Raw genomic sequence first — 57,671 nt, forward strand, 5'->3', positions numbered from 1 at the left:
GGTTCAAATCCCGTTTCTCGCTTTTATTTCTTTTTTTTACAACACAATCCGGGTGGTGGAATTGGTAGACACACAGGACTTAAAATCCTGTGATCATTGTGATCGTACGGGTTCAAATCCCGTCCCGGGTACTCCATTTAATAATAACTTGACTTCCTTTTCCTTATTCTTTATTCTTTATTTTACTACTTAACCTTAACTACTTATTCATTCATTCCTATAATTGAAATAATTTGGAGATTCTTTTGTAATACTTACACTATGTGGGTGATTTTCTTTTAATCCAGAATTAGTAATTCTAACAAATTTTCCAGTATTCATTAATTCTGTAATGGTGGATACTCCACAATATCCCATTCCAGAACGTAATCCTCCACAAATTTGATAAAGAACATCTTTTATTTTTCCTTTGTAAGGAACTCTAGCTTCTATTCCTTCTGGAACAAATTTTCTATTAAATTGAAAATAACGATCCTTACTTCCTCTATTCATAGCGACTAAAGATCCCATTCCTACATATGTTTTAAATTTTCTTCCCTGAAAAATAATTTCTTCTCCTGGAGCTTCATCTGTTCCAGCAAACAAACTTCCAATCATAACAGAACTGGATCCAGCTGCGATCGCTTTAACTACATCTCCTGAATATCTGATTCCTCCATCAGAAATTACATTGACATTCCTTGTTTTTGCATATTCATATACATCATTTATGGCAGTAATTTGAGGCATTCCAACCCCAGCTATAACTCTCGTTGTACAAATAGAACCTGATCCAATTCCTACTTTTAAAATAGTGGATCCAGCGTCAATCAAATCTTTTGCGGCTTCCATAGTCACTATATTTCCAGCTAATAATGCTATCTTTGGAAAATATTTTCGAATTGACTTTATCATTTTCAATATACTAGCAGAATGACCATGAGCTGAATCTATGGCTATAATATCTACACCTACTTTCACTAAAGAATCTACTCTCTCTAAAGTATCTTTATCTATCCCTACAGACGCTCCCACTCGTAAACGACCTTTAGAATCTTTACATGCGTTAGGGTATTCTATTAAATTATCTATATCCCTAATTGTAATTAGACCTACCAGTTTTTTATTATCGTCTACAATAGGTAATTTTTCTATTCTTTCTTTCAAAAGAATTTTTTTTGCTTTTTCTAAAGTTATATTCCTTTTAGGAGAAGTAATTAATTTTTCTTTTGTCATCACATCTTCTACCAAAGAATCTAAATCCATACGGTATTTAATATCTCTACGAGTAATAATTCCAACTAAAGAATGATCTTTTTCAATTACAGGAAGTCCAGAAATGTGGTATTTTTTCATAAGAGACTGTGCATCTCTAAGTGTTGAATTTCTAGAAAGAGTAATAGGATCATCTATCATTCCGCTTTCACTTCTTTTGACTCTATAAACTTCTTCTGATTGATTTTTTATATTCATATTTTTGTGGATAATTCCTATTCCACCTTCTCTTGCTATAGAAATAGCAAGAGAAGATTCGGTCACTGTATCCATTGCCGCACTTAATATAGGAATATTAAGAGTAATATCAAATGTTAAAGAAGTTTTAAGAGATACTTCTGATGGATGAATAGAAGAATAAGATGGAACGAGTAAAACATCATCAAAAGTTAAAGCCTCTTTTAAAATTTTTTTATTTAAAGACATAATTTTTTAGTTTTTTTTCAAAATATATATAAATTGGGTTAGTCAAATTCTTCTATATCTAAAAAAATATGAATTGTAATATTCTTATTTCCAAAAGAAAAGAAAAGAAAGAATACAAAAATTTTTTTTAGAATTAATAGATAATTTTTCATTTTTGATGAAAAAAAAACAAAAAATGATATATTTTATCATTCCAAATTTTTATATAAATTTGCCCAGAATATGTTATAACTGAAATAATATTATTGATTATGATGAAAAAATTAAGAATTACTATTACCACGATATTGTTAGCTATATTTTTATTTACAAGTAGTTGTAATAACAAATCTAAAAATGATAATACTTCTACTCCAACAGAAGAGGAAAAAACAGCTAATAATAACAACAATAATGAGAATCAAACAAATTCTACAACAACAACTCCACCTTCTACTTCAGAGGAATCCTCAAAAAATAATGGTGAAGATGCAACATCCAATAACAATGATAAAGAAAAAATAACTCCTGAAGAAAACGAAAAAAATAAATAATCAAAACAAAAAAAAATAATCTCAAAAAAGAGGGAAATAGAATGTTTCTTTCTTTTTTGAGATTCATTTTCATTCTATATTCTTAACTCTTGCTTTCTTTCCTCTAAGAAATCTAAAATAATAAATTTTTGCCCTTCGTACTTTTCCTTTTTTATTCACCTCTATTTTTTGTATGTTGGGTTGATTCAAAATGAATATTCGTTCTATTCCTATTTCTCCACTCATTTTTCTAACCGTAAAAGTTTTTGTTAATCCTTTTCCTTGTTTTTTGATAACAACTCCCTTAAAAGATTGTATTCTTTTTTTTTCTCCTTCTTGAATTTCAAAAAAAATAGTTACAGTATCTCCAGAACTAAATAAAGGAAAATCATTTTTTTTAATGAATTTGTTTTCTATATATTTAACTAAATTATTTTTTGACATATATTTTGAAGTTAGTCGAAATTTTTTATTTCGGAGATAATTTGATTTGCTAAAAAATCCGCTCTTCTTTTTGATCGGCTTTCTGTATAAATTCGAATAATATTTTCAGTTTTAGATTTTCTTACATGAATCCATTCATCACTTATGAAATGAATTTTCATTCCATCATTTATATCTATCTCTTCCTTTTTATATTTTTTTTTTATTTTTTCTAATAATCTTTTGATTTTTTTATCAGAAGATAATTGAATCTTTTTTTTTGACATAAAATAATTAGGATATTTCTTTTTTAATTTAGTTAATGGTATTTTGGAAAGCGTGGCTACATGAGTTAGAAATAAGGCGATTCCTACTAATGCATCTCTACCGTAACGCAAATCTGGATAAATAACCCCTCCATTTCCTTCTCCTCCAATCACTGCATGAACTTCTTTCATTTTTTTTACAACATGAACTTCTCCCACAGAAGTGGGATAATAAGGAACTCCTTTATCAAAGGATAAATCTTTTAATGCATGAGAAGAAGATAAAGTAGAAACAATGGGCCCTAATTTTTTTTTTAATATATAATCTGAAATAGACACTAAAGTATATTCTTCTCCAAAAAAATTTCCATTTTCACAAATAAATACAACACGATCTACATCTGGATCTACGGATATTCCTAAATCAGCTTTTACTTCTGGTACTTTTTTACAGATTTCTTTCAAATTTTTTTCAACAGGTTCAGGGTTATGAATAAAATTTCCATGAGGATCACAATACATTTTTACTATTTCAACTCCTAAAGATTTTAAAAGAGTAGGAACAGCTATTCCTCCTGTAGAATTAATTCCATCTACTACAATTTTAAATTGAGCTTTTTTAATCATTTCTACATCTACCAATGGTAATGAAAGAATAGTATTTATATGTTTTTGAACATAATTTTCTATGTGAAAATGTTCTCCTAATCTATTTTTTTTTGTAGGAGTAACAAAATGGAAATGTTCTTCTTTATCTACTATATGTAATAATTTTTTGAAATCTTTTTCAGATAAAAATTCTCCTTGAGAATTGAATATCTTTAATCCATTCCAATTTTTTGGATTATGACTTGCAGTTAACATAACCCCACCATCTGCTTTTTCATTCATAACGGCAATTCCAACAGTTGGAGTTGTAGATAAACCAATATCAACGACATCCACTCCAAGACTTTGAAAAGTGATAATTAAAAATTGTTGAAAAATGAAAGAAGTAGTGCGACCATCCCTCCCTAATATTATTAAATACTTCTCTCTCCTTTTTTTTTTATATTTTCTTTTCATCCAGGAAACATACCCTGAAGAAATTTTTATTATTTCTATAGGAGAAAAACTTTCTCTCACTTTTCCTCCCAACGTTCCTCTTATTCCAGATGAAGATTTTACAAGTATCAAAAAAAATTCATTTTTTTATGATGCAAAAATACAAAATTAAACTTTGAGATTTACTCAAATTTTATAACTTTAATGAGGGTTATTTTATTCATAATAAAAAAAATAGTAAAAAACATAGTAGAAAGACATATGAAAATAATGGATAGATTAATAAGAACAATGTTATTTATATTAAAATAAATAGGAACAAAATCAATATAATATTGTATTTTATTTAATGATAAAAATCTAAATTTTTTTTGTAAAATGACAAAAGAAATTCCAATACTATTTCCTATTATCAATGAAGGAATTAAAATGTGCATTACGTAATATAAAAATATTTTATAAATAACTTTGTTTTCAGATCCTATAATTTTTAAAATTCCTATAGTTTTCGTTCTTTCTAAAATGAGAATTAAAAGAAATACGATCATATTAATAATAAGAGCTATCAAAACTACGAAAATAATAACAAGAATATTGACATTAAAAATATGAATCCATTCTAAAATATTAGAATAAAATTTATCATAAATAGTTTGAACCAGAAAATTTCTGGTAATTTTTTTGGAAATTTTATTTTTAATAAATTCCGTTTTTTTATGATCAATAGAAGATAAAAAAAATTCAACTCCTTCTACAAAATTTTCATTCCAATTGTTTATATTCTGTATATGTTTCATATCTCCAATAATATAAACATCATCAAATTCTGGAATTCCCGTATCATATAATCCACACACATAAAATTTTTTAGAAATAAAAAAAGGGATTCCTTTTTTGAAAAAAAGGAAATTGATTTGAATCAATGAACCAATGTTCAAGCCTAATGAAATGGAAACTTTTTGAGATAAAATAACTTCTTGACTAGAAAAAAGACTTTTTTTTATCCTTGAAAAAGATCCTTTAACTAAAAAATCTTGAAAAAAAACAGGATTATAATCTTTTTTAGATAATCCTTTGAATACAAATCTTTCTACATTTTTATTTTTTGCAATAATCATTACATTTTTTTCAGAAAAAGTATGAATATGACGAATAGAATTTTTATGAATAAAAAATTCAACAGGAACTTCTTTTCTAGAAAATGGAACCTCTTTTTTTGACGTGATAATAATTTGACCTTTAATATTCAATAACTTTTTTATTATAACTTCTTTAAATCCAAATCCTATAGAAAAAGTTAGAATAGTTATAATCACACTAATTACTATTGTAATTTGTGTGATTATAACTATTGTATAAAATATTTTACTTTGACTATAATTTTTCCAAATCGTTTTCTTTGAAAAAAACCATTCAAAATTCAAAAGATATTTTTTTTCTTAAAAAGAAAAATTATTCTCATCTGTTGTTGTTATGAGAGGATCCTTAAAATCAATATCTTCGTATGAAGATAGAGGAGAAGTAGGAGAAGAAGATTTTTTTTCTATAACATTTTTTTTGTAATCTTCTTCCCAATCTAAAGAAGATATTTTTTTTTCTTCAAAATCCATAAATTTAGATTGATGACTTATAAATTTTAAACGAAATTTATCCAATACTCCATTTCTATGTTTCGCTATTATGATTTCTGCTTGACCAATACAAGAATCATTTTCATCAGTATCCCAAGTATTGAATCCATAATATTCAGGTCTATAAATAAATAAAACAATATCTGCATCCTGCTCTATAGCTCCAGATTCACGTAAATCAGATAACAAAGGACGTTTACTCCCACCTCTTGTTTCTACTGCTCTAGATAATTGTGATAAAGCAATAATAGGAATATCCAGTTCCTTTGCTATAGATTTTAAATTTCTAGAAATGATTGATATTTCTTGTTCCCTATTTATCAATCTACTAGAATAATAACCATGATTGTTACTAATTCCCATTAATTGCATATAGTCTATCAAAATTAATTTGATTCCATGTTGAGAGATCAAACGACGACATTTTGCACGTAAACTAAATATAGATAAAGAGGGAGTATCATCTATAAAAAGAGGTGCTTCTTTTAATTTTTTAGTTTTAAAAAAAAGACATTTCCAATCTAAATCAGATAAATAAGATTTTTTCAGTTTTTCTGAAGAGATACCAGACTCCGATGAAATCAATCTTGTGATTAATTGAATAGATGACATTTCTAATGAAAAAATAACAACAGGAATATTTTGTTCTATTACAATATTTCTAACCATAGACAACATAAAAGTTGTTTTTCCCATACCAGGTCTAGAAGCAAGTATAATTAAATCTGAATTCTGCCATCCAGAAGTAATTTGATCCATTTTATAAAAACCAGAAGAAATTCCACTTAATCCATTTTTATTTTTTCCTATTTTTTTTATTCTTTCAATAGCTTTCATGATGAGAGATTGTGTATTCTCATACTTTTTTGATCTTAAATATTTTTGATTAATTTCAAAAAGTTTAGATTCCGCTTTATCTAAAAGTTCAAAAACATCTGTCCTCTCATCATAACAGTTTTCTATAAGATCAGAAGATATGCTTATCAATTTTCTCATCATAAATTTTTGTTGGACTATACGACTATGATATTCTATATGTGCAGAAGAAATAACTTTCTGTGTTAATTCTATTAAATACAACTCTCCTCCTATAATATCTAGTTTTCCATCTTGACGTAATTGGTTGGAAACAGTATAAATATCTACAGGCTTAGAATTAAGATATAACTTTTGAATAGCACGAAATATATCTTGATGTTCCTTTTTATAAAAAACTTCAGGAAAAAGAATATCAATAATTTCATCTAATCCTTTTTTATCAATCAGAATAGCACCTATTATCGCATATTCTAAATCCAATGCTTGAGGAGGTATTTTTCCATTTTTTATGAAATCAGAACAAAATTTTTTTTCTTCCTCTTGGATTAGATGATTCATTTTTATCATGATAAAAAATATTACACAACTTTTTTTTACTACTATTCTGTATACGTCCGTGTTGTGTTAGTAATAACATATTACTCCCTACTCCACTGCACGTTTTCCTTTATAAAACACAAAAAATTATAAATTATACAATAATAAACAAATTAAATTTTTTGATAATGATTTTATATATTTCTTATATAAGAATCATTTTTAATCATAAAAAAAACCTATAGAAATATACTTATTTTTCCTATTTCTGATTAAAACTTCTGTATCAAAAAATGATAATTGTTTATAATATTTCATGATTTGTTTTTTAACGACTTTATATGCTAATTCAGGACGAAAATGAGCACCTCCTAAAGGTTCTTTAATAATATCATCTATAAGATTTAATTTATGCATATCTTCTGCCGTTAATTTTAATGTTTCTGCTGATTTTTCTTTTTTTTCCCAATTTCCCCAAAGTATTGCAGAACAACTTTCAGGAGAAATCACAGAATACCAAGAATTTTCCATCATAGAAACCTTATCTCCTATTCCAATACCTAATGCCCCCCCACTTGCTCCTTCTCCTATAATTATAACAATTATAGGAACTTTCAAACACATCATTTCATAAATGTTTTTTCCAATAGCTTCTCCTTGACCTCTTTCTTCTGCTTCAATTCCAGGAAAAGCACCTGGCGTATCTATAAAGGTTACAATCGGTTTACGAAATTTTTCCGCTAGTTTCATAAGACGTAATGCTTTTCTATATCCTTCTGGATTAGGCATTCCAAATCTTCTATATTGCCTATCCTTCGTGTTTTTCCCTTTTTGAGTTCCTACAAACATAAAAGTTTTCTCTTCTATTTTTCCAAAACCTCCGATCATCGCTTTATCATCTCCAATATAACGATCTCCATGTAATTCAATAAAAGAATCTTTCTTTGTAATAGAAATAATGTAATCTAAAGTATAAGGTCTATTTGGATGTCTAGATAATTGAACTCTTTGCCAAGGAGTTAATTGACTATGTAATTTTTTAATAGTTTGTTCCAATTTATCCTGTAATTGACTACAAACTTCTTTCATATTTACACCACTTTTCTTTTCTATAAGAATGCAATTAATATATTGATCATAAATTTCTTTTATAGGTTTTTCAAAATCTAAATATTCCATGATTATGAATATTAAAAAAAATATTTTTTATTTATTTTATGTAAATGATAAAATATATTCTTTATTTAGAAAAGAAATGTATTCTGTAGAAATTCCTTTTGGACACTCAATTTCACAAGCTTGAGTATTGGTACAACTCCCAAATCCTTCCTCATCCATTTTTTTTACCATATTTAATACACGGTTTTTTCTTTCTATTTTTCCTTGTGGAAGAAAAGCAAACTGTGTTACTTTTGCTGAAACAAATAACATAGCGGACCTATTTTTACATGCAGCAACACACGCTCCACATCCAATACATGTAGCCGCATCGAAAGCTTTATCTGCATCTTCTTTGGGAATAGGAATCATGTTTCCATCTATTGTTTTTCCAAATGTATTCACAGAAATAAATCCTCCTGATATAATAATTCTATCTAAAGATGATCTATCGACAATAAGATCTTTAATGATAGGAAAAGGCTTTGCTCTCCAAGGTTCAATATATATAGTTTCTCCATTATGAAAATGACGCATGTGTAATTGACAAGTTGTCACTAAATCATCTGGACCATGAGCTCTTCCATTTATGTATAAAGAACACATTCCACAGATTCCTTCACGACAATCGTGATCGAATGATATAGGAGATTCTTTTTTCTCATATAATATTTGATGATTTAAAAGATCTAACATCTCTAGAAAAGAACTATTAGGAGAAAGATTATAAATTTTATAAGTTTTAAACTTACCCTTTTCTTTATTATTTTTTTGCCTCCATATTTTTAATGTAAAATTGAGTAATCCTTTCTTCATCATATTATTTATTTATGTCTTCTTTATTTATAAGAACGAGATTGCAATTTTACAAAATTAAAAGATAAGTTTTCTTTATGCATAATTTCTTCACTAAGAAGTTTTTCTTTTTGATATTCCCATATAGAAACATATTTATAATGAATATCGTCTCGTAAAGCTTCCCCTTCTTTTGTTTGATATTCCTCTCTAAAATGACTTCCACAAGATTCTTTTCTATTTAAAGCATCCATTGCTACTAACTCTCCTAATTCTAAAAAATCTGCAACCCGTCCAGCTTTTTCTAATTCTAAATTTAATCCATCATTTATATTTCCAGGAACAAAAATATTTTTCCAAAATTCCTCACGGAGTTCTTGTATTTTTTTTATGGATTTTAATAATCCCGTATGATTTCTACTCATTCCAACATATTTCCACATGATTTTTCCAAGTTCTTTATGAAAAAAATCAACAGAAAGATCTCCATTATTATGAAGTAATCGTTTTATTCTATCTTTTACATTTTTTTCTGATTTATCAAATTCCTTATGTTCTGTAGATATGTTTTTTGTGGTATTAGAATTAGAAACATGTATTATATGAGATAAATAATCAGCTATAGTATATGGCAAAATAAAATACCCATCTGCTAATCCTTGCATTAATGCAGATGCTCCAAGACGATTAGCTCCATGATCTGAAAAATTTGCTTCTCCTATAATATAACATCCTGTTATAGAAGACATTAAATTATAATCTACCCATATCCCCCCCATAGTATAATGAACAGCAGGATAAATTCTCATGGGATTTTTATAAGGGTTTTGATTTGTTATTTTTTCATACATATGAAATAAATTTCCATATTTAGATTCTAAAACACTTTCTCCTAACTTTTTAATCTCTATGGAAGATGGGGTTTTGATTCCAAGTTCATTTGCTTTTTCTATTCCATATTGTTCTATAGAATAAGAAAAATCTAAAAATACACCTTCTTTCGTTTCATTATTCTCTATTCCCAACCCTTTATCACAACGTTCTTTAGCAGCACGTGATGCAACATCTCTTGGAACAAGATTTCCAAATGATGGATAACGTCTCTCAAGATAATAATCTCTGTCTTCTTCAAGAATTTCTTCAGGAGATTTATTCCCATTTCTTATAGAAATGGAATCTTCTACTTTTTTTGGAACCCATATACGGCCATCATTCCTCAATGATTCAGACATTAATGTTAATTTAGATTGATAATTTCCATGAACTGGAATACAAGTTGGATGTATTTGAGTATAACAAGGATTTGCAAAAAATCCCCCTTTTTTATGAACTTTCCAGATAGCACTAGCATTAGCTCCCATCGCATTAGTAGATAAAAAAAACACATTTCCATAACCTCCAGATGCAATAACAATAGCATGAGCTGCATGACGTTCAATTTCTCCAGAAATTAGATTTCTAGCAATAATACCTCTAGCAACTCCTTCTATAACAACTAAATCAAGCATTTCATGACGATTATACATTTTTATTCTTCCTTTTCCAATTTGTCTAGACATAGCTGAATAACATCCCAATAAAAGTTGTTGTCCAGTTTGTCCTTTGGCATAAAAAGTTCTAGAAACTTTAGTCCCTCCAAAAGACCTATTTTCAAGATAACCAGCATAATCACGAGCGAATGGAACTCCTTGAGCAACACATTGATCTATAATATTAGAAGATATTTCTGCCAAACGATAAACATTTGCTTCTCTAGATCTATAATCTCCACCTTTAATAGTGTCATAAAAAAGTTGAAAAACAGAATCATTATCTCCTTTGTAATTTTTAGAAGCATTAATTCCTCCTTGAGCAGCAACAGAGTGAGCTCTTCTAGGAGAATCTTGATAACAAAAAACTTTAACTTTATATCCTAGTTCAGCTAAAGAAGAAGAAGCAGATCCACCGGAAAGTCCGGTTCCAATCACTATAATCTCTATATTAGATCTATTCTTAGGAGAGACTAATTTTAAAGTAGATTTATGATTGGTCCATTTTTTAGTGAGTTCTCCACTCGGTATTTTTGAGTTTAATTTCAAATAGTTTTGAATCAAATTAAAAAATATTATAAATAACGACTACCATTGAATGAAAAAAAACCAAATAGCTATGATAGAGAATCCAGAACAAATGAGCCAAAAATAAAAACAACCTAATTTTTGTATCCAATACAATCTTTTCTTATTAGTAGATAAACCTAATGACTGAAAAGATGATTGAAATCCATGACTCAAATGAATTCCTAAAATAAAAAACGAAAAAACATATACAAATGTATATATAGGGTTTTTAAATAATGTAACAACCACATTATAATCCGAATTATGATTCGAATATTTCATAGGAATCATAAAATTCATCAAGTGTAAAACTAAAAAACATAAAATTAAAAATCCTGTATAAATCATAGTACGGCTACCAAATGAAGAAATAGATTTTTGTACAGCATAATCTTCTTCCCCTTTCAATTTTCTATTTTTGATATGTAATCTTATTCCAAAAAGAATATGAACAATGAATCCTAATGCAAGAACATATTCTAATATTCTAATGATGGCATTTCTTCTCATAAAAGAAACGGCTTCATTGAAGGCTTCTTCTCCGTAAAAAAGAAAAAGATTCACACTCAAATGTAACGATAAAAAAGACATAAGAAAGATTCCCGTAATAGCCATAATTACTTTTTTACCTACAGAAGATTGAATCAAATGATATTGATTCATTCTAGTAGAAGAAGAAATAGAATTTCTATCTTCGTAAAGATATTTAAAAAAATATTTTAATTTTAATAAAAAATTTCTTTGTATCATTAACTTTCTATTTTCTTTTTTAAAGCTTTTATGAAAAAATCAATATCTTTTTTTTCATTGAAAATTCCAAAAGAAATTCTTACAGGCATCATTGTTTCTAACAAATGTTTATCCTTGGTGATTGATTGAATCACGTGAGATATTTTTTTTTCAAAATTATTTGATTTACATGAACTCCCATTAGAAATAGATACTCCCATTAAATCTAAATGAAAATACAATAAATTATCCTTTTTTGGATAAAAAATATTTAATATAGTAGGAATACTCTTCTCAAGAGAATCTGATAACCCATTAAAAATAACATTTGGAATTATTTTTTGTAATTCTGAAATACAATAAGATTTTAAATATTTCATTTTTTCTAAATGATTCGTTAGATTACAATAAGACAAATGCAATGCTTTTGATAATCCAACAATTCCATAAACATTTTCTGTTCCTGAACGTATTCCATATTCTTGATTTCCCCCTGTAATTAATGGTTTTATTCTTTTTATGATTTTTTCTCTAATATACACAAAACCGATTCCTTTTGGCCCATAAAATTTATGGGCACTTGCCGTTGCAAAATCAAAAGAAAACTGTTTCATATTAATTGAAATATTTCCTATGATTTGAATAAGATCCGAATGAAAATAAGCATTATACTTTTTACAGAGAGAAACAACTTTATCTATTTCTAATAAATTTCCTATTTCGTTATTAGCATACATTAAACTAACAAGCATTTTTTTAGATTTATAGGAATTTTTTTTTAATATTTTTTCTAAATGATTCAAATCAATCACTCCTTTATCTTGAATACGAACAAATTCTACAAGTATTTGGTGATTCCAAGATAAATTCATAACTGTTTGTAATACAGAGTCGTGTTCCAATGGAGAGGTCAAAATAGATTTGACTTTTAAATCTATTATAGAAGATCTCAAAACAAGGTTATTGGCTTCAGTTCCACCTGAAGTAAAAATGATTTCATGTGGTTCAGCATTAATTTCTTTTGCTATACGAATTCTAGATTCTTCTATGATTGATCGAGTTTTTCTTCCATAACTGTGTTGTGTCGAAGATGGATTTCCAAATGAATCTTTTAATGTTTTTAACATAACTTTTATAACTTCACTTCTTACAGGAGTTGTAGCTGCATTATCTAAATATACTTTTTTCATTAAAAAATTATTATAATTTATTCAAATTCTGATTATTAAAAAACAAATCTATAAAAGACCTCTTCGTTAATTTTGTATATTTATCATTGTTATTTTTATGAATTCAATTCAAGTTTTTATTATAAATTTTTATAGTTTTTACTTATTGTTTTTTTGTTTTAAAAATGTTATTAAAATGTCTATTTTATTTTTATTTAAATTGAGTAAATATGAAAATAAATGTTGGATTTTCGGTCCTAATGGGGTTTATGATTGGAATTATTACATGTTATTTTTTTGGAAAGAAAACTATATTGAAAAAATATATTCAATTATTAGAAAAAGCAAATATTCAAGCAAAAAAAATGATGAAAAATGCTGAAAAAGAAGGAGAATCTATAAAGAAAAAGAAAATGCTTCAAGCAAAAGAAAAATTTATAGAACTTAAATCAAAACATGAAAAAGATGTTCATTTTAGAGAAAAAAAAATAATTGATATAGAAAAAAAAACAAAAGAAAAAGAAAGTAGATTATCAAAAGAAATAGAAATTTTTTTTAAAAAAAATAATCGTTTAGAAGCACAAATACATGATTATGAAAAAAAATTCAAAATTCTTAAAAAAAAACAAGAAGAGTTTAACGATATGCATATCAAACAAATAGAATTACTTGAAAAAATATCCAATTATTCTTCTGAAGAAGCCAAAAATGATTTAATTGAAATTTTTAAAGAAGAAGCAAAAGGAAAAGCACAATCACATATACAAAATATTAGAGAAGAATCTCAATTAACTGCAAAAATGGAAGCAAGAAAAATTGTCATACAAGCTATTCAAAGAATAGGAACAGAACAAGCAGTTGAAAATGCAGTATCTGTTTTCAATATAGAATCAGATGATGTAAAAGGTCGTATAATTGGAAGAGAGGGAAGAAATATAAGAGCTTTAGAAAAAGCAACGGGAGTAGAAATCATTGTAGATGATACCCCGGAAGCAATTCTTTTATCTTGTTTTAATCCTATACGAAGAGAAGTTGCAAGATTATCTCTTCATAAATTAGTTATAGATGGCCGTATACATCCGGCAAGGATTGAAGAAATTGTAGAAAAAACAGAAAAACAAATTGAAGAAGAAATAGTAGAAATAGGAAAAAAAAATATAATAGATTTAGAAATTCATGGAATTCATCCCGAATTAATTAAAATGATAGGAAGAATGAAATATCGTTCCTCTTATGGACAAAATCTTTTACAACATTCTCGTGAAGTAGCTCATTTATCAGGAATATTAGCTTCAGAACTTGGTTTAAATACTAAACTAGCTAAACGTGCAGGATTATTACATGATATTGGAAAAATTCCTGAAACAGAATCAGAGCTTCCACATGCTATTTTAGGAATGCAATGGGCAGAAAAATATGGAGAAAATATGGAAGTGTGTAACGCAATAGGAGCACATCATGATGAAATAGAAATGAAAGTTTTAATTTCTCCTATTGTACAAGTATCAGATTCTATTAGCGGAGCACGTCCAGGAGTAAGAAGAAATTCTTTTGAATCTTATTCAAAAAGGTTAAAAAATTTAGAAGATATAGCTTTTAGTTTTGACGGAGTCAATAAAGCATTTGCTATACAAGCAGGAAGAGAACTACGTGTTTTAGTAGAAAGTAAAAAAATAGATGATAAAAAGGCTTTTCAATTATCTTGTGATATAACAGAAAAAATAAAAAACGAAATGACTTATCCTGGTCAAATCAAAGTAACAGTGATCAGAGAAACTAGAGCTGTACAAATAGCCAGATAATAATAATAAATTTTATGAAAGATTCTACTCCTATTACTTCATTTATTGATAAATATTTTCTTCATTTTAATGCTCTAACTTTATTAGAAGCAGCTAAAGAATACAAAAATCATATCAAAAACAATGGAAAAATGATGATTACTTTAGCTGGAGCTATGAGTACAGCAGAATTAGGGAAAATATTAGCGGAAATGATTCGAAAAAATCAAGTCCATATAATTTCTTGTACTGGAGCTAATTTAGAAGAAGATATAACAAATTTAATAGCTCATTCCCATTATAAAAAAATTCCCAATTATAGAGACTTAACTCCTGATGAAGAAAAAAATTTTTTAAAAGAAGGATTCAACCGTGTGACAGATACATGTATTCCGGAAGAACAAGCTTTTAAACTTTTACAAAAACATATTTTCCATGTATGGAAAAAAGCTCAAGAAAAATCTGAACGGTATTTTCCTCATGAGTATATTTATCAATTATTATTAGAAAACATTTTAGAACCATATTACAATATATCTTCAAAAGATAGTTGGGTGTTAGCTGCAGCAAATAAAAATTTACCTATGGTTGTTCCAGGTTGGGAAGATAGTACAATAGGAAATATTTTTGCTTCATGTTGTATGAAAAAATTCTTTCACCCATTTCTTGTTAAAAATGGCATTGAATACATGATTTATTTGGCAAAATGGTATCAAAAAGAATCCACTCATAGAAAAATAGGATTTTTTCAGATAGGTGGAGGAATTTCAGGAGATTTTCCTATTTGTGTTGTTCCCATGCTTTCGCAAGATATAGGATTACATTCTACTCCTTTTTGGTCTTATTTTTGTCAAATTTCAGATTCTACTACGAGTTATGGATCTTATTCAGGAGCTATTCCTAATGAAAAAATTACTTGGGGAAAATTAGAGAAAGATACTCCAAAATTTATTATAGAATCAGATGCTACAATTGTAGCTCCATTAATTTTTGCATATGTATTAAATATGTAATTTAATTATGTAGTAACTTTATTCTCTTTTTAACATTCAACAAAAAACAAAGAATCATTATAATGATGCATAATAATAATTTATATGATATTGTTGTTATAGGATCTGGACCTGGAGGTTATATATCTGCCATTCGCGCAAGCCAACTTGGATTTCACACTGCTATTATAGAAAAATACCAAGAATTAGGAGGGACATGTTTAAATGTAGGCTGCATTCCTTCTAAATCTCTTTTATATTCTTCTAAATATTATTTCTTAGCAAAGAAAAACTATTATTATGAACATGGAATTTTTTTTCATAAACTTTCTTTAGATTTCCAAAAAATGATGAATAGAAAAAATGAAATAGTAAAAAAAACAAGTGATGGAATAAAATATTTAATGAAAAAAAACAACATTGATTTATATCAAGGAACAGCTTCTTTTAAAAAGAATAATGTTATTTCTGTAGAAAATAAGAATAAAAAATCTTTCAAAAAAATACAATTTCAATATTGTATAATCGCTACAGGATCTAAACCTTTAAGTCTTCCTCTTCCATTTTCATTTAATAAAAGAATTATTTCTTCTACAGAAGCTCTTCTTATAAATGAAATACCAAACCAATTAATAATAATTGGGGGAGGATTTATTGGATTGGAATTAGGATCTATTTACAGTAGATTAGGGAGTCATGTTACTATTATAGATTCTATGGACAGAATTATATCAAATATGGACCATTCCTTAAGTATGGAAATTGAAAAAATATTGGAAAAATCTTCGATTCAAATAAAAACTTCTTCATTCATCACTAATATCGTTTCAAAAAACGATAAAGTATCAGTTTATGTTCAAGATAAAAATAATGGGAAAAATAGGACATATATAGGAGATTATTGTCTTATTGCCATTGGAAGAAATCCTTATACAAAAGGTCTAGAATTAGAAAATATAGGGATAAAAAAAGATAAAAATGGATTCATCATAGTTAATGATTCTTTACAAAGTTCTGTAAAAAATATTTATGCTATAGGGGATGTTATAGGGGGAAAAATGTTAGCACACAAAGCAGAAGAAGAGGGATTATATGTAGTTGAACATATAGCAGGACAAAAACCTAATAAAATAAACTACAACCTCATCCCATCAGTAGTATATACTTATCCTGAAATTTCTAGTGTTGGAAATACAGAAAATGAAATTCAAAAAAAAGGAATAGAATATAACACAGGTTATTTTCCTATGAAAATCTTAGGAATATCTCGTGCAAGTGGAAATACTGAAGGTTTTGTAAAAATTATTTCTCATAAAAAAACAGATGAAATTCTAGGAGTTCATATGATAGGAGATCATGTTTCTGATATGATTATGGAAGCGACTGTTGCAATGGAATTCCGAGCTTCTTCAGAAGATATATATAGAATTTGTCATCCACATCCTACTTTCAGTGAAGCTTTCAAAGAAGCTGCATTATTAAGTTTTGAAAATCATTCTTTACATTTTTAATCTTTTCTCTCTCTATGACTATGAGTTCACCAAAGAATAGTTTTTTTCCTATTTCATATAGAAATTGATTGGTTTTTAAAAAATGTTTGGATCCAAAAAATCCAAGATTTGCAGAAAATGGAGATGGATGTGAAGTTTTTAAAATATAATGTTTGTTAAACGAATTAATGATAGATGCTTTTTTTTTAGCATATTTTCCCCATAATAGAAAAACAATCTTCTTTTTTTTATTAGAAATTGTTCGTACAATTTGATCCGTAAAAATCTCCCATCCCTTATTATTTATCTCTGTGATATCCAGGAAATCCTTCTCTGACTGTTAAAATAAAATTAAGTAGTAAAAACACCTTGTTTAGCCCAACCAATCAAAGATCCACTACTGTTATTTTTTGAAAATGACTTCTTTCTTTGTAAAGAATTATTTACTTCTATAAAAATATTTCTTAATGAAGGAGGAAAAGAAACTCCATTAGGAACAGAAAAGGAAAGTCCATCAGCTTGATTTTTTTTGTAATAAGGATCTTGTCCTAAAAGAACGACTTTTACTTTTTGAAAAGAACAATAATTTAAAGATAAAAAAATGTTGTGTTTTTTTCTGGAAAACAAATATATCTTTGATATTCTATATCAATAAAATCTTTCAATTTTTGAAAATAAGGTTTATTCCATTCATTTTTTTAATAAAAAATCCAATCAGAATTAATTTTTTTTATCATATCTATTCTTATTTTTATCCCATTTTTTTTCATTTTCATTAAAACTTATCATCTTTTTATTCTCTTCGTCCCAAAGTTTATAACGAATACATTTCAAACTTCCTGAAAAATTCATTTTAGTCACATACTTATCAAAAATAGGATTTTGTCTATGACAATCTTGTAAATAATAGAATGGAATATGGGGAGCTAAATGATGGATATGATGATAACCTATATTTCCTGTAAACCAATGAACTATTTTAGGCAATTTGTAAAAAGAACTTCCTTTAATAGCAGCTATACAATAATCCCAATTGACTTTCCATTCTTTATAATTAGGATTATGTTGATGTTGAACATAAAAAACCCATACGGCTACAATAGAAAAGAAAACAACAATTGGTAATTGTATAAATAATAATTTTAAAAATCCTATAAAAAATCCTATAAATGCATAAAAAAATAAAAGACAAAGATTGCTTATCCAAAGATCAAATTTTTCTTTTTCCCACCCTTTAATATGGATTAATGGCAATCTATTATGTATCAATATATAATAAATAGGACCTAAAAAAAACATGATAACAAACGAACGATACATTCTATATTTGATTTTTTTCCAAAAACTTAGTTGATGATATTCACGAACCGTTAAAATTCTAATATCTCCTATATCTCTAAAATCCAATTGGGAATTATGTGCATGATGATAATTATGTGATTTTGCCCAATACTTAAATGGAATCAATGTAAAAAGACTACAAATAAAACCTAATACATTATTAAAAGACTTTGAAGTAGTAAAAGATTGATGTCCGCAATCGTGCTGAATAATAAATATTCTAATTAAAAAAAATGAATTGAATATAGATGATAAAATTGTTAAAGATTTTGAATAATTAAAAATGTAAAATTTTATTATAATCCAAATAATAAAAAATGGAATAAAAGTGTTCATTATTTGAATAAAAGCCTTATAATTATTTGGAGAATAATATTTTACTATTTTTTTCCAATTTTTAAAAGTTTGTTTTATTTCCAAATGTTGAGTCTTTATGGTCTTTTTATGATGATCATTTCCATACATAATTTTACTCACCATGCAAAAAATTTTTTTTTTTAAAAAGATCTTCTTTAGATTCCAAATGATTTTTATCTAATATGCAACAATTCACTGGACATATCATTGCACATTGAGGTTCTTCATAAAAACCAACACATTCTGTACATTTCTCTGAAACTACAAAATAAATTTCCTGTTTTCTGGGATCCTTAGGAATAGTAGGATCTATTTTTAATTCTTCTTTTCTTTTTTTTAAAGAAGTTCCGTCTGACATACTCCACATTTTTCCCCCTTCATAAATAGCTTGATTAGGACATTCTGATTCACATGCTCCACAATTAATACATTCTTCTGTGATTTTTATGGACATTGAAAATAAATTAATTTAATATTGGTAATTTAAATAATATATAATTAATAAAAATAAATAATAAAAAATGATGAAAAAAACCATGGTAGAAGTTTTTGATAAATTAGGTTGTTTTCTAAGAGAATTTAAAAAATTTTATGAAGAAAAAAAGGTCTATAGCTCTTTTGAAAAGTTTTTTTTTCCTTTTCAAAAGATTATTAGAAAAATTTCTATTTCTAACAGTTGGTTTAGAATAGAAGATTTATTAATTACTATTAATCATTGGGGGGATATTCTTAGAAAAAAGAATATAGAATCTTGGATAAGCAAATACTCTTTTGAGTCTAATAAAAAAAAAATAGTTTTGGTTATAATGCCAGGAAATATCCCTGGAGTAGGATTTCATGATTTTTTATGTGTCCTTTTATCAGGACACCGTATTCTAATAAAATTATCTTCGGAAGATAATTTATTACTTCCTTTTTTATGTAAAATCATTACTGATATAAACCCTTTATTAAAAAAAAAAATAAAATTTACTAAAAATATTTTTAAAGAAAAATTTAATAATGTAATAGCTACTGGAAGTTCTAATACAGCTCGTTATTTTGAATACTATTTTAGAAAATATCCTATGATTCTTAGAAAAAGACGAACCTCCATAGCTGTAATACAAGGAAATGAAAATGAAAATGATTTAATTTCTTTAAATAAAGACATATTAACTTATTCCGGAAGAGGATGCAGAAGTGTAGGAAAAATATTCATTCCTTATAATTATGATCTTCGTTTAATTTTAGATAAATCTTTTCTATTTAAATATATCACAAAAAATAAAAAGTACATTGACAATTACAATTATTATTTTTCTATTTATACCATGAATAAAATTCCTATTATAAGAAATAATTTTCTTCTTCTCAAAGAAGAGAAGAATTATCACAGTCCAATATCTGTAGTTTATTACGAATTTTACAAAAATTTAAATCATTTAAAAAATTCTATTCAAAAAAATAAAGAACATTTACAATGTATAGTTGCAAAAAATATTTTTTCAAAAAATGAAGTTCCTTTTGGAAAAGCGCAATTTCCTAAACTAGAAGATTATGCAGATAATATTGATACTTTTAGATTTTTAATTGGATAAAAAATCCAATTAAAATGGAATTTTAATAATCAATTGATCATGATCATCAATATCAACTTTTTTTAATATTTTTCCATATACTATCGGAGCATATAATCCTTTCTTTAAAAAAAAACGACAAAAAAAAATTCTAGATTCATCCCAAATATTTTCTTTTATGAAACTTTCTAAAGTCATTTTACCTCCTTCTACAATTAAGGATAAAATTTTTTTTTTATATAAATGATTTAATATATTTTTTATAATTTTTTTCTCAAAAGAGATCTGAATAAATTCTATGTTTTTCTGATTTTCTTTTTTTTTTTCTGTAAATACAATTGTCTGTTGTTTTCCGTTCAAAACAAAATAAGAAGGAGATATATTCAAATTTCTATCAAGAATAATTCTAATAGGATTATTCCCAAACCATTTTCTAACATTTAATTTTGGATTATCATTTAACACAGTATTTTTTCCTACCAAAACACTATCTTCTTCTGATCTCCATTTATGACTCAATTGTCTGGAATAAATTCCACTAATCCAAAAACGTTTCTTTTTTTTTTTTTTTCCTTTTTTTTTCAAAAAATCCATGAATCCATTCTCACTTTGTGCCCATTTTAATATAACATAAGGTCTATTTTTTTCATAAAAAGTAAAAAAACGTTTATTCAAAAAACGACATTGATCTGTTAAAACATTTTCTATAACTTCTATTCCATGTTCTTTTAATTTTTGAATTCCCAATCCTTTTACTTTATGACAAGGATCTTGTACTCCTATTACAACTCTAGGAATATTACTTTTAATAATTAAATCTACGCAAGGAGGAGTTTTTCCAAAATGAACACATGGTTCTAATGTAACATAAAGAGTTGAATCAAAAAATAAAGAAACATTATTGACCATATTAATAGCATTTACTTCTGCATGAGATTTTCCTTTTTGATAATGCCATCCTTCCGAAAGGATCAAACTATTTCTTTCTATCACACATCCTACCATAGGATTAGGAGATGTAGATCCTAATCCATTTTTAGCTAATTGAATGGCTCTTTTCATAAAAATTTCTTCATATTTCATTTCATAATATTATAAAAAAAAAATAATCATAATAATAATTTTACTTCTACAACAACACATTAACATAGAAATGTGTTTTTTTTTAGTAAGTATAAAAAGTATAAAAAAAATAGAGTAGTAGAAAGAAAAAAAAATTTTCTTAATTAATTTAAGAATTCCATATTTTCCAAGATTCTTCTGCTTGAATCCGTAACATTTCTAATCCATTTCTAATCATAGCGCCATTTTCTTCTCCTTTTTTTAAAAATAAAGTTTTAGATGGATTATAAACAACATCATAAAGATAGTGAGAAGAAGAAAGATATTGATAAGGTAAAGGGGGGCATGAATTTACCATTGGATAAGTTCCTAAAGGAGTGCAATTAATGATAATTTTATAATTTTTTATCAAATTTTTATTTAATTCTTCATATACAAAAAAATCTTTGTTTTTCTTTTTTCTAGAAACATATTTGTATGGTATTTTCAATTTTCTTAAAATGAATGAAATAGATTTAGAGACTCCTCCAGTTCCAAGAATCAAAGCCGCCATTGCATTATGACATGAAAATTTCTTCATATCCTTTTTAAAGGATAACTCAAACCCTAAAACATCCGTATTGGATCCAATTATCCTCCTACTATTATGTTGATCATGTATTATTTTAACTACATTCACGGAACCAATAGATTTTGCTTCTGGCATAATTTCCGTAAGAAAAGGAATAATACTTGTTTTATATGGAATCGTGACGTTACACCCTTTAAAATAAGGATTTTTAAAAATCCATAAAATGTCCTCTATTTTTGGAATGTCAAATATTTCATAAGTTATATGACGAATAGATTCCTTTTTAAATTTTTCTATAAAAAACTTCTTTGAAAAAGAATAACTAATTTCCTTTCCAACCAATCCAAAAATAGATTTTTTAAATTTTTCTACTTTCACAAAAAATAAAAATAAGTAAGAAAAAAACTGTTTACTCCTCTTTTTTTAATCTCATGCGTTCTCGATATATAGCTTTCAAAATTTTATTCCTTCTTCCTTCAGAAGGTTTTATATATTGTTGTTTTTCTCTAAATTCCTTTAGAATACGCGTTTTATCGAATTTTTTTTTGCACTTTTTCAAAGCCTTTTCTATTGACTCACCTTCTCTTACTGTCGTAATTAATACCACCATATAAACAAAAAAAATATAAAAATTAATTAATTAAATCATAAATCCATAAACTTATACACTTTCCCTTTCATCACACTACTAAACTAAACGATAAATAAATAGTGTGAGTGTGGACACTATCGGATTTGAACCGACGACCTCTACTCTGTCAAAGTAGCGCTCTAAACCATCTGAGCTAAATGTCCTTTTCTTAATTAACAAAATTAAATATTTTTTATTTATACAAAAAAATCGCTATTAATTACTAAATAAATCTGAATTTTTCCAATAAAAAAATGTCATACAATATTTTAGAAAAATCTATCAAATATTTAAAAGGAGTAAATTTAAAAAAAGCACGTTTATTTAATATTGAATTGAATATTCATACATATGAAGATTTGCTTTTTTTTTATCCCAAAAAATATATCAGTTGCTCCATATTGAATATATCTGAATTTAAATCAAATATTGAAAAAAATAATAACAATAAAATAATACAAATATTAGGTAAAATAACCAGTATAGAAGAAAAAGAAGTTCACCTTAAAACTCCTAAAAAAGGAAAAATATTGACAGCACGTTTAGAAGATCATACAGGATTTATTGAATTAGTATGGTTTCAAAAAACCAATTTTTTTAAAAAAAATATTAAAAAAAACGTTCCAATAGTCGTATTAGTTTTTGGAAATGTTAATAATGTTAAGTGGTTTCAACAAAAAATTCAAATTATTCATCCAAATATTCAAAAATTTAGATTAGAAAATAATTTCTATCCTATTTATTCTATTTCTAAAAAATTCAAAGAAAATGGAATCAATAATTTATTTATGATAAATATATTACAAAACTTAATAGAAGAATCAAAAAATGATATAAAAGAAATTTTTTTTCAAGATATTATTTTTAAAAAAAAATTAATGACAAGAAAAGAAGCGTTAATTCAAATTCATTTTCCTAAATCTTCAAAAGAACTATTTCAAGCACAATATCGTTTAAAATTTGAAGAATTATTTTTTTTAAAATTATCTATTCTTCTATCAAAAAATAGAAATACAACATCATTTCACAGTTACCCTTTTTCTAAATTAGGAAGAAATTTTTATAAATTTTACAAATATTTCTTACCCTTTCCTTTAACAGAAGAACAAAAAAGAGTTTTCAAAGAAATACGTAATGATTTAAAAAAACCTATTCAAATGAATAGATTATTACAAGGGGATGTAGGATGTGGAAAAACTATAATAGCTATATTATCAATGCTCATTGCTTTAGATAATGGGTTTCAATCTTGTTTAATGGTTCCAACTGAAGTTTTAGCCATACAACATTATTCTTCCATAAAAAAAATGTTTTCTGAAATTGGAATTCAAATAGCTTTATTAACAAGTTCTACTTCTAACAAAAGACGTGAATGTATATATCATAATCTTTTCACAGGGAAAATTTCTATTTTGATAGGAACACATACTTTAATTCAAGATAGAGTTCTTTTCCAAAATCTTGGATTAGCAATAATAGATGAACAACAACGTTTTGGAGTGGAACAAAGAGCAAAAATTTGGGGAAAAAATGAAAAACCTCCTCACATATTAATAATGACAGCAACACCTATTCCTAGAACTTTAGCCATGACTCTTTACAATGATTTAAAAATATCCATTATCAAAGAATTTCCTACAGGAAGAAAACCAATTAAAACGGTTCATTTTTTTAACAAAATGAGATATAAAGTATTTGAAATAATACAAAACCAAATTCTAAAAGGAAGACAAATATACATTGTTTACCCTACTATAGAAGAAAAATACAATAAAAATAAATATCAAAATTTAATAAAAGGATATCATATTTTAAAAGAAAAATTCAAAAATTTGGAAGATAAAATTGGAATTCTCCATGGAAAAATGACATCTCAAGAAAAAAATATTCAAATGATTCGATTTTTACGTGGAGAAACTAAAATAATGGTATCTACTACTGTTATAGAAGTAGGAGTTGATGTTCCAAATGCTTCAGTTATTTTAATAGAAAATGCAGATTGTTTTGGTTTATCTCAATTACATCAATTAAGAGGGAGAGTTGGGAGAGGAATTCATCAAAGTTACTGTATTCTTATGACTAATGATAAAATTAGTATTGAAGGACATTTCAGAATAAAAAAAATGTGTCAAACCAATAATGGATTAGAAATTGCGAAAGAAGATCTTAAATTGCGTGGTAGTGGGGATTTAACAGGAACGAAACAGAGCGGAAAAACTTACTATTTAAGAATTGCAAATTTGATAAAAGATTATCAACTCATGAAAGAAGTAATTCCTATAGCTAAAAATTTTTTTTATAAGAATCCTAATTTTTTGTTAACTCACGAAACTACTACAAAAAATCATTTTTATAAATACTATAGATCTTTTTGGTTAAGAATCAGTTGATAAAAAAAAGTTATAATAGATCCATGAGGAGTAGTAATGCGGATAATATATGGTCATCACTTAATAGTTCTCAACGTAAAGTGATCAAAACAATTGATGGGCCAATCATTGTGATTGCAGGTGCAGGATCCGGAAAAACACGTGTTATCACACATAGAATAGTTCATATGATAAAAAATATAGGTATTGATCCATCTAATATATTAGCTTTGACTTTCACTAATAAAGCGGCTAAAGAAATGAAAAATAGAATTTCAAATATGATAAAACAAACGGATTTGAGAAAAATATCCCTAGGAACTTTTCATTACATATTTTCAGGAATTTTACGAAAAGAATCCCATTGGCTCGGTTATAGTCCTAATTACACTATTTATGATCAAAAAGATTCAGAAAGTGTTATAAAAAAAATATTAAATGATCTCAATTTAAATACATCTTTTAGCCCTAAAAAAATCATAAGAAAAATTTCTGAATATAAAAATAATTTATTTACATATAAAAAATTGAGAAAATTCAATAAGGAAATATCAATAATTTATGAAAACTATGTAAAACGTTGTTTAAAAGCAGAAGCTTTAGATTTTGATGACATTCTATTTCATACTAACCATTTATTTTTTCATTTTCCAAATGTATTGAAAAAATATCAAGAAAAATTTAAATACATATTAATTGATGAATATCAAGATACCAATAGATCTCAAAATACGATCATTAAAAATTTAGCTCATCAACATAGAAATATTTTTGTCGTAGGAGATGATGCTCAAAGCATTTATGCTTTTCGTGGAGCAAATATATCAAATATTTTAAACTTTCATATGGATTATAATGAAGCGAAAATTTTCCGTCTTGAACAAAACTATCGTTCTACCAATCATATTGTACAGGCTTCTAATAAGATTATTTCGTTCAACAAAAATCAACTTTTTAAAAAAGTTTGGACAAATAACGAAAAAGGAGAAGAAGTGAAAATATATTCTGCTTCTTCTGAAAGAAAAGAAGCAGAATATATTGCTTCTCATATTCTATATCTCAAAAAAAAAACAAAATTACAAAACAAAGATTTTGCTATTCTTTATAGAGCAAATATACAATCTCATGTCATCGAACATACACTGAAAGAAAAAAAAATACCCTATAAAATATATGGATCTATATCATTTTATAAAAGAAAAGAAATTAGAGATTTATTCGCTTATTTTAGAATTTTCACGAATTCTAATGACGAAGAATCACTATTGCATATAATAAAAAAAATCGTAAGTAAAAAAACTGTTGAATTAATATTAACATTATCCAAAAATGAGGATAAAACTGTATATACCATTTTAAAAAAATGGAAAAATTATTATCCATTAATAAAAATAAACAAAAAAACAAAAAATAAATTAGAAAACTTCATTTCTAAGATAGAAAATTTACGTTACAAATTAAACGATCAAAACGCATATATTATAGCCAAATCTATAGTGAATTTTTTGTTAAAAGAAAATAAATATTATTATAACGATAATGATTTTCAATATATATTAGATAATATATTTCGCTATGTTAAAGAACAAGAACCATTAAATAATGGGGACATTAGTTTATCTGGATTTTTGCGATCTTTTTTTTTATTCAAGGAAAAGGAAGAAGAAGTAATAATAAATGATGAAAACAATGAATACGATAAAGTTTCGTTAATGACAATTCATTTATCCAAAGGATTAGAATTTTCTGTTGTTTTTATTGTAGGATTGGAAGAGAACTTATTTCCATCAAAATCTAGTTTAGATACTCCATTAAAACTTGAAGAAGAACGTAGATTATTTTATGTAGCTTTAACAAGAGCTCAAAAAAAAGCTATATTAACTTACACAAAATATCGTTTTTTATGGGGAAAAAAAATTCAAAATATTCCTAGTCGTTTTATTAATGAACTTCAGGAGAAAAAATTCGTTGATAGAGAAAATCAAAAATGTTTTTATTTATCTACTACTACTCAATCTAGTATTAATAATAATAGTAGTAGTAGGATAAGAAGAGATACTCTATTTCATGAAAAAACATTCCCAAAAAAAGGAAGAAAAGTTTTTCATAAAAACTTTGGAGAAGGAATCATATTAGATTTAGATAATAAAAATGAAATAGCCATAATTAAATTTCATAAATCAGGTAGAAAAAAAATTCTATTAAAATTAGCTAAACTTATTATTTATTCATAAAACCATATGTATGTTATTATGGATGACAAAATCAAAATAAATTTTAGTCTACAAAAATTAATTTGTTTTGTATCAGTATTGTTATTTTTAACCAAGTTAATTACTTGGTATATAACTTCTTCACTTTCTGTATTCAGTGATGCTATGGAAAGTATAACAAATATATTTAGTGGTTTTATAGGATTATATAGCCTTTATATATCCTCTTTACCCAAAGATCATAATCATCCATATGGTCATGGAAAAATAGAATTTATCTCTACTGCAATAGAAGGTTTTTTGATTTTTATTGTAGGAATCGTCATTTTCATCAAGACTTTAATGCATATCAAGCATCATATAAACATGAACATAAATGAAAGTCTTTTATTAAGATTAGATTATGGAATTTTTTTAATGTTATTCACTGCTATTATCAATTATTCCTTAGGTTTTTACGCTTGTAAAATAGGAAATAGAAATGGAGCTTTAACGTTAGTTGCTAGTGGAAAACATCTTCAAATAGATACTTATTCCACTTTTGGAATAATTATAGGATTAATATTATTAAACATAACTAAATGGATATGGATAGATCCTATTATTTCTATTATTTTTTCATCTTTCATTTTATATACAGGATTCAAATTATTAAGAAATGCTACAGCTGGAATTATGGATGAGTCTGATAAAAAACTATTAAAAAAATTATCTTTTTATCTCAATGAAAAAAGAGATCTTTATTGGATAGATCTTCATCATTTAAAAATTATTAAATATGGAAGCGCGTTTCATGTTGATTGCCATCTGACTGTTCCATGGTTTTTTAATGTCAAAGAAGCCAATCAAGAAGTCCAAAAATTAACAAAATTAACAAAAAAAAAATTTGGAAAAAAAGTAGAATTATCTGTACATGTAGATGCTTGTACAGACCATCATTGCATATTTTGTTTCAATAATTCATGTCAATTTAGAAAAAATTTTTTTCAAGAAAAAATTCTTTGGACATTAGATAAAACTTCATATTACAACAATAATAAATCTTCTTAAAGATTAAGATATTAGAAGAAAAGATCTTATTTTTATTTTTATTAAAAAAGGAAAAAATAAAAATCAATATGGAATATAATACTAATCGTTTCAAATTGGTTATTCCGGAATATGGAAGGAATATTCATAAGATGATCTACTATGCAATACAAATAAAAAACAGAAAAAAACGGAACAGATGTGCATGGAGTATCATCAAATTAATGACGTCTTCCAATCCAAGATTTAACAAAGAAATTCCATACTTTCAACATAAATTATGGAATCAACTATTTATCATGTCCAAATATCAGTTAGATATTGATCCTCCTTTTCCAAAACCCAATCCAGAGAAAATGAAAGTGAACTGTAGTAGAAAAGTTGTATATCCAGAATACTTAACTAATTTTAGATATTATGGAAAAATAATAAGAAATATGATCCATGTAGCAATTCATTGTAAAAACAGACAAAAAAAAGAAGGATTATTCTATGCTATAGCAAATACAATGAAAAAAAATTATTTAAGATGGAATAAAAATATTGTAGAAGATGATGTCATCTTTAAAGATTTGAAAGAACTTTCAAAAGGAAAAATATGTTTAATGAATAATTCTGATAATACATTGTTACAGAGTTCTCATATTTTATTAAATACAAAAAGAAAAAAAAATTATTCTATGAATAGAAAAAAAAGTATGATGAATAATGAAAAATAACAATGGCTACTTTTAAGATAAAAGGGGGATTTTCTTTAAAAGGAGAAGTCAAACCACAAGGTGCAAAAAATGAAGCTTTACAAGTATTGTGTGCGGCATTATTAACATCAGAAAAACTCAGAATAAAAAATATTCCAGAAATAGGAGATGTAAGATGTTTAATACAAATTCTTAAACATTTAGGAGTACGTATTAAGAAAAATGATATTGGAGATTACACTTTTCAAGCAAATGAGATTCAACTTGAATATTTAAGGACAAAAAAATTTCGTGAATATGGAAAGTCTATTAGAGGATCTATCATGATTTCTGGACCATTACTCGCCAGATTTGGAGAATCATGGATGCCTATTCCTGGAGGAGATAGAATCGGACGTAGACGTTTAGATGCTCATTTGAAAGGATTAAAATCTTTAGGATGTTCTATAAATTATTCTAAAGAAGATCAATTTTTTCATTTATGTTCCAAAAAATATTTAACTGGACAATACATTTTATTAGAAGAAGCATCTATCACTGGAACAGCAAATGTTATCATGGCCGCCTCTCTAGCTAAGGGAAAAACAACTATTTATAATGCTGCTTGTGAACCTTATATTCAACAATTATGTAAACTTTTAAATAAAATGGGAGCAAAAATCAAAGGAATTGCTTCTAATTTAATTCATATAACTGGAGTAAAAGAATTGGGAGGATGTACTACCCATACCCTTTTACCTGATATGGTGGAAATAGGAAGTTGGATAGGATTATCGGCAATTACTCGTTCTGAAATTAGAATCAAAAATGTGAGTTGGGAAAATTTAGGAATAATTCCGAATACATTTCAGAAAATGGGAATAAAGTTAGAAAAAGAAGATGATGATATCTATATTCCATCACAAAAATCTTATAGAATAAAAAAGTTCTTAAATAATGCAATATTAACAATTTCTGACGCTCCATGGCCTGGATTAACTCCAGATTTATTAAGTATTCTAACCGTAGTAGCGACTCAAGCTAAAGGAAGTGTTTTAATTCATCAAAAAATGTTTGAAAGCAGACTGTTTTTTGTAGATAAACTAATTGAAATGGGAGCACAAATTATATTATGTGATCCTCATAGAGCTACTGTTATTGGATTAAATCATCAATCTTATTTACGAGGTTCTCTATTAAACTCTCCAGATATACGAGCAGGAATCTCACTTCTTATTGCTGCACTTTCTGCTAGAGGAACTAGTATTATAAAAAACATAGAACAAATAGATAGAGGGTATGAGAATCTTGATCAAAGATTACGTATTTTGGGAGCAAATATTTTACGAGTAGAAGAATCCTAATTTTTTTTTTTAGATATTGAAATTGAATTAATATGATTGATTTTGAATGAAAATAGAAAACAAATAAATAATAATTATCATGTTATTTTGATTATCCACAAAATCAATTAACTTTATAAATGAAAAAAATAATGTGAATATAATAAATAATCTATGGAAAAATTCGAATATATAACTAAAGAAGGATTAAAAAAACTACAAAAAGAAATAGAAAGACTAGAAAACATAGAACGTCCAAAAATATCAATGCAAATAGCAGAAGCAAGAGATAAAGGAGATCTTTCAGAAAATGCAGAATATGACGCAATAAAAGAAGCTCAAGGATTTTTAGAAATGAATATAGCTAAATTAAAAAAAAAATTATCTAACGCACGAGTTATAGATGGTTCACAAATAAACAAAAATAGAGTTTCTATTCTTTCTACAGTTAGAGTTAAAAATTTAACATATGGAGGGGAACAAATATATACTTTAGTTCCAGAAGGAGAAGCCGATTTAAAATCTGGAAAAATTTCCATAAATACTCCTATCTCTACAGGATTACTTGGAAAACAAGTGGGACAAATAGCTCATATCAAACTTCCCAATAAAATGATCCTAGATTACGAAATATTAGAAATCGCATTTAGTGAATAAAAAAAAGAATAACATTTTTGAAAAAATAATTCAGAACGAAATATTTTCTTATAAAGTAGCAGAAAATACTGAACATTTAGCTTTTCTCGATATTTCCCCAATAAAAACTGGACATACTTTAGTGATCCCAAAAAAAAATAATAAAGAAAAAATATTCTCTCTTACAGAAAAAGAATTTCTCAATCTTATGTCTTTTTCTAGAAAAGTTGCTATAGGAATTGAAAAAACAATTCCTTGTAATCGTGTCGGTTTATTCGTGCTTGGTTTTGAAATTCCTCATGTTCATATACACTTAATTCCTATAGATAAAGAAAGTGATGTGGATTTTTCTAAAAAAAGAATGACTTTCCATGAAAAAAATTTTGAAATTTTATCAAAAAAAATAAAAAAAAATCTATAGAAAAATATGAGATGAAAAATCATTGATTCCAATGAAATAATATTTTTAACCCTTTTATTGTATGTAATTTATCTTTAAGATGAATTTTTTTAGTTAAAGGAGTGTATATATGAGAAAGTCCACCAGTTGCAATGACAAAACAATTTGTTTTCAATTCTTTATTAATACGGTTAATAAGACCTTCTACCATACTTATATATCCATATATAATTCCGCTCTGTATACATGTTTCAGTATACTGTCCCAATATGCTAGAAGGTTTTTTCAATTCTATTTGTGATAGTTGAGCTGTATTCCCAATCAATGCTGTTAATGAACTATTAACTCCTGGAGCTATAATAACTCCTTGAAGTTTTCCATATTTATTATCTATACAGGTTAAACTTAATGCAGTTCCAAAATCTACGACTAAAGTTGTTTTTTTATGTTTATATAATGTATATGCAGCTATTGCATTAGCATATAAATCTGTCCCCAATTGATGAGAATAATGTTTAATTGGAGAATAGGAATATCTATCTACTATTATTGGTTTAATTTTATGAATTTCATATAAGGATTGTTCTACAATATTTGTAAGAGGTGGGACCACAGATCCAATCACAATATTTTGTATTAATTTTGATAGAATTCCGTATTGTTGGTATATGTTTCTAAATAATAAAATATATTCATCTAATGATCTATGAGGATTACTGTTAATAATCCATGAACAATTACATTTTAAATTATAATTATTATTAAATAATCCAAAACGTAAACTTGAATTTCCAATATTTATGGTTAACAGCATTACTAACTTCATTTTTTTTTAATGAATAAAAAATGGAATGAATTTTTTAATAACTATATTCTAATTTTTAGAAAAAATATGATAAAAATAAATCTATCTAACCAATGCAATAATATGATTCATTGTCTATTCTATATTTTTTTTTATTTATGTTAACATTATATAATAAAACAAATATTTACTATGAAATAAAAGGAAATAAAAATGAAATAACCATTATTTTTCTTCATGGATTTATGGAAAGCTTAGAAATTTTCAAAAAAATTTCCAATTTTCTTTCCGAAAAATATAAAGTCATCTTAATGGATTTTCCTGGTCATGGAAAAAGTACTTTTTTAGAAAAAAAAATTTTTTCTATGGAAAAATCCGCTGAAATAGTCAAATATCTTTTAGAAAAAGAAAAAATAGAAAAAGCAGTTTTTGTAGGTCATTCTATGGGAGGATATGTTGCTTTAGCTCTTGCAGAAAAAAATCCAGAAGTATTTTTAGGATTATGTTTACTTCATTCTACAGCATCATCTGACACATTTGAAAGAAAAAAAAACCGTATTAGGTCTATACAACTTATAACAGAAAATTATCCTTTATTTGTTTCGACTAGTATCAATAAATTATTGAATCCTAATAAATTTAATTTATTACAAAAAGAATTCAATTTTCTAAAAAAAATAGCAATCTCCACTTCCGTAGGGAGTGTACTTTCATTTTTAAGAGGAATGTTGATTCGTAAAGATCGAAGATTTTTATTAAAAAAAACTAAATTTCCTAAATTATATATAATAGGCATTTATGATTTAATTCTTGATGCAAAAAAAATTTGTGATGAATCAAAAAACGGATACAAAAGCAATTTCATAAATATACCAACAGGTCATATGGGACCACTAGAAAACCCCAATAAAATAATAAAAATATTAGAAAATTTCATATTTTATTGCATTATGAAATGATTGTATCCACTTTTTTTCATATTTTATGAAATAATTAAATGAATAAAAAAAAATTAAGAATCAAATATTTATTTGATAGAAAATCTCTTTCTAAAAAAGAAATTTTAAAAAAAAGTTATGACATTTTTTTTAAATTAAAAAAACTTTTTATATGGAACAAAAAATATTATCATATTTTCTTACCTATACAGAAACATAACGAAATTAATACATTTATTATTATCAATTTTCTTTTAAAAAAAAAAATGTGTTACCGTTCCTCATTCAAATTTTTATAAATTATCCATAGATAATTGTTTTTTTAATGAAAAAACTTTATTAATAGAAAATCAATATGGAATTCTAGAACCTAAAAAAAAACATATAATCCCTCCTCACCTTATTGAGGTAATATTTATTCCATTATTAATTTTTGATTTTAAAGGATATCGTATTGGTTATGGAAAAGGATTTTATGATAGATTTCTCATGTTATGTAAAAAAAATGTTATCAAAATAGGATTAAGTTTTTTTTCTCCTATAAAAAGAATTGAACCTATACATAAAAATGATCTCATTCTAGATATAGGGATCACTGTCAATCAAGTTTTATTTTTTAATAAAAAATTCAAGAAAAAAACACTTTAAAAATATCCCAAATAATAACCATCATCATGATCAAACTAATCATTAAAAATCCAATGAAAGTACAACGTTCAAAAATGATTTCTTTAATCCTTTTTTTTGTGATCATTTCTATTAAAATAAAGAAGATATACCCTCCATCTAATGAGGGAATAGGAAATAAATTTAGAAAAGCTAGCCAAATAGATAAAGTAGCTGTTAAAGACCAAAAAATATACCAGTTCCATTGGGTAGGAAATTCTTTTGCCATAGAAAAAAAACTACCTATTTGTTTATAAGCTTTAGTTTTTATATGAAAAACATTTTTCAAAAAAAAGATTTGATTTTTTAATACTTCCCAAGTTTTTTTCCCCCCATAAATCAAACTTTCAATTATAGAAAAATTCTTTTTTTCAAAAGAAAAAATTTGATTCAAATCCATAAAATTTTTTAAATAAATCCCTAAAAATCCTTTTTTATTTAAAAAAACTTTTTTTTGAATAAGGGAACCATTTCTATTAATAGAGAAGTCTACAGTTTTATTTTTGTATTTTGATACAATATCTTTTAATTGATCGGAAAATAAAATAAATTCAGAATTAACTTCTATAATTTCATCATTTTTTTTTAGTCCTGATTTATCTGCTTCTGAGTTTTTAACTACATAATTTATAATAGGAGGAATACGGGGTTTAATAAAAGGTCTAAATTCTTTTCTATCAAAAAGAAATCTTTTTTTATCATCTGTCAATGATAAATTTAGAATTTTTCCCATTCTATCTACAGTAATTGAATTTCCTAAAAGAATAGCTTTAGGAAGATCATTAAAATACGAAATATATTTTCCATTTATAAATAAAATGCGATCTCCATTTTCTAATCCAATTTTTTTTCCAAAAGAATCTACTTCAATTCCGAATCTTACATTTTTTGTAGGAAGATTTGTTTCTCCATATTTAAATAATAAAGAAGAAAAAATGATAATAGATAATAACACATTGAAAAAAATTCCTCCTGATAGAATTAATAATCGTTTTATTGCAGATTTTGAACGAAATTCCCAATATTTTTTTTTATTATTATTCTCTGAATCTGAATGAGAAGCAACATCTTCATTCATCATCATTCCAGATATTTTAACATAACCTCCTAAAGGAAGCCATCCTATTCCATAAATAGTTTGTCCTATTTTTCTTTTAATAATGGAGAACCAAGGATCAAAAAACAAAAAAAATCTATCAACACGTACTTTAAATATTTTAGCAAATAAAAAATGACCTAATTCATGAATAACAATCAATATAGAAATACTAAGAAACAACTGTATAGATCTAATGAAAACAGATATCATCATTTCTAATGATTATTTGTTAATTTATTTTGGTAAATTTAAAACTTTATTTCATTTTTTTTCATTACTACTATACTAATGAGTAATTTCATACTTTTTATAAAAATCAAGATTCTTATTCTCGTTTCATGATCTTATTCTTCTTATTAAAGAAAGAAAAGGATATTGATTTTTTTTATTGTTGAATTTTAAATACATAATAGTTTGAATTTATCTAATCTTAAAAAAGGAGAAAAAGGAATTATTAAAGGATATAAAAATGAGGATTTTCCCATAAAATTATTAGAATTAGGAGTTTTACCTGGAGTGAAATTTGAAATACTTTTTGTCTCTATTTTTTATGATCCACTCTGTATTAGATATGAACAATCTTGTTTAGCTTTACGTAAAAAAGAAGCGGAAAATATTTTAATAGAACCTATTTTTATTTTTGATAATAATGCAGCAACAAAGAAGAATTAAATTGGCACTTGTTGGAAATCCAAACGTTGGAAAAACTTCTTTGTTCAATAAATTAACTGGACTTAATCAAAAAGTAGGAAATTACTTAGGAGTCACCGTTGATAAAAAAATAGGATATTTTTTTTATGAAAATATTTATTATCAGATAGTCGATCTTCCTGGAACTTATAGTCTATATCCTTCATCTGAAGATGAAGAAGTTGTTTGTCAATTATTATTAAATAATACAACAGAAAATATTGATTATCCAGATAAAATTATTGTGGTAGCAGATTCTTCTAATATAAAAAAAAGTCTTCTATTGTTTAGACAAATACAAGACTTAGGATTTCCTGTATTATTCATATTGAATATGTTTGATGAAGCAAAAAAAAAGGGAGTTGTTATTGATATCAATAAGCTTAAAAAATTTTTGATTACAGAAATCGTATTGATCAATGCAAGGAAAGGAATAGGAGTAGAAGAAGTTAAAAAAAAAATAAAAAATCTGGAAAAAAAAACCAAAAATGATTTTTTTTTCAATCCAGGATTTCGTTATCATATTGCTATTCAAGATGTAAAAAATAGTTATTCAGTAACTACTTATAAAGCTTGGTACTACTTAGCCAATAACAATCAAAATTTTTTAAAAAAAAATAATATCCTAAAAAAAATTAAAAAAAAACATAATATCATTTCCAGAAGATTACAAATTAAAGAAACATTAGATAGATATGAAGAAATAGGAAAAATTTTCTCTAAAACAGTTTCTGAAAAAAATTCAGAAAAAGAAAAATCACATTTAGAATTTTCCAAAAAAATAGATAATTTTCTGGTATTACATCCTTTATGGGGATATTTCATTTTTTTTCTTTTTCTATTTATTATTTTTCAAAGTGTTTTTTTTTGGTCGGAAAAACCTAAAAAAATTATAGAATTTTTTTTTTCTTTTATTCAAAAAAAACTAGAAAATGTTTATTCAGGACCCTTAAACAATTTTATTTTGAAAGGAGTTTTACCTGGAATTCGCTCCATAATCACTTTTATTCCACAAATTTCTATTTTATTATTTTTCCTTCTTCTTATGGAAGAAACCGGTTATATAAGTAGAGTCATATTTTTAATGGATAGAATCATGCGTCCATTTGGATTAAATGGGAAAAGTGTAGTCCCTCTTATTTCTAGTGTTGCTTGTGCTATCCCAGCAGTAATGTCTGCTAGACATATTGAAAATCCTAGAGATCGTTTAATTACTATTCTAGCAACTCCTTTTATGACATGTTCTGCTAGATTACCTATCTATACATTAATTATCTCTCTAGTCATTCCGGATAAAAAATGGTTTTTTATTCAATTAAGAGGAATAGTTCTTATGGGAATGTATCTATTAGGAATTTTTTCCGCTTTGAGCATGTCTATGATTCTTCATAAACTTTTGAAAAAAAATTATCAAAGTCATCTTATTATGGAAATCCCTACTTATAAGTGGCCCATGTTCAGAAATATATTCATGACTTTATGGATAAATTTAAAATCATTCATTTTTAATGCAGGAAAAATGATTTTGTTAGTTAGTGTATTAGTTTGGGTTTTAGGATCTTTTGGTCCTTCAGAATCTAAATCTAAAGGTTATATTGTTTTTGAAAATATGATTAAAAAAAAAGAATTACCTAATTCTTATTTAGGGTTATTAGGAAAAAAAATGGAACCTTTTATTAAACCATTAGGATATGATTGGAAAATAGGGATAGGATTACTTTCTTCTTTTGTCGCAAGGGAAGTATTTGTTAGTACTATGTCATCTCTATATAGTATAGAAAAAAAAGAAAATTTTTTATTATTAAAGGAGAAAATGAAAAAAAAAGGATTTCAGGAAATTCCTGCATATAATAATAACATTGCTACAGGAATTTCTTTGCTATTTTTTTATGCTTTTTCTATGCAATGCATGAGTACATTATCTATAATAAAAAAAGAAACAAAATCTTGGAAATGGCCTATTATACAATTTATTTTTATGACAATATTAGCTTATCTTTCTTCTTTTTTTGTATATCAAATATTAAAATAAAATAAAAATATGTGGCAATACATTGTTATTGGAATATTTTTTTTGTATTCCATAATTTATTTGTTTAAAACTTTATTGAAATCTTTCTCGTTAAAAAAAAACTTTTGTAAAAAAAAATGCAATTGTAAATGATTTTTTTTATTTCTCTATTTTTTTCCATCCAATAGAAGAATAGATAACATTTTTAAAAAAATCAGACAAAGATATTCCTGCTATTTTTAATTGTTTTGGAAAAATACTTTCTTCAGAAAGACCAGGAACCGTATTGATTTCTAAAAAAAATGGAACTCCGTTTACAAGAATATATTCCGATCTAGATATTCCTGATAAATTTAATATTTGATATATTTTTTTCGATAATATTTGAATTTCTTTTTCAACTTTTGGGAATAATCTAGCAGGGGTTATTTCTTGAGACTCTCCAGAATATTTTGATTCAAAATCAAAAAAATCATTTTTGCTAATTATTTCTGTAATTGGCAAAACTTTAATTTTGTTATTAAAAGATATCACCCCTACGGAAATTTCTGTCCCTTTTAGGTAGGATTCTATAATGATCTCGTTATCTATTTTAAAAGCTTTCTCTACTGCATAAAAAAATTTTTCTTTTTCATACACTTTAGATATTCCTAAACTAGATCCAGATCTATTAGGTTTTACAAAACATGGCAATCCTACTTTATTAAATATTTTTTTTTCGCAAAAAGATTGATTTTTATTCAAAAAAAAGGATACAGCTGTATTGATTCCAAATTCTCTCAATAAAGAGAGACAATATTTTTTATTAAAAGTTATACTTGCATGATGAAAATGACATCCTGTATAAGGAATTTTTAATAAATGAAAATAAGCTTGTAGGATTCCATCTTCCCCTGGAGTTCCATGAATAACATTAAAAACGCAATCAAATTTTAAAATTTGATTTTCTGAAAGACAAACTGTAAAATCATGTTTATTAACAAAATATTCATGATTGGTTTTATTATCTATTAAAACCCATTTATCCCTAAAAATATGTATTTGATACGGATCAAACTCTTCTTTATTTAAATTATTATAAACTTCTTTTCCACTTTTGAGTGATATGACAGACTCTTCTGTATCCCCGCCCATAATAATGGCTATTTTTTTCTTTTTTTTCATTTTTATTATTTCATATTATTTTTTATTATATACTACAACAAACATTATCCGGAATAAATAATTAATGTAAAATAATAGAATCTTCTCCTTTTCTTCTTATTTTTTTTATCCATTCTAAAAATTAAGAATAAGGAAAAAAGGAATAATGAATTTCTTTTTTTTTATCTTTATTTTTTCCTTAAAAAGATATAATAAAATTTTTATATGTTTTTGTAACATGAATTATTCAAAATTCTGTTTAATATTCATAATTAATTTATTAATCGCTATATTAATTTTATATAAAATCACTGATTTTTCATTAAAATGGGTTGATTTTTACACAAAACACGGATCTTATGTTGTAGTTCCTAATCTTCGTGACTTAACTTTAGATCAATCTATAGATCTTTTAAAAAAATTAGGATTGAAGTACGATGTAGATACATCACGTTATGATCCTTATTTTAAACCTTATCAAGTTATTTCCTTTTCTCCAGAAGCAGGAGATCATGTGAAAATAGGAAGACACATATATCTACAAGCTAATGCAAAAACATTCCAATCTACTGCTACTGTGTTACCCAATATTATAAATAAAAATAAGCGTACAGCTATAAAATTGCTTCAATCTAATCATATTTTCGTTAAAAAAATAAAATATATTATGATTAATGATCCTTCTTCTAAAGATATTGTTTTGAAAGTTTTTTATCAAGGTAAATCGATTAAATCTGGACATATCTTACCAAATCAAGATTCAGTAACTTTACTGATTGGAAAGGGATACGAAAAAAATAATTTTGTTATCGTTCCAAATGTAATTGGAATGGATTTGCATACTGCTACTTCTATTTTGAAAGAAAAATCATTTAACATTATTAATTTTTATTACGATCATTCATCATCAGATACTTATGATAATAATAATCAGAGTAGTAGTATCAAAAATGAAGCAAAAGTATATCGTCAAAACCCTTATCCTGGGAATAAAATACATCAAAATAAAAAATATATTGAGATTTGGATAACTTCTTCTTCTACGAAGAAAAAGAACAATTCTAAACCAAAAGAATTATTGGAAAATTTAATACAATCATCATATGAAATTCATAAAAATGAATATCATTCCGTTAAAAACAATTTAGAAGATAAAAATCATTTAACAAATAAAGAAAAAAAAACAAAAATTGAAATAAAAGAAAATGAAAGTAAATAAAATAATAAGAAACAAAAGAAAGCATTTATTAATAATAATATAAAAAAATAGAATGAAAGATAGATTTTCCTCCCTATCTTCCTAACTTATTTATATTTATATATTTATTTATTATAAAAAAAAAAGAACTCCAACCACGTTCCATTACTTACGTCCGTATAAGTTATAATAAAATAAAATACATTTGAAAGAATGTCTCTATTTAAATTTATTGCAAATAAAGATCAGAAACCTATTAGAATTGATAAATTTTTAATACAATCAATCCCAAATATTAGTAGAAATCAAATTCAAAAGTCGACTCATTCAGGAAAAATTTTAGTCAATCAACGTATTATCAAAAAAAATAATTATAAAATAAAACCTTTTGATATCGTGATAGCAGAAACAATTTCTACACCTGTTTTAGACTTAGAATACAGAAATATTATTGAAGAAAAAATCCCTATTAATATTCTTTATGAAGATGAAGATATTATAGTTATTAATAAACCTGCGGGAATGGTAGTACATCCAGGATTTGGTCATAAAAAAGGAACATTAATTCATGGGATTAAATATCATTTAAAAAATTTTTCTCATCAAAAAAAATTTCCTCCTAGATTAGGGTTAATTCACAGAATTGATAAAGATACCTCAGGATTACTTCTTATAGCAAAAAATGAATCTTCTCAAAAAGGGTTATTTCAACAATTTTTTTATAAAACTATTAAGAGAAAATATATCGCTTTAGTATGGGGGACTTTACAGAAAGAAAAAGGAAGTATAACTGGATTTATCGGAAGAGATCCTAAAAATAGAAAAAGGATGATTTTATTCCAAACCCCTTCTAAAGGAAAATATTCAATAACTCATTATAAAGTTTTGGAAAAATTTCAAAATATAACATATATTTCCTGTCATCTAGAAACAGGAAAAACACATCAAATAAGAGCTCACTTCAAATATTTAGGGAATCCATTATTTAATGATTCTACTTATGGAGGAAATCAAATTTTGATGAAAAAAAAATTTTCAAAAAAAAATATTGAATTTTTCAATAAATGTTTAAAAATTTTACAAAGACAAGCATTACATGCTATTTGTCTTTCTTTTATTCATCCAAATAATAAAAAAAAATATCATTTTACATGTCCAATTCCTGAAGATTTTCAAAATGTTTTACAACAATGTAAAAAACAACAACTTTTAGAAAAAAATTAAATTCATAATAATGTTCCTTTAAGAATAAGAGAAGATATAGAAAAATATATAATCAATCCAACAACATCTACCAATGTTGCCACAAATGGAGTAGAAGAACTTGCCGGATCTCCCCTAAATTTTTTAATGATAAAAGGGAACATGGATCCACTAAAGGTTCCCCATAAAACGACTCCGATCAAAGAAAAAAAAATAGTTAATCCAACCAAAATCCAATGAGGTCCATAATTATAAAAATTAATATTATGCCAAGTAATAATCCGTATGAATCCTGTTAATCCTAGAATACTTCCTAAAAAAAAACCACAGACTATTTCTCTTTGCATGACTCTCCACCAATCTTTTATTTTGACTTCTCCTAAAGCCATAGCTTGGATAACTAAACTGGCCGCTTGAGAGCCACTATTTCCACCACTTGAAACTACTAATGGAATGAATAAAGCTAAAACAATTGCTTTTTCTATTACACTTGAAAATTTCTGCATTACCGTCGTCGTAAACATTTCTCCTATAAATAACAAAGTCAACCATCCAGCTCTTTTCTTTATTAATCTAAATAAAGGAACATTCAGATAAGATTGATTCAATACTTCCATTCCTCCTATTTTTTGAATATCTTCTCTATAATTTTCATTCAATACCCATAAAATATCATCTATGGTAACTATTCCCAACAAAATTTTCTGATCATCTATCACTGGAAGTGAAACTCTATTATTCATAGAAAATATTTTAGTAGCTTCTTCTTCTGTATCCATTACACATAATGCAGTATATTGTCCATCCATTAAATCAGAGACTTTAGTTTTTGTATCTACTAATAAAAATTCTCGTATTTTGATATCGTCTACTAGTTTTCCTGATTTATCAACTATATATACAATTTCTATAACATCACTATTTTTACCTTCTTTTCGTATGTAATCTAATACTTCTTGAACACTCCAAGTCTCTTGCACAGATAGGCAGTATGGAATCATTAAACGACCGACACTATTTTCAGGATATCCCAAAGAGACTAATGTTTTACGTTTTTCTTCCGGATTTAAATATTTAATTAAATCTTTTAAAGAATTCTTTGGAAGATTTTCCAAAAAGGAAACACGATCATCTACTGATAATTTATTCAAAAATTCCATCATTTTAATTGATGGAAGACCTTCTATAATTTTTTTTTTTATAGGAAAATCTAAAACTTTAAAAACAGAAGTAGATTTACATAATTTTAATAAACCAAATATTGTTACAATTTTATTGGGATGATCCTGAATTAATTTTACTAAATCACTAATAGTTTGATCGTTCAAAAACTTTTCGTTTAAATTATTTTGAAAATAATTCTTATTATGGGAATTAAACATTTCTTTTCTTTGTTTAGAAAAAAATTCATATTTATTTTATGCTAATTTTGAAATTAGTTTCAATATTGAATGTTGTTTGATTTATCATTATCAAATCTAAAAAAAATATTAATATAAAAAAATATGGAATATAATTTTCGTAAAATTGAGAAACGTTGGCAAATATATTGGAGAAAACATCATCTTTTTCATACAAAAGAAAACTATTCGTCATCTAAAAAAAAGAAATACTATATTTTAAATATGTTTCCTTATCCATCTGGAGAAGGACTTCATATTGGACATTGTTTAGGATATATAGCTTCAGATATTTATGCACGATATCAAAGAGCAAAAGGATATAATGTTCTAAATCCTATAGGATTTGATTCTTTTGGACTTCCTGCAGAACAATATGCCATTCAAACGGGACAACATCCTTATGAAACTACTCGTAAAAATATTCAAAGATATCAAAACCAAATGAATAAAATAGGAATTTCTTTCGATTGGAGTCGTTCATTGTGTACAAGTGATCCTACTTATTATCGTTGGACTCAATGGATGTTTATTCAAATTTTTAATTCTTGGTATGATAAAAAAAGTGAACAAGCTAAATCTATAGATCTTTTGATTGAAAAATTTAATAAAAACGGAAATTTATCTGTTCATGCAAGCAGTTCATTCAACGATAAATTTGATTCAAAAACATGGAAAAAATTAAATTCTTTTGAAAAAGAATCCATTCTTTTAGATTATCGTTTAGCTTTTTTATGCAAAAATACAGTTAATTGGTGTCCAGATTTAGGAACTGTTCTAGCAAACGACGAAATAAAAAATGGAAAAAGTCAAAGAGGTGGATATCCTATTTACAAAAAAAAAATGTTACAATGGCATATAAGAATCAGTGCTTATATAGAAAGGCTTTTAAAGGGATTAAAATCAATTGATTGTTCTAAATCTTTTAAAAATTTACAACATAATTGGATAGGAAAAAACTTAGGAGCATCTATTTTATTAGAAATTTTTTTTTCAAAAGAAAATAGAAAAAAAATAGAATTATTTATTTCTCGTCCAGAAACTATATTTGGAATGACTTTCATTATTTTATCTACAGATCATCCCCTTTTAGAAAAAATTACTCTTTCTTCTCATAAAAAAAATGTGATGAACTATAAAAAAAATAATACTAACACATTAGTAGAAGAAAAAACAACGATTTCTGGTGTTTTTACAGGAAACTATGTTTTTCATCCATTCATTAAAAATAAGAAAATTCCTATTTATATTAGTAATTCTTTTCCTGTAGATCAGAAAACAAAATCTATAATAGGAACACCGGGTCATGAAAAATATAGTTTCCAATTTGCGAAAAAATTTGGTTTAGAAATAGTATTCGTCCTTATTCCTGAAAAAGAAAAAATAGATCATTACAATAAGAATAAGAATCATGAACCTTATGAAGAGGAAAATGGAATATGCATAAATTCTGATTTTTTAAATGGATTAAATACAAAAGAAGCAAAAGAGAAAATTATGCAAATACTAGAAAATAAAAGTATTGGAAAAAAAAGAAACACGTATAAATTACGTGATGCTGTTTTTTCTAGACAAAGGTATTGGGGAGAACCAATTCCTATTTTTTTTAAAAATAAAATTCCTAAAACTATTCCTATTGAAAAACTTCCTCTTATTCTACCAAAAATAGAAAATTATCATCCAAAAAATGGAAAATCTCCATTAGTTAGAGTGAATCTATGGGCTTGGGATGAAAAAAATATGAAAATAGTTTCAAAAGATCTGATAGATAATAAATATGTTTTTCCAATAGAAACAAGTACTATGCCGAGTTGGGCTGGATCAAGTTGGTATTTTCTTCGTTATATGGATGTTCATAACCATAAGTTTTTTCTAGATAAAAAAAAAGAACATTATTGGAAAAATGTTGATTTATATATTGGAGGATCTGAACATACTACAGGTCATTTAATTTATGCAAGATTTTGGCATAAATTTCTAAAAGATAGAGGGTGGATAAGTTCAGAAGAACCTTTTAATAAAATATTAAATCAAGGAATGATTCTTAGTTCTTCTGCTATTATCTTAAAAACTATTGGAGATAATACATTTGTATCTTATGGATTAAAAAATAAGAATAATAATTTGTCATTTCAAGAAATTTATGTAGATATATCTCTAACAAATAATAATAAATTAAATATTAATCAATTTAAAAAATGGAGACCAGAATTTTCTAATGCTAAATTTTTTTTAGAAAAAGGAAATTTCTTTTGCAAAAGAAAATTAGAAAAAATGTCCAAGTCTAAACATAATGTCATTAATCCAGATCATATTTATGAAAAATATGGATCAGATGTATTTCGTCTTTATGAAATGTTTTTAGGCCCCATTACACAATCCAAATCTTGGAGTGATGAAAAAATTAATGGAATAAAAAATTTTTTGAATAAATTTTGGCGTTTATTCCATAAAAATGGACTTTTTCAAGTCAGTGAACTATCTCCAACTTTTGAAGAATTCAAAATATTACATAAAGCAATCAAGAAATTACAGGAAAAAATAAAATATTTTTCTTTTAATACATCTATTAGTTTATTTATGATTGTTGTTAATCAATTAACTGTTATCAAATGTAATAAAAGAAAAATATTGGAACCATTAGTGAAATTAATGGCTCCATTTGTTCCTCACATAGCTGAAGAACTTTGGAAAAAACTAGGGTGGAAAAAATCTGTTATTTTTTCTTCTATTCCTATTTTGGATCCAAAATATCTTGTAGAAGAAAAAATAACATATCCGATCATGTTTAATGGTAAATTAAAATTTAAAGAAGAATTTAAATCAAATATTACAATAGAACAAATAAAAAATAAAATATTAAATCATTATAAAACAAAGTTTTTTTTAAAAGAAAAAGGATTAAAAAAAATCATCATAATCCCAAAAAAAATAATAAATATTATATATAACTAAATAAATATAAATACCAAATATATTATAATATATAATGACATCATAAGATGTTGTAAATTTTATTTTTTCAAAAAAAATTTCTACATAAAACGTAAATTTGTATTCTATCTCTTAGATAAGATAAGATAGAGCATTCGTTTCATTTTAGATTAGAAAAGATAGAAAAGAAAAGTGTAAAAACTTTTTTATGTCAAAAAAAAACCAAAATAAAACGTATAGTTTTTTTAGTTGTATAGAAAAAAATTTTGATAAAGCAGCACGATTTCTTTCTATTGAAAAAGGTATTTTAGAACAGATTAAAGCTTGTAATGCTGTATACCGTATGCATTTTCCTGTAAAAATAGGAAAAAAAATCAAAGTGATTGAAGCGTATAGAGTTCAACATTCTCATCATAAATTACCTTGTAAAGGAGGAATCAGATATAGTACAAAAGTCAACCAAGATGAAATCATGACTTTAGCTGCACTTATGACATATAAATGTGCTATAGTAGATGTTCCTTTTGGAGGAGCCAAAGGAGGAATTAAAATGGACCCACAAACTCTTTCTGTAGAGAATATAGAAAAAATAACTCGTCGTTACACTTCTGAATTAATTAAAAAAAATTTTATAGGACCAGGAATAGATGTTCCTGCTCCTGATTATGGAACTGGAGAAAGAGAAATGAGTTGGATTTTTGATACATTTTTATCTCTTAGACCTGTAGAAGTAGATGCTTTAGCTTGTGTTACAGGGAAACCTATCTCTCAAGGAGGAGTTAGAGGAAGAAAGGAAGCAACAGGATTAGGTGTTTTTTATGGAATTAGAGAATTGTGTCGTCTAAAAGAAGACATGTTCTCTGTAGGTCTTGATGTAGGGTTGGTAGGAAAAAGAGTGATAATACAAGGTCTAGGAAATGTAGGATATCATGCAGCTACTTTTTTTCATGAAGCAGGAGCTATTATTATCGCATTAGCAGAAAGAGAAGGAGCTATTTATAATAAAAAAGGATTAAATGTATCCGATGTGATTTTCCATTTGAAAAATACCGGATCTATATTAAATTTTCCAGGAGCAAAGAATATTGACAATACAGAAAAAGCATTAGAATTAGAATGTGATATACTTATACCAGCTGCATTAGAAAATGTTATACATAAAAATAATGCAAATTGTATTCAAGCAAAAATTATTGGAGAAGCAGCAAATGGACCTATTACTCCAGAAGCAGATGAAATATTAGAAAAAAGGGGAGTAATTGTAGTTCCAGATATTTATTTAAATGCTGGAGGGGTTACAGTATCTTACTTTGAATGGTTAAAAAATTTAAGTCATGTTCGATATGGACGCATGGAAAAACGTTTTAGTGAAAATATGAATGCCGAATTACTTCAGGTGATAGAAACTATTTGCAGAAAAAAAATTCTAAAAGAAGAAAAAAAAATGATTTTAAGAGGAGCAAGAGAAATAGACTTAGTCAGAAGTGGATTAGAAGATACAATGATTAGTGGGTTTCATAAAATTCGTGAATTAAAAAAATCAACAGGAATAAAAAACATGCGTACAGCTGCATTCGTTTTTGCTATCAAAAAAATTATAGATTCTTATGAAAAATTAGGTATTTTTCCATAATCTCCTTTTGAAAAAACTGATAGATAAAAAAATATCTTTTCCATGAAGTACAAAAGATCATTGTTGAAATTAAGCGGAGAAGCTCTTATGGGGAATAACGAATTTGGACTTCATTCTACTCGTCTTCAACAATATGCTGAAGAAGTCAAAAAAGTAGTAGATATGGGAGCTCAAGTAGCTATAGTTATTGGAGGAGGAAATATATTTAGAGGATTTTCTAGAATCAAAGAAAATACGATAGATCGTATAGGAGGAGATTATATGGGAATGTTAGCTACCGTAATTAACGGTATAGCATTTCAATCTTATTTAGAAAGTGTAGGAATATGTACCTACATACAAACTGCTATTAGAATGGATCAAATCGCAGAACCATTTGTAAAAGATAGAGCTATTCATCATCTTGAAAAAGGAAGAGTTGTTATATTTGTTGCAGGATTAGGAAATCCATATTTTACAACGGACACAGCAGCTGTATTACGTGCTATAGAAATAAAAGCAGACGTTTTACTGAAAGGAACTAGAGTAGATGGAATCTACACAACCGATCCAGAAAAAGATAAATATGCTAAAAAACTTAAAAAAATATCCTTTGATATGGCGTATCAAATGGGAATAAAAGTCATGGATCAAACTGCATTCAGTTTAGGAAATGAAAATAATCTCCCCATTATTATTTTTGATATAAACAGAAAAGGAAATTTAAAAAAAGTAATTTCTGGAAAAGAAATAGGTACCCTTGTTTCTAAAAATAAATAAAAAGAATTAAAGAATTATGGATGAATTGAATAAAATTTTTATTTTCTGTAAAAAAGACATGGAAAAAATTTTGGAAAAATTCCAAAAAGAAATTCATCGTCTGAGATTAGGAAGCAAATCCATTATTTCCTTTCTAGAAGAAATAAAAATAAAGTGTTATGGAACTTTATTACCTTTGATTGAAGTGGCAAATATTAACATTATAGATAACATGAATCTTACTATTACCCCTTGGGATCGTTCTATAATATCTAATATAGATAAAGCAATCATAGATTCTAATTTAGGGTTTATGCCCACTAATAAAGGAGAATATATTCATATCCATCTTCCTATGATTACGGAAGAAGGAAGAAAAAATTTGATTCAAAAAATTAAATCGCAAACAGAACAAGCAAAAATATTTATAAGAAACATACGAAAAAAAAACAATCACAATATAAAAAAATTGAAACTATCAGAAGATTTATATAAAAAAGGAGAAAATCGTATCCAAAAAATAACAAGCGAATATATTCAAAAAATTGATTATTTTTTTCTTTCTAAAGAAAAAGAAATACTTCATAATATAAATAAATAAATGAATGATAGGATAGAAAAATATTCAATTAAAGAATTATTAGATAAAGAAAAAATTTTTTTAAATAAAACAGTTTTAGTTGAAGGTTGGATTCGTTCTTTTCGTAATTTTATTTTCATATCATTAAATGATGGATCTACAATTAAAAATCTTCAAATTATTTTATCCAAAAATTTGAAAAAAAATTTTTTAAAAAAAATAACAATTGGAACTTCTATTCAAGTTATAGGGATCATAACACAAAGCATAGGAAAAAAACAAAATATAGAATTGCAATCTATAAAGATCACTATCTATGGAGGAGTAGATTCTAAAAATTTTCAAAAATCTATTTTACAGCCAAAACAACATAGTTTGGAAACATTGCGTAAACAAGCACACTTACGTTTCCGGACAAGTATTTTTAGCAGTATTATGCGTATCCGTCATCATATAGCTTTTTTTATCCATAAGTATTTTCATGAACATGGTTTCTTTTATATAAATACTCCTATTATAACTACTTCAAATTCTGAAGGTTCTGGAGAAATGTTTCAAGTTACTACTATGGATTTAAAAAATATTCCCTATGATATAAAAGGGAATATTGATTATACAAAAGATTTTTTTAAATGCCAAACCTATCTTAGTGTATCTGGACAATTAGAAGCAGAAACAGCTTCTTTAGCATTAGGAAAAGTGTATACTTTTGGTCCTGCTTTTCGTGCAGAAAATTCTAACACTTCACGGCATTTGTCAGAATTTTGGATGATAGAACCAGAAATGGCTTTTTATCATTTAGAAGAAAATATGAATTTAGCAGAGGATTTTTTAAAATCTATCATTCAATATATTATTGATTTTTGTATAGATGACCTATCATTTTTAAATGAACACATCAAAAAATGGAATAATAATAGAAAAAAAGAATCTTCTCTTTTAGAAAAATTGAAATTTATATTCAAATATCCATTTAAACGAATTAGTTATACTGAAGCAATAAACATTCTTCAAAAGGAAAAAAAAAAAAATTTTTTTTATCCAGTTCTTTGGGGAATTGATTTACAATCGGAACATGAACAATATCTCGTTAATGAATATTTTCAATCACCTGTAATTATATTTGATTATCCTTCTTGTATAAAAGCTTTTTATATGCGCATAAACGAGGATAAAAAAACAGTTAGAGCTATGGATATTTTGTTTCCAGAAATAGGAGAAATTATAGGAGGATCTCAAAGGGAAGAACGTTATGATATGTTATTAAATCGTATAAAAGATACGAAAATAGATGAGAGTAAACTTTGGTGGTATTTAGATACACGTCGTTTTGGTTCTGTTCCTCATAGTGGATTCGGATTAGGATTTGATCGTTTAGTTCAATTCATTACAGGAATGAAAAATATTCGTGATGTGATTCCTTTTCCAAGGACACCTAATAATGCAGAATTTTAAAACAAAACATGTTAAAACAGAGATTATTACAAAAAACACAACAGAAACTTTCTCCACAACAAATTAAACTAATGAAATTAGTACAATTATCTACTTTGGATTTTGAACAAAGAGTAAAACAAGAATTAGAAGAAAATACAGCGTTAGAAGAAGATTGTTCTAATTCTTCTTCTCCTAATAGCAGCAGTAACAACGATGATTTTTTTTCAGAAAATTGCGAAATAGAAGAAGAATATCCTTCTGATACTGCTGATACATTTGATATTTCAGATAATTCTTCTAATAATCATAAAATAGATGAAATCAATATTGAAGAATATTTAAACGATGATGAAATTATAGATAACAAAAATCATAATATCACAAATCAAAATAATAATAATCCTATTATTGAAAAATATATTTCCATAGTTTCTGGAGTCTCTTTTCAAGAGTATTTAAAAAGTCAATTACATACTTTTCGTTTTTTAAATCAAGAAGATTTATTGATAGCAGATTTTCTACTAGGTAATCTTGACGAAGATGGTTATATAAGAAGAGAAATCTCTTCTATAGCGGATGATATCTTTTTGATACTTGGAATATCCGTTTCTGTAGATAAAATTGAAAAATTACTTTTGAATTATATACAAAAATTAGATCCTATAGGAGTAGGATCTAGAAATTTACAAGAATGTCTTCTTTTACAATTAAAAAACAAAAAAAAATCATTAGAAGTCAATTTGGCAAAAAAAATCATAAAAAATTATTTCCAATTTTTTACAAAAAAACATTATCAAAAATTACAAAATAAATTAGGAACAACAAGAAAAAATTTACGAAAAGCTATCTATCAAATAGAAAAATTAAATCCAAAACCAGGAAAAATTTATTCTGGAAACACTAGAAATTTAGATGATATTATTATTCCAGATTTTACTATTCGTATTTTGGATGGAGAATTAGAACTTTCTTTAAATCATAGAAATACTCCAGAATTAAAAATTTCGTCTTTATATTTAGATATGTTAAAATCTTATAGATGTTCAAAAAAAAAACGGAACATGAAAAGTGATGAAAACACTATTATATTTATAAAACAAAAAATAGATTCAGCAAAATGGTTTGTTGATGCTATCAAACAAAGAAAAAATACATTAATGTTAACAATGAATGCTATTATGGATTATCAAAGAGAATATTTTTTAACTGGAGATCCATATAAAATAAAACCTATGATTTTAAAAAATATTTCACAAAAAATTGGAGTAGGAATATCAACGGTATCTCGTGTTGCTAGCAGCAAATATGTAAATACACCATATGGGACTTTTTTAATAAAAAGTTTTTTTTCCGAAAAAATGATAAACGGAGAAGGAGAAGAAATATCTTCAATTGAAATAAAAAAACTATTAGGAGAATCTATTGCGAAAGAAAATAAAAAAAAACCTTTAACTGACGATAAATTATCAAAAGTACTTCAAAAAAAAGGCTATTTAATAGCTAGACGTACTGTAGCAAAATACAGAGATCAAATGCAGATACCTGTTGCAAGAATGCGAAGAATTTTATGATTGTTTTTTAATAATAATGGTTTTCCAATTAGAAAATTCTTTTATAGATAGAATAGAAAGTTCTCTTCCATATCCAGATTTTTTTATTCCTCCAAAAGGAAAACGAGGATCTGATTTAACTATTTCATTGATAAATACCATACCCGTATTAATTTTTTTGGATAATATTTCCGCTTTTTCTAAATTATCTGTCCAAATGGAAGCCCCTAATCCATAACACGTAGCATTAACAATAGAAGGAATTTCTTTTTCATCAGAATAAGTATAAACTAATCCTATTGGCCCAAATATTTCTTCTTTAGGTAGATTCTTATTTTCTATCTTCAATAAAGATGGAGAAAAAAAATTTCTATCTTTTATAGATTTTAAATATATTTTTCCTCCATTTGAAATGATGTTTTTGTATTGTTGATATAATTTTTCAGATAAATCAGTACGAGAAATATAACCTATTTTAGTAGATTCATCGTATAAATCTCCTCTTTGATATTTTTTCATTTCCTGTATTACAATATCTATAAAATCATCTACAAGAGAATTATCCACAATAAATCTTTTAGCAGAAATACATGTTTGTCCTGTATTATTGAGTCTAGATTTTGTAGCTAATTTTCCAATTTTTTCTATATTTTTAACATCTTTCATAACTACAAAAGCATCATTTCCTCCTAATTCTAAAACAGACTTTTTAATATATTTTCCGGATAAATATCCGATATGACTTCCAGCAAAATGACTTCCTGTAAAAGTCACTCCTTGTATAGTTGAATTAGATATTACTGATTCTATTTTAGGAATATCTATTAAAATAACTTGAAAAACTCCTTTTGGAAATCCAGAATCAATAAATATTTTTTCTAAAAGAATAGAACAACCTGCAGTATTAAGAGCAGGTTTCAAAAAAATTACATTTCCTAATAGCAAATTAGGAATAGAATATCTTATGGTTTGCCAAATTGGATAATTCCAAGGCATAATACCCAATATCGCCCCTATAGATTCAAATCTAACATAAGATTTTTCATATTCAGGAGTTATTGTCTCTTGAAAAAAAAGAGATTCTTTTAAATTGGAATAATATTTACATAAATTTATACTTTTATTCACTTCTGCTATAGATTGAGTTATGGGTTTTCCCATTTCCTGAGTAATTAAATACGATATAATATCTATAGTTTTTTGCATGAAAAAAGACAGTTGAGTGATCTGTTTTATTCTATAAGAAAAAGAAGAATTTTTCCATTCCTTATATGCTTTATTAGCTATAGATAATTTATCAATAATATCTTTTTCGGATAAAAAAGAATAAGTATTTAATATATGATTATCAATAGGATCAATGGTTTGAAATTTATTCATAGTTATTAAATATATTTCCTCATTTTTTATAATAGAATTATGAATGAAGGATAGTCAGTCTATTTTATTATTTTTCCATTTAAACTAACAGAAATTTTTGCATAAAAATCTATTGCATAGAACTTAATTTTTTTTAAAAATAAAAGTAGACCATTAGATCTAATTGGAGATAAAAATGTTTTCAACCCTATTTCGGAAATAAAATTTGCATTCGATGAAATGATTTCCAAAGGAGGATGTCCTGAATATAGACGAATCATAAGAGCAGCCATCCCTCTAGGTAATAAAGCGTCACTATCTGCATCAAAAAAAACACGTCCTCCTTTTTTTAATTTAGCTTCCAACCAAACTTGAGATTGACAACCATGAATTAATTTATCTTCTGATCTAAATTCAGAAGATTTTTTTGGTAAATTTATTCCTAAATCTATAAGATATTCATATCTTTCTTCCCAATTTTTTAGAATTGAAAATTCTTTTTTGATGCTTTCTTCTTTATCCTGTAACGTCATTTCATTTCAAAAGTTTGAGACAATCTATATAAATATAGAAGAAATATCCTTATTGATAATTTTTTGTATCAGTTTTTTTTTATTTATTATTATATATTTTAAAAAAAAAATAACTGCTAATCCATATAATAATATATATATATAGTCGTTAAGTTATTAAAATAAGGGAGATATCCCTAAGTTTTTTTCTATACTATTCTTAAGAAGAATTAGTAGAAGGAGTAGGATTATTATTTAATAATTTTTCTCTAGCCATTTTTGCTGCTCTTGTCATATTTTTAAGTGATTTCATTACTTCATCCCATTTTCTAGTTTTTAATCCACAATCTGGATTGATCCAAATATTCCTAATTGGGAATCTATTAGAAGCTTTTTGAATTAAATCAAATATTTCCTTTACAGTAGGAATTCTTGGAGAATGAATATCATATACTCCTGGACCAATTTCATTAGGATAAGAAAATTCTGAAAAAGCCTTTAATAATTCCATTTTAGATCTTGATGTTTCTATTGTTAGAACATCTGCATCTAAATCAGCTATATGAGATAATATGTCATTAAATTCACTATAACACATATGTGTATGAATTTGAGTTTCATCTTTTACTACACTGGAAGAAATACGAAAAGCTTTAATTGCCCAATCAAAATAAAATTTCCAATTTTTCTTTTTCAAAGGTAATCCTTCTCTAATTGCTGGTTCATCAATTTGAATTATTTGAATCCCAGAATTTTCTAAAGATTTTACTTCGTCTCTAATTGCCAAAGCAATCTGATAAGCCGTAGTAGAAATCGGTTGATCATCTCTTACAAAAGACCATTGTAAAATAGTTACAGGTCCAGTTAACATTCCCTTCATTAATTTAGGAGTCTTAGACTGAGCAAAACAAATGGATTTGGTAGTCATATCTTTATAACGGAGAACATCTCCATAAATAACAGGAGGTTTCACACAACGACTTCCATAACTTTGAACCCATCCATTATCAGTAGAAAGAAATCCTTTTAATTTTTCTGAAAAAAATTCTACCATATCATTTCTTTCAAATTCTCCATGTACTAAAACATCTAAATTGATTTCTTCTTGTTTTCTAATAACATCTACAATAAATTTCTCAATTTTTTTTTCATATTCTTCTTTTCTTAATTCTTTTTTTTTAAATTTATTTCGTAAAGACCTGATTTCCTTTGTCTGTGGAAAAGATCCAATAGTTGTAGTGGGAAATATAGGTAGATGAAATTTTTTTTGTTGTTTTTTTTGTCTAATCTTAAAAGAACTTTTCCTTTGAAAATCTTTATTTTTTATTTGTGTTACTCTTTCTTTCACTTTTTGATTATAAAAAAGAAAAGAATTCTTTGTTTTTTCCAATGAATTCAAATTTTTGGATAACAAATTTTTATTCCCTTTGATAACATCTTCTAAATCTTTTAATTCATAGATTTTTTGTTTTGCAAAAGACATTCTTTTTTTTACATCTGAATGAATAGAATGTTCATATTCTATATCTATAGGGACATGTATCAGAGAACAACTTGGCGCAATCATAACACGTTTTTCTCCTAATACTTTCATTGCTATTTCTATTTTCTTAATAGAATTAACATAATTATTTTTCCAAATATTTCTTCCATCTATTATTCCTAAAGATAAAATCATTTTTTTTGTATTATTATCCAAAAAATTTAGAATACTTTCTAATTGCTCTGGATCTTCTACTAAATCAATATGCAAAGCTTTTATAGGTAAATTTCTAAAAAGAGAAATATTTTCTGAAATTCCATCAAAATAAGATGTTAATAAAATATTCATTTCAGAACAACATTTAGATATTTCTTGATAGGCATATTGAAAAGACTCTATTTCTTTTCTAGACAAATCAAAAACTAAAATAGGCTCATCTAGTTGAATCCAATTGGCTCCTTGATCCTTTAAGAGATTAATAATTTGTATATAAATCGGAACAATATTTTCAATTAAATCCATTTTTTGAAACGAATTTTCCTTTTCTTTTCCTAAAAAAAGATAAGAAACAGGACCTATCAAAACAGGTTTTGGAATTGACTTTAATACTATTTTTGCTTCTTCAAATTCATCAAATATTTTTTTTGAAAAAATACCAAATTTTTGGTTTTTATCAAATTCTGGAACTATGTAATGATAATTAGTATTAAACCACTTAGTCATCTCCATAGCTTTTATATCCCATCCTCTTTTTTGAAACCCTCTAGCCATTGCAAAATAAATATCAATATTATGATCATCTATCATCATAGTAGTAGATGAGACTGCTGAATGGTAAGATTTAGGGATCACACCTAATAATAAAGACATATCTAATACATGATCATAGAAACTAAAATCATTGCATGGAATTAAATCTAAACCGGATTTTTCTTGTATTTTCCAATTTTCTTTTCGTATTTGTTTCCCAACATCAAATAATTGATTTGAATCTATTTTATTTGACCAATAAGATTCGCAAGCTTTTTTTAACTCTCTTCGTACTCCTATACGAGGATAACCTAAATTATGTTTCAGCATAAAATAATTTTTAGATAATAAATCTAAACTAAAAAACGGACTTATATAAATACTTTTACTTTTATTTATATTTTTACTACTACGACTCTATTTATTTCATGGAGGGATGATGATATAAATATTCTAAAATTTCTTTATCCAAAAAAGAAAAATGGACGTTTCTTCTTTTCATCATAATTTCAGCAGTTTCACAAACTTTTTTAAAAGGAATCACTTTTTTATCTTGTATTCCTCCCAAAGAAAAAGAAGGAATATATCTAGGAGGGAACCCATATCCAAAAACATTTGCATTCACCCCAACCATTGTCGCTGTGTTAAATTGAGTATTAATAGCAGATTTAGAGTGATCTCCCATAATCATTCCAAAAAATTGGACCTCAATAGGATAAAAATTATTTTTTTTATAATTCCAAACTGTTACTTTAGAATAATCATTTCTTAAATTAGAAATATTTGTTCCAGCCCCTAAATTACACCATTCTCCTAAAATAGTGTTTCCTAAGAAACCATCATGAGCTTTATTCGAATAAGAAAATATAACAGAATTTTTTATTTCCCCACCTATTTTACAAAAAGGACCAATGGTAGTCGCCCCATATACTTTAGTTCCCATGTTTAATGTTGCTTTTTTACAAATAGCGACTGGCCCTCTAATCATCGATCCTTCCATGATTTGAACCCCTTTCTCAAGATATATTGGACCCAATTTTGCATTTAGTACAATATTATCTGCAACAATCTTCTCTTCTAAAAATATTCTTTTTTTTAAAAGAATATGATTTTTTCCTAAAAGGGGAAAAGAATCTTTTCCTTTTGTTAAAAAAGAAAAATCTTGTTTTAATACAATTTCGTTATTGATAAAAATATCCCATGGATATTGAATATAAACAATTTGGTTTTGTTTTAATTGATAAATTTTTTTGTATTTTTTTTCATTTTTTAAACAAAATGGATCAGAAAAAGAAAAATAAGATTTTCGAACAGCTACGATTTTTTTGTTAAAAACAATAACTTCATTTTCTTTTAATTTCAAAAGAATTTGAATCAATTCTTCATTTGGAAGAAATGAAGAATTGATCAATAAAATATCCTTAAATACATTTTTTTTTTCAATTTCAAAAGAATATTTCTTTGAAAGATATGGCTGTGTAAGAACAACAGCTTTCCCTCCCATATATTTTTCCCATCTTTCTCTTATAGTTAAGATACCCAAACGAATTTCGGATACTGGTCTGGTAAATGTAATGGGAAACAAATTTTTCCACTCTATTCCATCATATAATATAAAATCCATAATAACACAAAATAGTTTATTTTTTTATTTCAAAATTTTTTATATTTTTCATACTTTTTCTTAAATTTTTCTGCTGGACCTGTTTTTCCTAAAAATCTCTTTTCTCCAGTAAAAAAAGGATGTGAGAAGCTGGATATTTCCATTTTATATAAAGGATAATCTAATCCATTTATTTGAATAGAATCTTTTGTTTCCACCGTAGATTTACATATTAATATTTTTTCGTTATTAATATCTTTAAAAACAACAGGTCTATAATTTTCTGGATGTATTTTCTTTTTCATAATTTAATTTTTTTTATATTATATCAAAAAAATTGATTTATTTGATTCATTTTCAACATAATTATTATCTATCATTCGTGTTGTTGCAAAATAATAATAGATAATAATTATTTAGGAAAACGATAAATCATTCCATTAATATTCATACCAGCTCCTAATGATGCCATTAATATGGTATCTCCAGGATTAATTTTATGAGGAGGCATTTTCCCTTGAAGAATTAAATCTAACAAAGTAGGAACAGTCGCTACAGAAGAATTTCCAAGCTTTTGGATACTCATAGGCATTAAATTTTTGTAAAAATCTTTGTCTTTAAAAAAA

General features: G+C 25.9%; 49 protein-coding genes, 3 tRNA genes and 1 pseudogene (2 of these 53 only partly in view). 26 read left to right on the plus strand and 27 right to left on the minus strand.

Annotated elements, in window-relative coordinates:
* Positions 1–22, plus strand: a tRNA-Gly gene (locus H0H53_RS02310); it begins 51 nt to the left of the window's first position.
* A gap of 24 nt (positions 23–46) precedes the next feature.
* Positions 47–131: transfer RNA gene (locus H0H53_RS02315), tRNA-Leu, on the plus strand.
* A 76-nt stretch (positions 132–207) separates the two neighbouring features.
* On the opposite strand, the gene guaB is transcribed toward H0H53_RS02315, so the two are convergent.
* On the minus strand, positions 208–1,680 hold the full coding sequence (gene guaB, locus H0H53_RS02320) for an IMP dehydrogenase (RefSeq protein WP_185870389.1): 1,473 nt from the start codon (positions 1,678–1,680) through the stop codon (positions 208–210).
* Positions 1,681–1,931: 251 nt separating this feature from the next.
* On the opposite strand from guaB, the gene H0H53_RS02325 reads away from it, so the two are divergent.
* Positions 1,932–2,213 carry a hypothetical protein gene (locus tag H0H53_RS02325; RefSeq protein ID WP_185870390.1) on the plus strand — a complete coding sequence of 94 codons (282 nt, stop codon included), beginning with the start codon at positions 1,932–1,934 and terminating at the stop codon, positions 2,211–2,213.
* Between the two features lie 69 nt (positions 2,214–2,282).
* On the opposite strand, the gene rplS is transcribed toward H0H53_RS02325, so the two are convergent.
* The 9 genes from rplS to H0H53_RS02370 form a co-directional block, all read right to left on the minus strand.
* The gene (gene rplS, locus H0H53_RS02330; protein WP_185870391.1) at positions 2,283–2,636 is read right to left on the minus strand and encodes a 50S ribosomal protein L19; all 354 of its coding nucleotides are present in this window, start codon (positions 2,634–2,636) and stop codon (positions 2,283–2,285) included.
* A gap of 11 nt (positions 2,637–2,647) precedes the next feature.
* Positions 2,648–4,057, minus strand: a complete 1,410-nt coding sequence (glmM, locus tag H0H53_RS02335) for a phosphoglucosamine mutase (protein ID WP_185870392.1) — start codon at positions 4,055–4,057, stop codon at positions 2,648–2,650.
* A gap of 50 nt (positions 4,058–4,107) precedes the next feature.
* Positions 4,108–5,241, minus strand: a complete 1,134-nt coding sequence (locus H0H53_RS02340; protein WP_238784255.1) for an ABC transporter permease — start codon at positions 5,239–5,241, stop codon at positions 4,108–4,110.
* A 123-nt stretch (positions 5,242–5,364) separates the two neighbouring features.
* Positions 5,365–6,942 carry a replicative DNA helicase gene (dnaB, locus tag H0H53_RS02345; RefSeq protein ID WP_185870394.1) on the minus strand — a complete coding sequence of 526 codons (1,578 nt, stop codon included), beginning with the start codon at positions 6,940–6,942 and terminating at the stop codon, positions 5,365–5,367.
* A gap of 192 nt (positions 6,943–7,134) precedes the next feature.
* Positions 7,135–8,091, minus strand: coding sequence for an acetyl-CoA carboxylase carboxyltransferase subunit alpha (locus H0H53_RS02350; protein ID WP_185870395.1), 957 nt, complete (start codon positions 8,089–8,091; stop codon positions 7,135–7,137).
* Positions 8,092–8,127: 36 nt separating this feature from the next.
* Positions 8,128–8,889 carry a succinate dehydrogenase/fumarate reductase iron-sulfur subunit gene (locus H0H53_RS02355; RefSeq protein WP_394798641.1) on the minus strand — a complete coding sequence of 254 codons (762 nt, stop codon included), beginning with the start codon at positions 8,887–8,889 and terminating at the stop codon, positions 8,128–8,130.
* A 20-nt stretch (positions 8,890–8,909) separates the two neighbouring features.
* Positions 8,910–10,958 carry a fumarate reductase/succinate dehydrogenase flavoprotein subunit gene (locus H0H53_RS02360; protein ID WP_185870396.1) on the minus strand — a complete coding sequence of 683 codons (2,049 nt, stop codon included), beginning with the start codon at positions 10,956–10,958 and terminating at the stop codon, positions 8,910–8,912.
* Positions 10,959–10,982: 24 nt separating this feature from the next.
* A complete protein-coding gene (locus H0H53_RS02365) occupies positions 10,983–11,714 on the minus strand; it encodes a succinate dehydrogenase cytochrome b subunit (protein ID WP_238784256.1) in 732 nt (243 codons plus the stop codon).
* Positions 11,714–12,883, minus strand: a complete 1,170-nt coding sequence (locus tag H0H53_RS02370; RefSeq protein ID WP_185870397.1) for a cysteine desulfurase family protein — start codon at positions 12,881–12,883, stop codon at positions 11,714–11,716. The genes H0H53_RS02365 and H0H53_RS02370 overlap by 1 nt, the downstream gene beginning before the upstream one ends.
* Positions 12,884–13,092: 209 nt before the next feature.
* On the opposite strand from H0H53_RS02370, the gene rny reads away from it, so the two are divergent.
* From rny to lpdA, 3 genes are all read left to right on the plus strand, one after another.
* On the plus strand, positions 13,093–14,664 hold the full coding sequence (gene rny, locus H0H53_RS02375; protein WP_185870398.1) for a ribonuclease Y: 1,572 nt from the start codon (positions 13,093–13,095) through the stop codon (positions 14,662–14,664).
* A 14-nt stretch (positions 14,665–14,678) separates the two neighbouring features.
* Positions 14,679–15,656 carry a deoxyhypusine synthase family protein gene (locus tag H0H53_RS02380; protein ID WP_185870399.1) on the plus strand — a complete coding sequence of 326 codons (978 nt, stop codon included), beginning with the start codon at positions 14,679–14,681 and terminating at the stop codon, positions 15,654–15,656.
* Between the two features lie 62 nt (positions 15,657–15,718).
* Entirely contained in the window at positions 15,719–17,146 is a 1,428-nt protein-coding gene (lpdA, locus tag H0H53_RS02385; RefSeq protein WP_238784257.1) for a dihydrolipoyl dehydrogenase, read from the plus strand.
* Here the strand turns inward: lpdA and H0H53_RS03140 are convergent.
* From H0H53_RS03140 to H0H53_RS02400, 3 genes and pseudogenes are all read right to left on the minus strand, one after another.
* Positions 17,097–17,790 (minus strand): annotated as a pseudogene (locus H0H53_RS03140) (uracil-DNA glycosylase). The gene lpdA and the pseudogene H0H53_RS03140 overlap by 50 nt on opposite strands.
* 55 nt (positions 17,791–17,845) lie before the next feature.
* Positions 17,846–18,946 (minus strand): fatty acid desaturase family protein, encoded by a 1,101-nt coding sequence (locus H0H53_RS02395; RefSeq protein WP_238784258.1) that lies wholly within the window; start codon positions 18,944–18,946, stop codon positions 17,846–17,848.
* The gene (locus tag H0H53_RS02400; RefSeq protein WP_185870400.1) at positions 18,936–19,277 is read right to left on the minus strand and encodes a 4Fe-4S binding protein; all 342 of its coding nucleotides are present in this window, start codon (positions 19,275–19,277) and stop codon (positions 18,936–18,938) included. Before H0H53_RS02400 ends, H0H53_RS02395 begins: the two co-directional genes overlap by 11 nt.
* Positions 19,278–19,344: 67 nt before the next feature.
* On the opposite strand from H0H53_RS02400, the gene H0H53_RS02405 reads away from it, so the two are divergent.
* Positions 19,345–20,403 (plus strand): acyl-CoA reductase, encoded by a 1,059-nt coding sequence (locus tag H0H53_RS02405; protein ID WP_238784259.1) that lies wholly within the window; start codon positions 19,345–19,347, stop codon positions 20,401–20,403.
* Positions 20,404–20,412: 9 nt separating this feature from the next.
* Here the strand turns inward: H0H53_RS02405 and ribD are convergent, their stop codons facing one another.
* The 4 genes from ribD to H0H53_RS02425 all read right to left on the minus strand — a co-directional run bounded on the left by ribD (position 20,413) and on the right by H0H53_RS02425 (position 22,810).
* Entirely contained in the window at positions 20,413–21,465 is a 1,053-nt protein-coding gene (ribD, locus tag H0H53_RS02410; RefSeq protein ID WP_185870401.1) for a bifunctional diaminohydroxyphosphoribosylaminopyrimidine deaminase/5-amino-6-(5-phosphoribosylamino)uracil reductase RibD, read from the minus strand.
* A gap of 148 nt (positions 21,466–21,613) precedes the next feature.
* Positions 21,614–22,393: a shikimate dehydrogenase family protein gene (locus tag H0H53_RS02415; RefSeq protein ID WP_185870402.1), complete on the minus strand. Its 780-nt coding sequence runs from the start codon at positions 22,391–22,393 to the stop codon at positions 21,614–21,616.
* Between the two features lie 31 nt (positions 22,394–22,424).
* Positions 22,425–22,622 carry a 30S ribosomal protein S21 gene (gene rpsU / locus H0H53_RS02420; RefSeq protein ID WP_185870797.1) on the minus strand — a complete coding sequence of 66 codons (198 nt, stop codon included), beginning with the start codon at positions 22,620–22,622 and terminating at the stop codon, positions 22,425–22,427.
* Positions 22,623–22,735: 113 nt separating this feature from the next.
* A tRNA-Val gene (locus tag H0H53_RS02425) sits at positions 22,736–22,810 on the minus strand.
* Positions 22,811–22,900: 90 nt separating this feature from the next.
* On the opposite strand from H0H53_RS02425, the gene recG reads away from it, so the two are divergent.
* The 7 genes from recG (at position 22,901) to H0H53_RS02460 (ending at position 31,334) form a co-directional block, all read left to right on the plus strand.
* Complete coding sequence (gene recG / locus H0H53_RS02430; RefSeq protein WP_185870403.1) at positions 22,901–25,036, plus strand: ATP-dependent DNA helicase RecG; 2,136 nt, start codon at positions 22,901–22,903, stop codon at positions 25,034–25,036.
* A gap of 23 nt (positions 25,037–25,059) precedes the next feature.
* Positions 25,060–27,249, plus strand: a complete 2,190-nt coding sequence (locus tag H0H53_RS02435) for an ATP-dependent helicase (RefSeq protein WP_185870404.1) — start codon at positions 25,060–25,062, stop codon at positions 27,247–27,249.
* 18 nt (positions 27,250–27,267) lie between these two features.
* The gene (locus tag H0H53_RS02440; protein WP_185870405.1) at positions 27,268–28,278 is read left to right on the plus strand and encodes a cation diffusion facilitator family transporter; all 1,011 of its coding nucleotides are present in this window, start codon (positions 27,268–27,270) and stop codon (positions 28,276–28,278) included.
* Positions 28,279–28,346: 68 nt separating this feature from the next.
* Positions 28,347–28,976 carry a DUF4290 domain-containing protein gene (locus tag H0H53_RS02445; protein ID WP_185870406.1) on the plus strand — a complete coding sequence of 210 codons (630 nt, stop codon included), beginning with the start codon at positions 28,347–28,349 and terminating at the stop codon, positions 28,974–28,976.
* 2 nt (positions 28,977–28,978) lie between these two features.
* The gene (murA, locus tag H0H53_RS02450) at positions 28,979–30,298 is read left to right on the plus strand and encodes a UDP-N-acetylglucosamine 1-carboxyvinyltransferase (RefSeq protein WP_185870407.1); all 1,320 of its coding nucleotides are present in this window, start codon (positions 28,979–28,981) and stop codon (positions 30,296–30,298) included.
* A gap of 153 nt (positions 30,299–30,451) precedes the next feature.
* On the plus strand, positions 30,452–30,934 hold the full coding sequence (greA, locus tag H0H53_RS02455) for a transcription elongation factor GreA (protein ID WP_185870409.1): 483 nt from the start codon (positions 30,452–30,454) through the stop codon (positions 30,932–30,934).
* Complete coding sequence (locus tag H0H53_RS02460) at positions 30,927–31,334, plus strand: HIT family protein (protein WP_185870410.1); 408 nt, start codon at positions 30,927–30,929, stop codon at positions 31,332–31,334. Before greA ends, H0H53_RS02460 begins: the two co-directional genes overlap by 8 nt.
* A gap of 19 nt (positions 31,335–31,353) precedes the next feature.
* On the opposite strand, the gene H0H53_RS02465 is transcribed toward H0H53_RS02460, so the two are convergent.
* Entirely contained in the window at positions 31,354–32,127 is a 774-nt protein-coding gene (locus H0H53_RS02465) for a type III pantothenate kinase (RefSeq protein WP_185870798.1), read from the minus strand.
* Positions 32,128–32,276: 149 nt separating this feature from the next.
* Between H0H53_RS02465 and H0H53_RS02470 the strand changes: the two genes are divergently transcribed.
* Both H0H53_RS02470 and H0H53_RS03090 read left to right on the plus strand, forming a co-directional pair.
* A complete protein-coding gene (locus H0H53_RS02470; protein WP_185870411.1) occupies positions 32,277–33,077 on the plus strand; it encodes an alpha/beta fold hydrolase in 801 nt (266 codons plus the stop codon).
* 339 nt (positions 33,078–33,416) lie between these two features.
* The gene (locus H0H53_RS03090; protein ID WP_238784292.1) at positions 33,417–33,704 is read left to right on the plus strand and encodes a 5-formyltetrahydrofolate cyclo-ligase; all 288 of its coding nucleotides are present in this window, start codon (positions 33,417–33,419) and stop codon (positions 33,702–33,704) included.
* Here H0H53_RS03090 and rseP read toward each other — a convergent pair.
* A complete protein-coding gene (rseP, locus tag H0H53_RS02480; RefSeq protein WP_185870799.1) occupies positions 33,685–35,031 on the minus strand; it encodes an RIP metalloprotease RseP in 1,347 nt (448 codons plus the stop codon). The two genes, H0H53_RS03090 and rseP, sit on opposite strands and share 20 nt — an antisense overlap.
* Positions 35,032–35,235: 204 nt before the next feature.
* Here rseP and H0H53_RS02485 point away from each other — a divergent pair, with 204 nt between their 5' ends.
* Positions 35,236–35,493, plus strand: coding sequence for a FeoA family protein (locus tag H0H53_RS02485; RefSeq protein ID WP_185870412.1), 258 nt, complete (start codon positions 35,236–35,238; stop codon positions 35,491–35,493).
* Positions 35,471–37,543, plus strand: coding sequence for a ferrous iron transport protein B (gene feoB, locus H0H53_RS02490; protein WP_185870413.1), 2,073 nt, complete (start codon positions 35,471–35,473; stop codon positions 37,541–37,543). The genes H0H53_RS02485 and feoB overlap by 23 nt, the downstream gene beginning before the upstream one ends.
* Before the next feature lie 138 nt (positions 37,544–37,681).
* Here the strand turns inward: feoB and H0H53_RS02495 are convergent, their stop codons facing one another.
* The gene (locus tag H0H53_RS02495; protein WP_185870414.1) at positions 37,682–38,686 is read right to left on the minus strand and encodes a D-alanine--D-alanine ligase; all 1,005 of its coding nucleotides are present in this window, start codon (positions 38,684–38,686) and stop codon (positions 37,682–37,684) included.
* Positions 38,687–38,903: 217 nt separating this feature from the next.
* On the opposite strand from H0H53_RS02495, the gene H0H53_RS02500 reads away from it, so the two are divergent.
* Together H0H53_RS02500 and H0H53_RS02505 are read left to right on the plus strand one after the other, a co-directional pair.
* Entirely contained in the window at positions 38,904–39,884 is a 981-nt protein-coding gene (locus H0H53_RS02500) for a PASTA domain-containing protein (RefSeq protein ID WP_185870415.1), read from the plus strand.
* 192 nt (positions 39,885–40,076) lie between these two features.
* Entirely contained in the window at positions 40,077–41,087 is a 1,011-nt protein-coding gene (locus H0H53_RS02505; protein WP_185870417.1) for an RluA family pseudouridine synthase, read from the plus strand.
* Positions 41,088–41,089: 2 nt separating this feature from the next.
* Here the strand turns inward: H0H53_RS02505 and mgtE are convergent, their stop codons facing one another.
* Positions 41,090–42,448 carry a magnesium transporter gene (gene mgtE / locus H0H53_RS02510; RefSeq protein WP_185870418.1) on the minus strand — a complete coding sequence of 453 codons (1,359 nt, stop codon included), beginning with the start codon at positions 42,446–42,448 and terminating at the stop codon, positions 41,090–41,092.
* Positions 42,449–42,571: 123 nt separating this feature from the next.
* Here mgtE and leuS point away from each other — a divergent pair, with 123 nt between their 5' ends.
* The 6 genes from leuS (at position 42,572) to rpoN (ending at position 51,359) form a co-directional block, all read left to right on the plus strand.
* Positions 42,572–45,421, plus strand: a complete 2,850-nt coding sequence (leuS, locus tag H0H53_RS02515; protein WP_185870420.1) for a leucine--tRNA ligase — start codon at positions 42,572–42,574, stop codon at positions 45,419–45,421.
* A 187-nt stretch (positions 45,422–45,608) separates the two neighbouring features.
* The gene (locus H0H53_RS02520; protein ID WP_185870421.1) at positions 45,609–47,033 is read left to right on the plus strand and encodes a Glu/Leu/Phe/Val family dehydrogenase; all 1,425 of its coding nucleotides are present in this window, start codon (positions 45,609–45,611) and stop codon (positions 47,031–47,033) included.
* Between the two features lie 42 nt (positions 47,034–47,075).
* The gene (gene pyrH / locus H0H53_RS02525; protein ID WP_185870422.1) at positions 47,076–47,792 is read left to right on the plus strand and encodes a UMP kinase; all 717 of its coding nucleotides are present in this window, start codon (positions 47,076–47,078) and stop codon (positions 47,790–47,792) included.
* 16 nt (positions 47,793–47,808) lie between these two features.
* Positions 47,809–48,372 carry a ribosome recycling factor gene (gene frr, locus H0H53_RS02530; protein WP_185870423.1) on the plus strand — a complete coding sequence of 188 codons (564 nt, stop codon included), beginning with the start codon at positions 47,809–47,811 and terminating at the stop codon, positions 48,370–48,372.
* Positions 48,373–49,806: an asparagine--tRNA ligase gene (gene asnS / locus H0H53_RS02535; protein WP_185870424.1), complete on the plus strand. Its 1,434-nt coding sequence runs from the start codon at positions 48,373–48,375 to the stop codon at positions 49,804–49,806.
* An 8-nt stretch (positions 49,807–49,814) separates the two neighbouring features.
* Positions 49,815–51,359 (plus strand): RNA polymerase factor sigma-54, encoded by a 1,545-nt coding sequence (gene rpoN / locus H0H53_RS02540; RefSeq protein ID WP_185870425.1) that lies wholly within the window; start codon positions 49,815–49,817, stop codon positions 51,357–51,359.
* On the opposite strand, the gene H0H53_RS02545 is transcribed toward rpoN, so the two are convergent.
* The 6 genes from H0H53_RS02545 to H0H53_RS02570 form a co-directional block, all read right to left on the minus strand.
* On the minus strand, positions 51,354–52,718 hold the full coding sequence (locus tag H0H53_RS02545; protein ID WP_185870426.1) for an aldehyde dehydrogenase family protein: 1,365 nt from the start codon (positions 52,716–52,718) through the stop codon (positions 51,354–51,356). The two genes, rpoN and H0H53_RS02545, sit on opposite strands and share 6 nt — an antisense overlap.
* 59 nt (positions 52,719–52,777) lie before the next feature.
* Positions 52,778–53,230 (minus strand): SufE family protein, encoded by a 453-nt coding sequence (locus tag H0H53_RS02550; RefSeq protein ID WP_185870427.1) that lies wholly within the window; start codon positions 53,228–53,230, stop codon positions 52,778–52,780.
* A 199-nt stretch (positions 53,231–53,429) separates the two neighbouring features.
* A complete protein-coding gene (gene metE / locus H0H53_RS02555; protein ID WP_185870428.1) occupies positions 53,430–55,772 on the minus strand; it encodes a 5-methyltetrahydropteroyltriglutamate--homocysteine S-methyltransferase in 2,343 nt (780 codons plus the stop codon).
* 91 nt (positions 55,773–55,863) lie between these two features.
* Positions 55,864–57,066 carry a putative sugar nucleotidyl transferase gene (locus H0H53_RS02560; RefSeq protein WP_185870429.1) on the minus strand — a complete coding sequence of 401 codons (1,203 nt, stop codon included), beginning with the start codon at positions 57,064–57,066 and terminating at the stop codon, positions 55,864–55,866.
* A gap of 29 nt (positions 57,067–57,095) precedes the next feature.
* Positions 57,096–57,350: a type B 50S ribosomal protein L31 gene (locus H0H53_RS02565; RefSeq protein WP_185870430.1), complete on the minus strand. Its 255-nt coding sequence runs from the start codon at positions 57,348–57,350 to the stop codon at positions 57,096–57,098.
* Positions 57,351–57,457: 107 nt separating this feature from the next.
* Positions 57,458–57,671 carry the 3' portion of a 3-oxoacyl-ACP synthase III family protein gene (locus tag H0H53_RS02570; RefSeq protein WP_185870431.1) on the minus strand. It continues 887 nt past the right edge of the window, so the window shows 214 of its 1,101 coding nt (coding positions 888–1,101); its start codon lies beyond the right edge, outside the window; the stop codon is at positions 57,458–57,460.

The organism is Blattabacterium cuenoti (assembly GCF_014251955.1).
Classification (GTDB): domain Bacteria; phylum Bacteroidota; class Bacteroidia; order Flavobacteriales; family Blattabacteriaceae; genus Blattabacterium; species Blattabacterium cuenoti_L.

What these genes read in the sequence shown, in the direction of transcription:
- guaB (WP_185870389.1), bottom strand. Translation starts at nt 1,680, where the DNA reads ATGTCTTTAAATAAAAAAATTTTAAAAGAGGCTTTAACTTTTGATGAT.
- H0H53_RS02325 (WP_185870390.1), top strand. Translation starts at nt 1,932, where the DNA reads ATGATGAAAAAATTAAGAATTACTATTACCACGATATTGTTAGCTATA.
- rplS (WP_185870391.1), bottom strand. Translation starts at nt 2,636, where the DNA reads ATGTCAAAAAATAATTTAGTTAAATATATAGAAAACAAATTCATTAAA.
- dnaB (WP_185870394.1), bottom strand. Translation starts at nt 6,942, where the DNA reads ATGATAAAAATGAATCATCTAATCCAAGAGGAAGAAAAAAAATTTTGT.
- H0H53_RS02350 (WP_185870395.1), bottom strand. Translation starts at nt 8,091, where the DNA reads ATGGAATATTTAGATTTTGAAAAACCTATAAAAGAAATTTATGATCAA.
- H0H53_RS02355 (WP_394798641.1), bottom strand. Translation starts at nt 8,889, where the DNA reads ATGATGAAGAAAGGATTACTCAATTTTACATTAAAAATATGGAGGCAA.
- H0H53_RS02365 (WP_238784256.1), bottom strand. Translation starts at nt 11,714, where the DNA reads ATGATACAAAGAAATTTTTTATTAAAATTAAAATATTTTTTTAAATAT.
- H0H53_RS02370 (WP_185870397.1), bottom strand. Translation starts at nt 12,883, where the DNA reads ATGAAAAAAGTATATTTAGATAATGCAGCTACAACTCCTGTAAGAAGT.
- rny (WP_185870398.1), top strand. Translation starts at nt 13,093, where the DNA reads ATGAAAATAAATGTTGGATTTTCGGTCCTAATGGGGTTTATGATTGGA.
- H0H53_RS02380 (WP_185870399.1), top strand. Translation starts at nt 14,679, where the DNA reads ATGAAAGATTCTACTCCTATTACTTCATTTATTGATAAATATTTTCTT.
- lpdA (WP_238784257.1), top strand. Translation starts at nt 15,719, where the DNA reads ATGATGCATAATAATAATTTATATGATATTGTTGTTATAGGATCTGGA.
- H0H53_RS02395 (WP_238784258.1), bottom strand. Translation starts at nt 18,946, where the DNA reads ATGGTGAGTAAAATTATGTATGGAAATGATCATCATAAAAAGACCATA.
- H0H53_RS02400 (WP_185870400.1), bottom strand. Translation starts at nt 19,277, where the DNA reads ATGTCCATAAAAATCACAGAAGAATGTATTAATTGTGGAGCATGTGAA.
- H0H53_RS02405 (WP_238784259.1), top strand. Translation starts at nt 19,345, where the DNA reads ATGATGAAAAAAACCATGGTAGAAGTTTTTGATAAATTAGGTTGTTTT.
- ribD (WP_185870401.1), bottom strand. Translation starts at nt 21,465, where the DNA reads ATGAAATATGAAGAAATTTTTATGAAAAGAGCCATTCAATTAGCTAAA.
- recG (WP_185870403.1), top strand. Translation starts at nt 22,901, where the DNA reads ATGTCATACAATATTTTAGAAAAATCTATCAAATATTTAAAAGGAGTA.
- H0H53_RS02435 (WP_185870404.1), top strand. Translation starts at nt 25,060, where the DNA reads ATGAGGAGTAGTAATGCGGATAATATATGGTCATCACTTAATAGTTCT.
- H0H53_RS02440 (WP_185870405.1), top strand. Translation starts at nt 27,268, where the DNA reads ATGGATGACAAAATCAAAATAAATTTTAGTCTACAAAAATTAATTTGT.
- H0H53_RS02445 (WP_185870406.1), top strand. Translation starts at nt 28,347, where the DNA reads ATGGAATATAATACTAATCGTTTCAAATTGGTTATTCCGGAATATGGA.
- murA (WP_185870407.1), top strand. Translation starts at nt 28,979, where the DNA reads ATGGCTACTTTTAAGATAAAAGGGGGATTTTCTTTAAAAGGAGAAGTC.
- greA (WP_185870409.1), top strand. Translation starts at nt 30,452, where the DNA reads ATGGAAAAATTCGAATATATAACTAAAGAAGGATTAAAAAAACTACAA.
- H0H53_RS02465 (WP_185870798.1), bottom strand. Translation starts at nt 32,127, where the DNA reads ATGCTGTTAACCATAAATATTGGAAATTCAAGTTTACGTTTTGGATTA.
- H0H53_RS02470 (WP_185870411.1), top strand. Translation starts at nt 32,277, where the DNA reads ATGTTAACATTATATAATAAAACAAATATTTACTATGAAATAAAAGGA.
- rseP (WP_185870799.1), bottom strand. Translation starts at nt 35,031, where the DNA reads ATGATATCTGTTTTCATTAGATCTATACAGTTGTTTCTTAGTATTTCT.
- feoB (WP_185870413.1), top strand. Translation starts at nt 35,471, where the DNA reads ATGCAGCAACAAAGAAGAATTAAATTGGCACTTGTTGGAAATCCAAAC.
- H0H53_RS02495 (WP_185870414.1), bottom strand. Translation starts at nt 38,686, where the DNA reads ATGAAAAAAAAGAAAAAAATAGCCATTATTATGGGCGGGGATACAGAA.
- H0H53_RS02500 (WP_185870415.1), top strand. Translation starts at nt 38,904, where the DNA reads ATGAATTATTCAAAATTCTGTTTAATATTCATAATTAATTTATTAATC.
- H0H53_RS02505 (WP_185870417.1), top strand. Translation starts at nt 40,077, where the DNA reads ATGTCTCTATTTAAATTTATTGCAAATAAAGATCAGAAACCTATTAGA.
- mgtE (WP_185870418.1), bottom strand. Translation starts at nt 42,448, where the DNA reads ATGTTTAATTCCCATAATAAGAATTATTTTCAAAATAATTTAAACGAA.
- leuS (WP_185870420.1), top strand. Translation starts at nt 42,572, where the DNA reads ATGGAATATAATTTTCGTAAAATTGAGAAACGTTGGCAAATATATTGG.
- H0H53_RS02520 (WP_185870421.1), top strand. Translation starts at nt 45,609, where the DNA reads ATGTCAAAAAAAAACCAAAATAAAACGTATAGTTTTTTTAGTTGTATA.
- pyrH (WP_185870422.1), top strand. Translation starts at nt 47,076, where the DNA reads ATGAAGTACAAAAGATCATTGTTGAAATTAAGCGGAGAAGCTCTTATG.
- frr (WP_185870423.1), top strand. Translation starts at nt 47,809, where the DNA reads ATGGATGAATTGAATAAAATTTTTATTTTCTGTAAAAAAGACATGGAA.
- asnS (WP_185870424.1), top strand. Translation starts at nt 48,373, where the DNA reads ATGAATGATAGGATAGAAAAATATTCAATTAAAGAATTATTAGATAAA.
- rpoN (WP_185870425.1), top strand. Translation starts at nt 49,815, where the DNA reads ATGTTAAAACAGAGATTATTACAAAAAACACAACAGAAACTTTCTCCA.
- H0H53_RS02545 (WP_185870426.1), bottom strand. Translation starts at nt 52,718, where the DNA reads ATGAATAAATTTCAAACCATTGATCCTATTGATAATCATATATTAAAT.
- H0H53_RS02550 (WP_185870427.1), bottom strand. Translation starts at nt 53,230, where the DNA reads ATGACGTTACAGGATAAAGAAGAAAGCATCAAAAAAGAATTTTCAATT.
- metE (WP_185870428.1), bottom strand. Translation starts at nt 55,772, where the DNA reads ATGCTGAAACATAATTTAGGTTATCCTCGTATAGGAGTACGAAGAGAG.
- H0H53_RS02560 (WP_185870429.1), bottom strand. Translation starts at nt 57,066, where the DNA reads ATGGATTTTATATTATATGATGGAATAGAGTGGAAAAATTTGTTTCCC.
- H0H53_RS02565 (WP_185870430.1), bottom strand. Translation starts at nt 57,350, where the DNA reads ATGAAAAAGAAAATACATCCAGAAAATTATAGACCTGTTGTTTTTAAA.